This window comes from Roseobacter litoralis Och 149, assembly GCF_000154785.2.
In the GTDB taxonomy this organism is placed as follows: Bacteria; Pseudomonadota; Alphaproteobacteria; order Rhodobacterales; family Rhodobacteraceae; genus Roseobacter; species Roseobacter litoralis.
This window is the reverse complement of the sequence record NC_015730.1, coordinates 2119991-2176517: the sequence shown is the minus strand read 5'-3', so window position 1 is coordinate 2176517 and position 56527 is coordinate 2119991. Positions and strand designations below refer to the sequence as shown.

General features: G+C 58.2%; 62 protein-coding genes (1 of these 62 only partly in view). 29 read left to right on the top strand and 33 right to left on the bottom strand.

Annotation, left to right across the window (positions count from 1 at the left end; all coding sequences use genetic code 11):
- A protein-coding gene (locus RLO149_RS10355) for a sulfotransferase domain-containing protein (RefSeq protein WP_013962035.1) crosses the window boundary here: on the top strand, window positions 1-774 show its 3' portion. 102 nt of this gene lie to the left of the window's left edge; 774 of the gene's 876 nt are visible here — the last part of the coding sequence; the start codon falls outside the window, past its left edge; its stop codon occupies window positions 772-774.
- A 78-nt stretch (window positions 775-852) separates the two neighbouring features.
- Here RLO149_RS10355 and grxC read toward each other — a convergent pair whose 3' ends face one another.
- Window positions 853-1125: a glutaredoxin 3 gene (grxC, locus tag RLO149_RS10350; RefSeq protein WP_013960758.1), complete on the bottom strand. Its 273-nt coding sequence runs from the start codon at window positions 1123-1125 to the stop codon at window positions 853-855.
- A gap of 51 nt (window positions 1126-1176) precedes the next feature.
- Window positions 1177-1677, bottom strand: coding sequence for a YkgB family protein (locus tag RLO149_RS10345; RefSeq protein WP_013960757.1), 501 nt, complete (start codon window positions 1675-1677; stop codon window positions 1177-1179).
- Window positions 1678-1814: 137 nt separating this feature from the next.
- On the opposite strand from RLO149_RS10345, the gene RLO149_RS10340 reads away from it, so the two are divergent.
- A complete protein-coding gene (locus RLO149_RS10340) occupies window positions 1815-2429 on the top strand; it encodes a TetR/AcrR family transcriptional regulator (protein WP_013962034.1) in 615 nt (204 codons plus the stop codon).
- 322 nt (window positions 2430-2751) lie between these two features.
- On the opposite strand, the gene RLO149_RS22905 is transcribed toward RLO149_RS10340, so the two are convergent.
- The 5 genes from RLO149_RS22905 to RLO149_RS23545 form a co-directional block, all read right to left on the bottom strand.
- Window positions 2752-3654: a helix-turn-helix domain-containing protein gene (locus tag RLO149_RS22905; protein ID WP_013962033.1), complete on the bottom strand. Its 903-nt coding sequence runs from the start codon at window positions 3652-3654 to the stop codon at window positions 2752-2754.
- On the bottom strand, window positions 3651-4181 hold the full coding sequence (locus RLO149_RS10330) for a helix-turn-helix domain-containing protein (protein ID WP_217517516.1): 531 nt from the start codon (window positions 4179-4181) through the stop codon (window positions 3651-3653). Before RLO149_RS10330 ends, RLO149_RS22905 begins: the two co-directional genes overlap by 4 nt.
- The gene (locus RLO149_RS10325; RefSeq protein WP_013962031.1) at window positions 4181-4591 is read right to left on the bottom strand and encodes an ATP-binding protein; all 411 of its coding nucleotides are present in this window, start codon (window positions 4589-4591) and stop codon (window positions 4181-4183) included. Before RLO149_RS10325 ends, RLO149_RS10330 begins: the two co-directional genes overlap by 1 nt.
- A gap of 35 nt (window positions 4592-4626) precedes the next feature.
- Window positions 4627-4803 (bottom strand): hypothetical protein, encoded by a 177-nt coding sequence (locus RLO149_RS23770; RefSeq protein WP_158308151.1) that lies wholly within the window; start codon window positions 4801-4803, stop codon window positions 4627-4629.
- 191 nt (window positions 4804-4994) lie between these two features.
- A complete protein-coding gene (locus RLO149_RS23545) occupies window positions 4995-5303 on the bottom strand; it encodes a HAMP domain-containing histidine kinase (RefSeq protein ID WP_148264345.1) in 309 nt (102 codons plus the stop codon).
- Window positions 5304-5574: 271 nt separating this feature from the next.
- Between RLO149_RS23545 and RLO149_RS22900 the strand changes: the two genes are divergently transcribed.
- From RLO149_RS22900 to RLO149_RS10305, 4 genes are all read left to right on the top strand, one after another.
- On the top strand, window positions 5575-6192 hold the full coding sequence (locus RLO149_RS22900; protein WP_013962029.1) for a hypothetical protein: 618 nt from the start codon (window positions 5575-5577) through the stop codon (window positions 6190-6192).
- Window positions 6193-6531: a helix-turn-helix domain-containing protein gene (locus RLO149_RS22895; RefSeq protein WP_342626660.1), complete on the top strand. Its 339-nt coding sequence runs from the start codon at window positions 6193-6195 to the stop codon at window positions 6529-6531.
- A 195-nt stretch (window positions 6532-6726) separates the two neighbouring features.
- A complete protein-coding gene (locus tag RLO149_RS10310) occupies window positions 6727-7122 on the top strand; it encodes a DM13 domain-containing protein (RefSeq protein WP_013962027.1) in 396 nt (131 codons plus the stop codon).
- Window positions 7123-7270: 148 nt separating this feature from the next.
- The gene (locus tag RLO149_RS10305; protein ID WP_013962026.1) at window positions 7271-7756 is read left to right on the top strand and encodes an acyloxyacyl hydrolase; all 486 of its coding nucleotides are present in this window, start codon (window positions 7271-7273) and stop codon (window positions 7754-7756) included.
- 25 nt (window positions 7757-7781) lie between these two features.
- On the opposite strand, the gene RLO149_RS10300 is transcribed toward RLO149_RS10305, so the two are convergent.
- A complete protein-coding gene (locus RLO149_RS10300) occupies window positions 7782-9305 on the bottom strand; it encodes a mechanosensitive ion channel family protein (RefSeq protein ID WP_013962025.1) in 1524 nt (507 codons plus the stop codon).
- Window positions 9306-10241: 936 nt separating this feature from the next.
- On the opposite strand from RLO149_RS10300, the gene RLO149_RS10295 reads away from it, so the two are divergent.
- The 12 genes from RLO149_RS10295 to RLO149_RS10240 all read left to right on the top strand — a co-directional run bounded on the left by RLO149_RS10295 (window position 10242) and on the right by RLO149_RS10240 (window position 18895).
- Window positions 10242-10682, top strand: coding sequence for a DsrE family protein (locus tag RLO149_RS10295; protein WP_013962023.1), 441 nt, complete (start codon window positions 10242-10244; stop codon window positions 10680-10682).
- Between the two features lie 87 nt (window positions 10683-10769).
- Window positions 10770-11360, top strand: a complete 591-nt coding sequence (locus RLO149_RS10290) for a rhodanese-like domain-containing protein (RefSeq protein WP_013962022.1) — start codon at window positions 10770-10772, stop codon at window positions 11358-11360.
- Window positions 11361-11513: 153 nt separating this feature from the next.
- Window positions 11514-11705 (top strand): hypothetical protein, encoded by a 192-nt coding sequence (locus RLO149_RS10285; RefSeq protein ID WP_013962021.1) that lies wholly within the window; start codon window positions 11514-11516, stop codon window positions 11703-11705.
- Window positions 11692-12264, top strand: coding sequence for a ubiquinol-cytochrome c reductase iron-sulfur subunit (petA, locus tag RLO149_RS10280; RefSeq protein ID WP_013962020.1), 573 nt, complete (start codon window positions 11692-11694; stop codon window positions 12262-12264). Before RLO149_RS10285 ends, petA begins: the two co-directional genes overlap by 14 nt.
- Window positions 12265-12281: 17 nt before the next feature.
- Window positions 12282-12908: a class I SAM-dependent methyltransferase gene (locus RLO149_RS10275; protein ID WP_013962019.1), complete on the top strand. Its 627-nt coding sequence runs from the start codon at window positions 12282-12284 to the stop codon at window positions 12906-12908.
- Window positions 12909-13003: 95 nt separating this feature from the next.
- Complete coding sequence (locus tag RLO149_RS10270) at window positions 13004-13213, top strand: YgaP family membrane protein (RefSeq protein WP_044025298.1); 210 nt, start codon at window positions 13004-13006, stop codon at window positions 13211-13213.
- Window positions 13213-13647 (top strand): YeeE/YedE family protein, encoded by a 435-nt coding sequence (locus RLO149_RS10265; RefSeq protein ID WP_013962017.1) that lies wholly within the window; start codon window positions 13213-13215, stop codon window positions 13645-13647. Before RLO149_RS10270 ends, RLO149_RS10265 begins: the two co-directional genes overlap by 1 nt.
- A gap of 4 nt (window positions 13648-13651) precedes the next feature.
- Window positions 13652-14095, top strand: a complete 444-nt coding sequence (locus RLO149_RS10260) for a DUF6691 family protein (protein ID WP_013962016.1) — start codon at window positions 13652-13654, stop codon at window positions 14093-14095.
- A 19-nt stretch (window positions 14096-14114) separates the two neighbouring features.
- Window positions 14115-14999: an MBL fold metallo-hydrolase gene (locus tag RLO149_RS10255; protein ID WP_013962015.1), complete on the top strand. Its 885-nt coding sequence runs from the start codon at window positions 14115-14117 to the stop codon at window positions 14997-14999.
- 10 nt (window positions 15000-15009) lie between these two features.
- Window positions 15010-15444: an EF-hand domain-containing protein gene (locus tag RLO149_RS10250; protein ID WP_013962014.1), complete on the top strand. Its 435-nt coding sequence runs from the start codon at window positions 15010-15012 to the stop codon at window positions 15442-15444.
- A gap of 11 nt (window positions 15445-15455) precedes the next feature.
- Window positions 15456-17135 (top strand): bifunctional protein tyrosine phosphatase family protein/NAD(P)/FAD-dependent oxidoreductase, encoded by a 1680-nt coding sequence (locus RLO149_RS10245; protein WP_013962013.1) that lies wholly within the window; start codon window positions 15456-15458, stop codon window positions 17133-17135.
- A gap of 23 nt (window positions 17136-17158) precedes the next feature.
- Window positions 17159-18895, top strand: a complete 1737-nt coding sequence (locus RLO149_RS10240) for a SulP family inorganic anion transporter (protein WP_013962012.1) — start codon at window positions 17159-17161, stop codon at window positions 18893-18895.
- Between the two features lie 113 nt (window positions 18896-19008).
- Here RLO149_RS10240 and RLO149_RS10235 read toward each other — a convergent pair whose 3' ends face one another.
- A complete protein-coding gene (locus RLO149_RS10235; RefSeq protein WP_044025296.1) occupies window positions 19009-19500 on the bottom strand; it encodes a MarR family winged helix-turn-helix transcriptional regulator in 492 nt (163 codons plus the stop codon).
- A gap of 310 nt (window positions 19501-19810) precedes the next feature.
- Between RLO149_RS10235 and RLO149_RS10230 the strand changes: the two genes are divergently transcribed.
- Genes RLO149_RS10230 through RLO149_RS10210 form a run of 5 tightly spaced genes read left to right on the top strand, consistent with a single transcriptional unit; the run spans window position 19811 to window position 24240 of the window.
- Entirely contained in the window at window positions 19811-20935 is a 1125-nt protein-coding gene (locus tag RLO149_RS10230; protein ID WP_148264343.1) for a substrate-binding protein, read from the top strand.
- 11 nt (window positions 20936-20946) lie between these two features.
- Window positions 20947-21693: an ABC transporter ATP-binding protein gene (locus RLO149_RS10225; protein WP_013962009.1), complete on the top strand. Its 747-nt coding sequence runs from the start codon at window positions 20947-20949 to the stop codon at window positions 21691-21693.
- A complete protein-coding gene (locus RLO149_RS10220; protein WP_013962008.1) occupies window positions 21690-22400 on the top strand; it encodes an ABC transporter ATP-binding protein in 711 nt (236 codons plus the stop codon). The genes RLO149_RS10225 and RLO149_RS10220 overlap by 4 nt, the downstream gene beginning before the upstream one ends.
- A gap of 15 nt (window positions 22401-22415) precedes the next feature.
- Entirely contained in the window at window positions 22416-23270 is an 855-nt protein-coding gene (urtB, locus tag RLO149_RS10215) for an urea ABC transporter permease subunit UrtB (RefSeq protein WP_013962007.1), read from the top strand.
- 1 nt (window position 23271) lies between these two features.
- A complete protein-coding gene (locus RLO149_RS10210; RefSeq protein WP_013962006.1) occupies window positions 23272-24240 on the top strand; it encodes a branched-chain amino acid ABC transporter permease in 969 nt (322 codons plus the stop codon).
- Window positions 24241-24306: 66 nt separating this feature from the next.
- Here RLO149_RS10210 and RLO149_RS10205 read toward each other — a convergent pair whose 3' ends face one another.
- From RLO149_RS10205 to RLO149_RS10120, 18 genes are all read right to left on the bottom strand, one after another.
- Complete coding sequence (locus RLO149_RS10205; protein ID WP_013962005.1) at window positions 24307-24984, bottom strand: cysteine hydrolase family protein; 678 nt, start codon at window positions 24982-24984, stop codon at window positions 24307-24309.
- A 153-nt stretch (window positions 24985-25137) separates the two neighbouring features.
- The gene (locus tag RLO149_RS10200; protein WP_013962004.1) at window positions 25138-26208 is read right to left on the bottom strand and encodes an aromatic ring-hydroxylating dioxygenase subunit alpha; all 1071 of its coding nucleotides are present in this window, start codon (window positions 26206-26208) and stop codon (window positions 25138-25140) included.
- A gap of 271 nt (window positions 26209-26479) precedes the next feature.
- Window positions 26480-26923 (bottom strand): nucleoside deaminase, encoded by a 444-nt coding sequence (locus RLO149_RS10195; RefSeq protein WP_044025624.1) that lies wholly within the window; start codon window positions 26921-26923, stop codon window positions 26480-26482.
- Between the two features lie 5 nt (window positions 26924-26928).
- Window positions 26929-27822: a polysaccharide deacetylase family protein gene (locus tag RLO149_RS10190; RefSeq protein WP_013962002.1), complete on the bottom strand. Its 894-nt coding sequence runs from the start codon at window positions 27820-27822 to the stop codon at window positions 26929-26931.
- 4 nt (window positions 27823-27826) lie between these two features.
- Window positions 27827-28912 (bottom strand): ABC transporter ATP-binding protein, encoded by a 1086-nt coding sequence (locus RLO149_RS10185; protein WP_013962001.1) that lies wholly within the window; start codon window positions 28910-28912, stop codon window positions 27827-27829.
- Between the two features lie 2 nt (window positions 28913-28914).
- Window positions 28915-29709, bottom strand: a complete 795-nt coding sequence (locus RLO149_RS10180; protein ID WP_013962000.1) for an ABC transporter permease — start codon at window positions 29707-29709, stop codon at window positions 28915-28917.
- On the bottom strand, window positions 29706-30569 hold the full coding sequence (locus tag RLO149_RS10175; protein ID WP_013961999.1) for an ABC transporter permease: 864 nt from the start codon (window positions 30567-30569) through the stop codon (window positions 29706-29708). Before RLO149_RS10175 ends, RLO149_RS10180 begins: the two co-directional genes overlap by 4 nt.
- Before the next feature lie 71 nt (window positions 30570-30640).
- Window positions 30641-31753 (bottom strand): ABC transporter substrate-binding protein, encoded by a 1113-nt coding sequence (locus tag RLO149_RS10170; protein WP_013961998.1) that lies wholly within the window; start codon window positions 31751-31753, stop codon window positions 30641-30643.
- A gap of 174 nt (window positions 31754-31927) precedes the next feature.
- Entirely contained in the window at window positions 31928-32812 is an 885-nt protein-coding gene (locus RLO149_RS10165) for a LysR family transcriptional regulator (RefSeq protein WP_013961997.1), read from the bottom strand.
- 189 nt (window positions 32813-33001) lie between these two features.
- Window positions 33002-33622: a phosphoribosyltransferase family protein gene (locus RLO149_RS10160; protein ID WP_013961996.1), complete on the bottom strand. Its 621-nt coding sequence runs from the start codon at window positions 33620-33622 to the stop codon at window positions 33002-33004.
- A gap of 14 nt (window positions 33623-33636) precedes the next feature.
- Complete coding sequence (locus RLO149_RS10155) at window positions 33637-34374, bottom strand: BtpA/SgcQ family protein (RefSeq protein ID WP_013961995.1); 738 nt, start codon at window positions 34372-34374, stop codon at window positions 33637-33639.
- A gap of 175 nt (window positions 34375-34549) precedes the next feature.
- Window positions 34550-35341 (bottom strand): copper chaperone, encoded by a 792-nt coding sequence (locus tag RLO149_RS10150; protein ID WP_013961994.1) that lies wholly within the window; start codon window positions 35339-35341, stop codon window positions 34550-34552.
- Window positions 35338-35691 (bottom strand): 2Fe-2S iron-sulfur cluster-binding protein, encoded by a 354-nt coding sequence (locus tag RLO149_RS10145; protein WP_013961993.1) that lies wholly within the window; start codon window positions 35689-35691, stop codon window positions 35338-35340. The genes RLO149_RS10150 and RLO149_RS10145 overlap by 4 nt, the downstream gene beginning before the upstream one ends.
- Window positions 35692-35752: 61 nt before the next feature.
- Complete coding sequence (locus RLO149_RS10140; RefSeq protein ID WP_013961992.1) at window positions 35753-37117, bottom strand: selenium-binding family protein; 1365 nt, start codon at window positions 37115-37117, stop codon at window positions 35753-35755.
- A 12-nt stretch (window positions 37118-37129) separates the two neighbouring features.
- A complete protein-coding gene (locus RLO149_RS10135; RefSeq protein ID WP_044025295.1) occupies window positions 37130-37954 on the bottom strand; it encodes an IclR family transcriptional regulator in 825 nt (274 codons plus the stop codon).
- A gap of 275 nt (window positions 37955-38229) precedes the next feature.
- Window positions 38230-39270 (bottom strand): substrate-binding domain-containing protein, encoded by a 1041-nt coding sequence (locus tag RLO149_RS10130; RefSeq protein WP_013961990.1) that lies wholly within the window; start codon window positions 39268-39270, stop codon window positions 38230-38232.
- 25 nt (window positions 39271-39295) lie between these two features.
- Complete coding sequence (locus RLO149_RS10125; protein ID WP_013961989.1) at window positions 39296-40306, bottom strand: ABC transporter permease; 1011 nt, start codon at window positions 40304-40306, stop codon at window positions 39296-39298.
- Entirely contained in the window at window positions 40303-41820 is a 1518-nt protein-coding gene (locus RLO149_RS10120) for a sugar ABC transporter ATP-binding protein (protein WP_013961988.1), read from the bottom strand. Before RLO149_RS10120 ends, RLO149_RS10125 begins: the two co-directional genes overlap by 4 nt.
- Window positions 41821-41952: 132 nt before the next feature.
- Here RLO149_RS10120 and mtnK point away from each other — a divergent pair, with 132 nt between their 5' ends.
- From mtnK to RLO149_RS10105, 3 genes are read left to right on the top strand one after another with little or no spacing between them, the layout of a single operon-like run.
- Window positions 41953-43212, top strand: a complete 1260-nt coding sequence (mtnK, locus tag RLO149_RS10115) for an S-methyl-5-thioribose kinase (RefSeq protein WP_013961987.1) — start codon at window positions 41953-41955, stop codon at window positions 43210-43212.
- Complete coding sequence (mtnA, locus tag RLO149_RS10110) at window positions 43209-44312, top strand: S-methyl-5-thioribose-1-phosphate isomerase (RefSeq protein ID WP_013961986.1); 1104 nt, start codon at window positions 43209-43211, stop codon at window positions 44310-44312. Before mtnK ends, mtnA begins: the two co-directional genes overlap by 4 nt.
- 3 nt (window positions 44313-44315) lie before the next feature.
- Complete coding sequence (locus RLO149_RS10105; RefSeq protein WP_013961985.1) at window positions 44316-45329, top strand: sugar-binding transcriptional regulator; 1014 nt, start codon at window positions 44316-44318, stop codon at window positions 45327-45329.
- 347 nt (window positions 45330-45676) lie between these two features.
- Here the strand turns inward: RLO149_RS10105 and RLO149_RS10100 are convergent, their stop codons facing one another.
- The 6 genes from RLO149_RS10100 to RLO149_RS10075 all read right to left on the bottom strand — a co-directional run bounded on the left by RLO149_RS10100 (window position 45677) and on the right by RLO149_RS10075 (window position 51966).
- On the bottom strand, window positions 45677-46630 hold the full coding sequence (locus tag RLO149_RS10100) for an ABC transporter ATP-binding protein (protein WP_013961984.1): 954 nt from the start codon (window positions 46628-46630) through the stop codon (window positions 45677-45679).
- Window positions 46627-47577 (bottom strand): ABC transporter ATP-binding protein, encoded by a 951-nt coding sequence (locus RLO149_RS10095; protein WP_013961983.1) that lies wholly within the window; start codon window positions 47575-47577, stop codon window positions 46627-46629. The genes RLO149_RS10100 and RLO149_RS10095 overlap by 4 nt, the downstream gene beginning before the upstream one ends.
- Before the next feature lie 2 nt (window positions 47578-47579).
- Complete coding sequence (locus tag RLO149_RS10090) at window positions 47580-48464, bottom strand: ABC transporter permease (protein ID WP_013961982.1); 885 nt, start codon at window positions 48462-48464, stop codon at window positions 47580-47582.
- Window positions 48461-49390, bottom strand: coding sequence for an ABC transporter permease (locus tag RLO149_RS10085; protein ID WP_013961981.1), 930 nt, complete (start codon window positions 49388-49390; stop codon window positions 48461-48463). Before RLO149_RS10085 ends, RLO149_RS10090 begins: the two co-directional genes overlap by 4 nt.
- Before the next feature lie 68 nt (window positions 49391-49458).
- Window positions 49459-51036, bottom strand: coding sequence for an ABC transporter substrate-binding protein (locus tag RLO149_RS10080; RefSeq protein WP_013961980.1), 1578 nt, complete (start codon window positions 51034-51036; stop codon window positions 49459-49461).
- Between the two features lie 33 nt (window positions 51037-51069).
- Entirely contained in the window at window positions 51070-51966 is an 897-nt protein-coding gene (locus RLO149_RS10075) for a MurR/RpiR family transcriptional regulator (RefSeq protein ID WP_013961979.1), read from the bottom strand.
- A 151-nt stretch (window positions 51967-52117) separates the two neighbouring features.
- Here RLO149_RS10075 and RLO149_RS10070 point away from each other — a divergent pair, with 151 nt between their 5' ends.
- From RLO149_RS10070 to RLO149_RS10060, 3 genes are all read left to right on the top strand, one after another.
- Window positions 52118-53257: an NAD(P)/FAD-dependent oxidoreductase gene (locus tag RLO149_RS10070; RefSeq protein WP_044025293.1), complete on the top strand. Its 1140-nt coding sequence runs from the start codon at window positions 52118-52120 to the stop codon at window positions 53255-53257.
- A gap of 285 nt (window positions 53258-53542) precedes the next feature.
- Entirely contained in the window at window positions 53543-54409 is an 867-nt protein-coding gene (locus RLO149_RS10065) for a DUF302 domain-containing protein (RefSeq protein ID WP_013961976.1), read from the top strand.
- Between the two features lie 120 nt (window positions 54410-54529).
- Entirely contained in the window at window positions 54530-56107 is a 1578-nt protein-coding gene (locus RLO149_RS10060) for an arylsulfatase (protein ID WP_013961975.1), read from the top strand.
- The last annotated feature ends 420 nt before the right edge of the window (window positions 56108-56527 follow it).

Sequence of the window (56527 nt, the reverse complement as noted above, 5' to 3'; positions counted from 1 at the left end):
GGTGGCTTGAAAGAATATCGTGTCTGGGATGCATTGGAACTGCCTGAGATGGGCTACTTCGACGTGAGGCCCTCCAAGATTACAAACCGACTCGTGGTGGCGCTGACAAGTCGGGTCCGGGGGCGTGCGTCAAACGCCTGGAAACTGAGGGGGCATCTGCAAGACGATCCCGAAAACTACTTTACCTATTTCAAAGAAAGGCTTTCACAGCCGGGCATTCGAATGACCGGGGACGTGACGCCATCCTATTCGGGTTTGTCCGCTGAGACGCTTTGCACCATTCGGGACCGGTTCAATGATGAAGGCATCAATGTAAAAGTGTTCTTCATCATGCGCGATCCGGTTACCCGGGCGATTTCAGCAGCGCGCATGAACCGCCGCAAGCGGGATTGGCGCGAAAGCGTGCCGCCCTTTGGGGATTTTGATCGTGCGATTTTGAGCTATGCCAAGTCGACCCATCACAATCTGATTGCAAATTATGAGCATACCGTGACGCAGGCGCGCAGCGTTTTTGGTCCCGAGAATGTCTACGTCGGCCTTTACGAGACCATGTTCCAACTTGAGGAGGTTGAGCGTGTTTCAACCTTCATGGGCGCGGCCTTCATGCCCGAGAGGATAAAGAAGCGGTTTTATGAATCGCGCTCAGAGCAACCTGTGAAAGATGAGACGAGGCATCAGTTGCGCGAGATTTTCGAGCCGACCTATCGGTTTGCGGCCCAAGAATTTCCCGAAACCAAAGAGCTCTGGTTTGCGCCGCAGTCTGAACAAAAATAGACAGATGCAGTTTCACGCGTGACAGATGCGCCTTGCTGGGCAACGCGCATCCCGTGAATGCATCAGGTTTTTGCGACTTCACGCTGTTTGTTTGTTTTTGAGCAGAGCATCGAGGGTGCCTGATGTGTTGAGGGCTGTGAGGTCGCTGTTTCCGCCGACGTGGAAATCTGCGATGAAGATTTGCGGCACGGTGGTGCGCCCGCCGGCGCGGGCGATCATTTCGCGGCGCCGCGCGGGGGTGATGTCGATGTCGTGGTTCACGAAGCGCACGCCTTTTGCGGCCAGCAGGGCGCGGGCGGCTTTGCAATGGGGGCAATAGCCCTTGGTGTAGAGTGTGATTTCAGGGGGCATGGGGTGTCTCCGGGTCTGTGCCCCCGCCGCATTGACGGGGGCTGTGGCGGGTCAGTTGCGGGCGATGCGGCGCAGGGCGTCACCGGACAAAAACAGCGCAGCGGCCAGCAGGACGATGTCTTTCAGCAAGAACTGGCCCGGCACGACCGACAGCGCGGGAAAGCCGCCAAGGCTCGGCTCGCTCACCGGCGCGGTGAACAGGAAGCTGGCCGTCACAAAGAAGGTCGCCAGCGCGCCCAGGGCCCCCAGCAGCGCCACCTTGGGAAACTTCGCGCCCACCACCAGCAGCAGGGCAATCGCGATCTCGGCGGATCCGATCAGGTTCGACGCCCCCTGCAGCGAAAACACCGAATAGAGCCAGCTGGTCAGCGGGCTGGAGGCGACCAGACCCTCGATGGCGCCCGCTTCATAGGCGGTGAATTTCATCGCCCCGATCCAGCCCAGCACAATCGCGCTGGAAAAGCGGATCGCATGGGTGCCCGCATTCGCCACGGTGTCGCCCAGATCGGCGAGGTTCACGGCGGCGGCGGGGGTGTCTGTTACATGTGTCATGGTGTGTTTCCTTTCTTGACCGAATGGTCTTTATTTAGGTAAAGCTGTGCGGCGTCAGTGCCGATGGCCAACACCTACAGATTACGGACTGATCGGTCAATAACTATCCATTCACAGCTTCGCGAGGACAATGACACATGCAGCAACCCGGACGCCCGAGGGAATTTGACCCCGATGAGACCCTGTCGAAAATCATGCATCTGTTCTGGGAACACGGCTATGAGGCGACGGGGCTGAGCGACATCACAAAGGCCACGGGGCTGGGCAAGGCGAGCCTTTATGCGGCGTTTGGCAACAAGCAGTCGATGTATCTCAAGGCGCTTGCGCATTACGACGCCCGGGTGGTGGAGGGGGCGGTGCGCATCCTGCGCGCGCCTGACACGGCCCCGCTGGCGCGGATCGATGCGTTTCTCAGCGCGCCGCTCACGGCCCTGGGCGATCACGCCGACAGCCGCGGCTGTTTCCTGTGCAACGCCTCCGCGGATCGCGCCGCGCTGGACGCGCAAACGGCAACCCTCGTGCGCACAGGCTATGACAAGATGCGCCGCGCCATCGTCCATGCCCTGTCACAGGCACGCCCGGACATGGCCCAGAATGCGCGCGACCAACAGGCGCAACTGATCCTCACCGTCTACTCCGGCCTGCGCATCATGGCCCGATCCGCCAAAACCCTAGAAACCCTCAAACCCGCAAAAAACGCCGTCATGGAAATCTTGATGGACACAGGGGGAGGATCTCAAACGCCGCACTAAAGCAGTGACATCCGCGTAAACGGCCTGCAGGGCGGTCACGGCGGAATTGAACTGAACCACGCCAATGACCAGACCAAATCCAGCCACGGCAACACATAATACTCTGTTCATGGGGGGCGGTCTCCTCATATCTGATTGCTGATCTTTATGATCTATCAACCACTTTGAGGGGCTTCTTTCAGAAGCGGGCGGGATCGTTGCATGTTCTTGCGATCAGGGGCGAAACCATGATGCCCCGTCACCCGAGCCCTGCGGCGTGTTCGATCAAGCGGACGCATGCGCCGCAGATATCTGGAATTGCGGTTTCGTCGTGGGGACGTGATTACGTCTGCGCTGCCTTGCGCCCTTTGCCGGGGGAGGTGCCGACGTGTTTTGTGAATGTCGCGGTCATATGCGGCTGGCTGGCGAAGCCGGTGGCGTAGCTGATGTCGGCGAGGCTGTCAGCGGCAGAGCGCAGCAGGTGTTTGACGCGGGCGATGCGGCGCTGGATCACGCATTGGTGGGGGCTTTCGCCCGTGGCGGCCTTGAAGCTGCGCGAGAACCCGAAGGGGTCACGGTCCAATAGCCGGGCCAGGTCGGTGAGGTCAAAATCCTGCTCTATCTCGGCGTCGATGAAACCGGTCAGGCGGGTGACCTCGGCCTGCGAGAGCGGCAGCGGCGCGCCTGCGGGTTTTTGAGCGTTGAAGACCGACAGCAGCTCATAGGCCAGCCGCAGTGCGACAGCTTCGGCGAGCACCCGCGACCCGGTCGTATCGCGGTGCAGGACGCGGTGCTGTTCCTCCACCAGCGCCTGCACGGCGGGGCGGATCCAGCCAAAGCGGGGTTCGAAGGCGCCGGTGGTGCCCAGACAGGGGTATATCTCCACCACACGGGTAAACAGGGCGTAGTCGATGCCCAGCACGGTATTGGTCAGCGTGCCGGTGTAATCATAATTCTGCGTGTTGCCCGCCGGCACAGATGACAGCGTGCCGCTGCGGATGTCCGCCTCATGCGTCTGGCCCGCGACCTCGGGCTGCAGCCGCCCCTTGGCGGCAGTCGACAAGATCAATGCATGGACCGTTGCGGCATCATGTTGCGAACGGTGGCTCCCAAGTGTGAATTGCGCGCAGGCGGTATCGCCGCTGTCAGGTCGGATGACATGGCCGCCCTCATGATGGTTTTCGGCGAAATCAAGAAGATCCTCGCCATGCAACATCTTTTCCACCGCTCTGAGTGCTTGTTTCATCCCAACCTCCCCGCGCGGTAGTTGTTGACGGAAACGCCCAGATGCGCGCGAAAGACGGCATCCAGCGCGGCGGTGTCGGCAAAACCGACCTTTGGGGCGATCTGCCCGGTGGTCATGTCGCGACCCGCGCTGCGCAACAGTTGCTGCACGATGCCGACCCGCCGCTCGGCGCGGAAGCTATCGATGCTGCACCCGGTCTCTGCGGCAAAGCCGTCGGCCAGACGCTGCGGGGGCACATCCACGGCGCGGGCCATTTCGGCAAGCGGGATGTCGCGCGTGAGGTTGTCCTCGATGAAGTCTATGGCGCGCAGGAACTGGAAATCCGACAGATCCATCGCCGGCGTATCCTGCGCGTATGGGGGGGCCATAAAAACCGATGATCTGGCGCGCCAGACGCAGATCATGTCGGCCCGCACCATCACAGAGGGCAGTAACGGTGCCCTCATTTCAGAATGGAACACTCCGGCAAAGCTTTCGAAGCGGATCGCGCCGTTACGGGTGTCCTCGCCGGCCTCAAGCGCATGCATCATGAGGTCGGGGTGGATAAAGACATGCAGGCTGCGCGCGTGCCCGTCGCGCAGGAATGCGCCAGCCGGAATTCACCGCCCGCCCAAGTCAACAATTGCCGCACCCTGTCGAGCCCGGACCCGGCCCGCCGCCGCGCACCGGTTTTTCCGGTTTTTCCTGCGTCAAACCAAGCCGCCATGCCATCCGGCATGCCCGGCCCGTTGTCTGCAATCTGGAAATACAGGCGGTTCTTATATTGCGTGACCAAAACGTCGATCCGCGCGCTGCACGGGGTTTCAACCGCGTTGATGGCGTTCTGGATCAGTTCCTTCAGCACAGCAAAGAGGAAGGGTTGCGTGCAGTGAAAGTCAATCGGATCAAGCACATGCAGGTGGATGATATTGTGCAGATAGGCCTGATGCGGCGGCACGCGCAGCCCGGATGCAATCTGTGTGAGGACCTGTGTCAGACATGCGGTGCCGGGGGGTCCGGTCTCCCCGTCTGATCCCCGGCCCGACTGTCAAGCTGCACCCGCGCCTTCAGGGCGAGATCGCTGGCATGTGCAGGTGAGGCGGGCGATCCGTGGGTTGGTTTGCCGGAATGTATCCGCGCCTCTCTGGGCAATACAGATGGTTTGATCACATTATCCTCCTAAAGTGGTCACAGTTTTTTTGCATCAATTCAATGCATGCGCCCCGTCCGCAGATCGGCAGGTGCGGACGGGACAATCCGAGGCGGTCAACAGGAAGAAAACCCGCCTCTTCAACTGTCTGATCGGGTGGAGTGACGCCATCCGGGGGAAGGTGACGGCATCTCAGACAGGGATTTAAAGTCTAGTCAAAATATGGAACGGGTCGGGGCTGCGGCTCATGGCCTGATCGCGCGTTCGATACGACCTTTTCCATCAGCTTGACCACCTCGCCGCACTCATGAAGCTCTGCGCGGCTACAGTTGATCGGGGGGGCGAGGTCGCGCTGGCAGATCAGCGCAATCTGATCCACGGCCCGCATGATGCGATCCGCCTTGAGGCGCACCGTCTCATCATCATGCCGCCCCAGCAATTCAGCCGCCAGACTGGCCCGGGTGAGCAGACCTTTGATATCATGGGCCACGCTGCGTAAGGTAACGCTGTCTTTTGTCATCTGAACCTCCTTGATATGGGGCTGATCAATGGTCAACTGCGTCGGCGTTGCAGTCAGGCTATGTGCAGAACAGGGGTCGTTTCTTCCACCCTCTTGCTGAATCGTCTTGCAGAATTGCTGTGTCGGCGACGTGTGAGTTGGGTCGCGCAAAGACCGGGCATATGCAGGTGTCATCCCTCACAATTTTTCGAAAATGTAACACTGCGTGAAATACGCCCCGATCAGCGCCCTGTTATTCAAGCCACCGACATAACCGAGGGATGGCTGAGCAATGATAGAACCGGATGCTCATCGCGAAGATGGATTTCATCACGTTGGGGACGGCTACAGGCTGGTCGCCCGCAGGCCGGGTGCGCATCGCATGTGGGTTCCGAAAGGCGATGATTTTCTGGACGTCCATCTCGGGAAATCCACGGCAAGCTATGCGATCTCAGGGTCGGAAATGGGGGGCGAGATCGCGCCGCCCTCTACGTTCGTGTTTCTGCCCGCGGGGAATGAACAGGAAATTCTCGCCACCAGATCGGGGTGGAGCGTACAGATGACATTCGCAACTGCCATTCTGGCCCAGTCGCGGCCACGTCCGGCGCTGCCTGGTGAGAAAGTGATCGGATTGTCCAAGCCAAAGGCAATATATCATGCAGAAGACCCCGCATTGGTCTCAATTGCCCAGACGCTGGTGAACAGCTGGACTAATGGCATGACACAGCTGAGCGAACGGCAGCTCGATGCATTCGCGAGCCTCTTCCGTCTGCGCGTCAAATACCTGCTTCTGTCACAGGTGTCGGGGTTTCAATCGCAAGCCAACGCGACCGCCACCCGGATACAGGACGTGCTGGATTACGTCGAATGCAACCTCGCGGACCCGCTCCCGCTGGACAAGCTGGCCTAGATTGCCAATCTGAGCACATATAATTTCGCGCGCGTCTTTCGCACCGCCATGGGCCGCAGCCCGCATCAATATGTCGTCGAGCGACGGCTTGCTGATGCCAAACGCAGGCTGAGCCAGTCAGACAAACCACTCGCGGTAATCGCACATGTTTCGGGCTTCAGCTCGAAAAACCATATGACCGACACATTCAAGAAGATCCTTGATGTGACCCCGGGTGTCGTGCGCAAGAACTCCAACCAGAGCAAGACAGCGCGAGTAGGCGATGACTTCTATCAAGATCTTGCGCATGGCGGGGATCAACGGGTGGTTTGGTTCGTTCTGGTAGTTTTTGGAGCTTGAAGAAGCGAGTATAAAGTGATGTTTTATATTGAAATTACCGTCACTACGTGTCCGGCAGGCCTCGCTCAGGAATTCTGAAGTCTTATCACCGCAACAGCACGAGGTTGGAATTAATGCCGCGAAAATTTCTCTAGTCTCGACGTGACGGCTTTAGCTTCAAAAGTCGAAACACCCAGTTAGAAAGTGACCATAGCGATGCTTGAAAAACTCCTCATTCCAGTCACAGCGACGATCGTGGCATGTGCACCGCTCACTGCTTTTGCGCAACAGTCAACAACCCATGGTACATTTACCGGAGCCAGCGACCATATCACCACGGGGAGTGTGCAGGTCATCAAAACCGCTGATGGTGGTGCTTTGGTCATTCTGGATTCGAACTTCAGCCTCGATGGCGCGCCTGATCCGCGCGTCGGTTTTGGCAGGGACGGGAAATATGTGGCAACCAGCGATGTCGGCAAGTTGGAAAACCTCTCAGGGCTGCAAACCTATGTGGTGGCCGCGCGCATCAATATCGATGACTTCAATGAGGTTTACATCTGGTGCACGCAGTTCAACGTGCCCCTCGGTATTGCGACCCTGAATAGAAACTAAAGGTCACTTGTGCCGCGTTGCGACTGGCCCTAGCATGGATTCGCGGCCGATCCCTATGAACATTCTGCGCTGTTAAACCCCTTGACCGGCGGCGGCTGCGCAGAAGTTTTGGCCCTTTTAGACAACCTTAAAGATCAAGACACACAAAATGAAATTCCTATACATATCAGCACTGTCTATTGCAGTCGGTGCAACACCGGCCACCGCGTCGGACATTGTGCTCGGCCTCGGGGCCAGCGATATCGGCTCCTCCTCCTCCGGGTCCCCCGCGTTTCAACTCGAATATCACACGAACCCGGTCCGCAAGTACCAATGGGGCAGCGTGTCGGGCCTTGCGCTCCTCCAGCTCGAAGACGATTCAACCGTCTATGTCGGCGCAGGATTGTCGAGCATCTGGAACCTGTCGGGCAATTGGTTTGTCGAGGGCAGCCTCGCCGCCGGGTACTATGATGAAGGCAGCGGCGGCATGGATCTGGGCGGCAACTGGCACTTCAGAACGCTGATCGGCCTTGGGTACAGGCTGACCAACGGATCTCGGATATCACTGGCCGTCGATCATCTCTCAAATGCAGGGATCGAGAGTCACAACCCGGGAAGAGAGACTGTTTCGATAAGGTACGCGTTTTCGTTCTGAAGAGAGTGGGACAGCGCCGTGCAGATTAACGCATCAGCGCATCGACCCTGCGCAAGATGTCCTGAAACGTGAGACGTGCAGGCGCATTGTCCGTCCTGAGCCGCATCTCTTCTGCGGTGTCCATTCTCTGCTTTACGATCCGTGCGAGCTCTTCACTCAGATCTGGTCTGTTTGTCAAAAGCGCCCGGATACACTCGATATGAACGCGAATGACCGTAACATCCGTTGCGGCGGCAAATTGCTGAAATGACGGGGCGTCTACGATCATCGCGTAAAGGCCATAGTATTGGCCCGGTTTCAGCTCGTCGATCGGCCTGAACGACGTGCTGCCGGATTTGACACTGGTTTCTACAACACCGTGTACAATGATATCAAAAGCTTGGGAGACTTCACCTTCGGCAATGATGGTGGTTCCCGCATCAAAGATGAGCCTCTCACTGGTCTGCACCAGTTGTTCAAGCTCTTCATCGGTCAGGAACTTGGCAATATCCAGTTTTTTGAGCGTCATAAGAGAAGTAGGGGGCTCTATCTTGACAACATCAGCTCTGCGCGAATGCAGCTCATATGTTTCCGGCGCGATCTGAATGCCTGCACTTTTCAGCGCATAGTGTATTTCCCGAAAGAGCTGCTCGCGCCCTGCGAACATGGACAGGAAGTTGGGGAAATGCACCCAAACCGTGTATACATACGGTATTGTCGACGCATCTGCCAAACGCACAGCGGGAATTGGTTTCTTCAACAGCTTGTCGCATCGCAGGGCCGCTTCGAGTAAAAGAGATTTTGCCATGGCTGGATCGACGTCCGCAGGGATCTTGATTTCATACCACTCCGCATAGACGTGATTTGTTCCATGCATGTTGTTGATGCGCTGCTGTGCCAGAGTGCTGTTTGGCACAACGACGGTGGCGTTGTCCCACCCGCGCAGTCGCGTCGCACGCCAGTTGATGTCGATGATCTGACCTTGCGTCCCGTCTTCCAGTTCGATCCAGTCGCCCAAGCGGAAGGGATGTTCCACACTCAGGGCGATGCCTGAAAAAAGATCACCCAGTGTCTTTTGCATCGCGAAAGCGATCAAAGCGGCGAGGGCCCCGGTTGAAAGGTAAATTCCGGTCACCGAGTAATCCATGATGTTGAAAAACGCGATGGCACTGGCCAGCAGAAACCCCGCGAACAGCAGGCCACGCTGAAGTCCGGGCAGATAAGTTGCGTCGTCATCCTTGCGTTTCGACAGCACGAAAAGCTCAACCAAGCGGGCGCAACACCACCCTAAAACCATCAATAAACTGAACAGGGTCAACGCGTTTATAAATTCGCTCAGGTCGCCAACCCCGAGCCACTTGTGCCCGTTGTACGTAAGGCTCCCCACGAGCAATACCGCTAAGGGCATGATCACCAAGTCAACAGCAACGCTGAGTTTTGGGTATCGCGCATCCAGTGGCGCGTTGCGAAAGCTGAACTTTACTGCAACCCAACACAGGGTGACCAAAGCAATCATCAAGGAAATCGCAAAATTGCCTTCCAGCATTTCAAATGAACTCAAGAAATTCAAAGGTGTTCCCTTACTAAACGTGACCCGAGCCCATGGTTGTTCGTCTGAAACAACAGCCTGCTGGTTCAGGATTGATACCCCGGTGGATCACATTGAGCAAACGAGCCGTGTTGTTTGCCGCTGAACCCTTGGCGTCTCCGCTGCCGCTCGCCATGCCCTGTGCGCGGGACGTGAGGCAACCCCGTGCGGGCAAATACTTATGCAGCGATGAAGCGTTCCGGCATGTGCCGACGGGTGGCCGTCCTTCGGCGCAAGTCGGGATGTTCTGAGCACTGAAAACGATAAGATGTCCGGCAGGCCCCAAAGCGTGCCCGATCCTACGTGCATAGATCATAAGAGCATATGCCAAACGGCGGATCAGGTATCCCCGGTTTTGCGTGCACATTGGCCGATGCTGCAACGAAAACGCAGTGCCGTCTTTCATCATCGTGCGTTTGCATTGGTACTTTGCTATCACAGACCGGCGCGTGTTTGCCAAACATCTGGTGGGGAGGGGCGCGAGATCAGGCGCCGCCATGGTGAGATGCGATGCGGCCTTGCACCGTAGGCTTCGGAAGATGCGTCATGCATCAGTGGTTTGTCCGGATGCGGGCGAGCAGAGCTGCTTTACGACACTCGTGGCGCAACCCTCTGAGCTGTGCCGCCGAGATCAGACCTATGATTTAGCGTCAGAAGTTCCGTGTGTTCAGTGATCTTGTCACCGTCATTCCGGGCCGTTGTCCTGCATCATTCCCTGAGCAATGCAGGAGATTCGCTGTGATACATCCCATCAAAAACCGACCGATCCACTTTGTCCGTTCGGTTCATGCGCTGCAGCACTGACAACCCCGTCGGTCTTTGCATTCTCCCGCTCAGCCCGCGCCGTTTTCGGTCGGCAGTGCAGGCGAATTTTCAATCACCGAAATCCCACAAACACCCAACCTATGGAGATACCAAATGAAAAAACTTATTTTGGCCACCGCTGTTGCCGCAGTTGCAGCCGCATCTGCAGTCGCCAGTTCCGAGGCTGAGGAAAAGCTCGTGACCATCGTTACCTCGCCGGATGCGCAAACACAGCTGATGGCCATGGTTTTGACCATGCAGGCTGCGCAACAGGGCGCTGATACGCACATCATGCTCTGTGGCCCGGCGGGCGATCTCGCCCTGAAAGACGCGCCTGCAAGTGCCACCGCAGGCCAGCCGCCACGCGACATGAGCCCGCAGGGGTTGATGCAGATGATCCGGGACAAAACCGGTGCGACGGTTGAGGTCTGCGCGATCTATTTGCCGGGCAGGGGGGCGGATCAATCCGTGCTTCTGGATGGGATTGGTGTCGCCATGCCCGACGCGATGGCGCGCCGTCTGATGGACGATGACACCCGCGTTCTCAGCTTTTGATCTGCACCAGCATCCGCAAAACAGTCGCGCGGACCATCACCGTGCGACTGTGCCTCTCTTAACCGTTTACATAAGCAAGGACAGGAAATGACATTTAACTATCTGACTGGAGTGGCGCTTGCCATCGTTCTGCCTTTCACTGCGTTTGCCGCGCCGGAACCCGCTGATCCCGCCCGGCAAACGCCCTGGGGTCTCTACCTGACGTCTCGGGAAGCCTTTGAAATGAAACAGCTTGAGGGCGACAAGGTTCTGTTCGTCGATGTTCGCGAGCCTGTCGAAATCATGTTCACCGGGTTCACGGATGTTGTCGATGAGAACATACCGTTTCTGCTGGTGAACCCGTCGCAGTGGCATGCTGAAAAACCGGTTCTGAAGATGGAAAAGAACCCGGATTTCAGCGCCGGTATCCTCGCCGCCCTTGAGGAAAGGGGCCTTGATAAATCCACGCCGATCATTCTGATGTGCCGGTCTGGCGGCACAAGGGGTGCACCCTCGGCGCGCGCATTGGAGGGGTCAGGCCTCAGTCAGGTCTATGTCGTGGTTGATGGCTTCGAAGGAAGCACTGCCAAAGACAACCCGAACGGACCCTTCCGCTCGGTAAACGGTTGGAAAAACTCAGGCTTGCCTTGGGGGTATCAACTCAACCCCGACAAAATCTACATGCGCGCTGAGGAGTGACAGAACCCTTGCGTGCCACGTGCCAAATGCACCCCAAGGTGATGGATATCCCCGCAAAACCGACATGTCAAAAACCTGATCTGTATGGTGACTTAATCACCGTCTTGGATGCCGTGTATCAGGTACTCTTGATGGGAAAAGGAGACGACACCCATGAACTTTCTTGTGATGCTCACGCTGTTTCTCGTTTTATCACTGGTGATCCTGTTTTGGCTCAGGTCGCTTTTGCACCCGATCCGGAAAAAACAACCAGCACGCGCGGATGGGCGGTTTGCAACGACCCGGATCGACACTATCACCCGAGACACCCGGCGATCAGGAGGCACATCTGATGTCAACCGTTGAAGAACCCGTCGAAACCCGTCGTGACTTTCTCTATTTTGCCACAGCCGGGGCAGGGGCCGTTGCAGTTGGCGGTGCTGTCTGGCCTTTGGTGAACCAGATGAACCCGTCTGCGGATGTGCTGGCCCTCTCGACCGTGCGCGTTGATGTGAGTGGGGTTCAACCCGGCACGCAGTTGACGCTCAAGTGGCAGGGCAAACCCGTTTTCATCCGGGCGCGCACCGAGGAAGAGATCGCACAGGCCCGCGCCACGGACCTGACAGATTTGCCCGATCAACTGGCACAGAACGCCAATCTGGCGGGCGATGCGGATGCTGCTGACGAAAACCGCGCCCTGTCAGAAGATGGTGTCTGGCTGGTCCAGATGGGCATTTGTACCCACCTTGGCTGCGTTCCGTTGGGCGAGGCGGGCGATTTTGGCGGCTGGTTCTGCCCCTGTCACGGCTCCCATTACGATGTGGCGGGTCGGATCAGAAAAGGACCTGCGCCCCGCAATCTCGATATTCCGGTGGCGTCTTTCGTGGACGAAACGACAATTCAACTGGGCTCCAATGAAGGTTAATCCTGAAACTGGTGAGCATGTCTGACGCGCGCCGCGATTTCTGGAACCGTGTCGCGCGTCGCTGTTCTGCGATGCCCATGCGCAATCCGGTGGCCTATGAGGCGACGCTTGCGCGTGTTCGGACTTATTTGAAACCGGCGCACAGTGTGCTGGAACTGGGCTGCGGATCAGGCACAACCGCGCTGAGGCTGGCACCCCACGTCCGGCAATATACGGCCAGTGATCGCGCGGCGGAAATGATTTCTGTCGCGCGTGAGAAATGCGCCGCAGCAGGAATTGAGGGGCTTGATCTGTGCACGGCGGGCTGCGGCGATGATACGTTGCCTGACGGGCCCTTCGATGTCGTACTTGCGTTTAACCTGCTGCATTTGTTGCCCGACCGACATGCAGCCCTTGGCGACGTGCATGATATGTTGCCTGACCAAGGGCTTTTCATCACTAAAACGCCATGTCTCGGCGGTGTTTTCAGCGTGTTTCGGCCGCTTGTGGCGCTCCTGCGGTGGGCAGGCAAAGCCCCCGATATCAGGTTTCTGACGCCCGAAAGGCTTGAGCACGACATCACATCTGCGGGTTTCGAGATACTGGAAAGCGACGATTACCCAAAACGACCCCCCAGCCGTTTCATCGTGGCAAGGAAGCTTTAAGAGCGCCGGTTTTTCGCCGCTTTGGTGACCAAGTCACCAAAGTTCTGCGCGGCGACATGCGACAATAAAAGCATAGATTCTGATTGGAGAGCAAAATGACAACGAACATGGGAAAATTCGATCGCGGGGGCCGTCTGGCCATTGCAGCAGTGTTGGTATTCCTCGCCCTCGGCACGACCGTTCTGGGTGGTGGCGTCCTGTTCTGGATCGCATTGGCGGTGGCGGCGGTCTTTACGCTGACGGCCTTTGTTGGCAACTGTCCGCTTTATAGCATTGTGGGCCTCAAGACCTGCAAGGACTGCTGATGATTGCGACCACTTTTACGCCTTGGGCATCGCTTGCGGGGGGTGTCCTGATTGGCATTTCCGCGACGCTTTTGATGTTGCTGTTGGGGCGCGTCATGGGGGCCACGGGCGTTCTGGCGGGGCTGTTTCAGCCCGCATCAGGCGATGATTTCCTGTGGCGCGCCGCCCTTGTGGCGGGGATGGTAACAGGGCCGGTCATCGTCTGGATCGCCACGGGCGAAATGCCAGCCGTGCAAGTGCCCGTATCGACCCCGGCCTTGTTGATCGGCGGGTTGATCGTCGGGGTCGGCGTCACCTTTGGGGCAGGCTGCACCTCTGGGCATGGCGTGTGCGGGATGGCGCGGCTCAGCCCGCGATCCATCGTCGCGACGATGACCTTCATGGTGTTCACCTTTGCCACCGTCTTTGTCATTCGCCACGTGATTGGGGGCTAAGTCGATGAAACTGATCGCAACTTATCTGGTAGGCGTTGTCTTTGGCGTCGGGATTGCCATCTCCGGCATGATCAACCCGGCCAAGGTTCTGAATTTCTTTGACCTTTTTGGCACATGGGACCCCTCGTTGATCTTTGTGATGGGCGGGGCGCTGATCACCACGTTTATTGGCTACAAGCTGGTGTTTGGGCGCGCGGCCCCTGTGTTTGCGGTTGAATTCCTTGTGCCAAGTGCGCGCAGGATAGACGCGCGGCTTGTCGGTGGCTCCGCCGTCTTTGGCATCGGCTGGGGCATCGCAGGGTTCTGTCCGGGCGGTGCATTGCCCGCCCTTGGCACAGGCCGGTGGGAGGTCTTTGCCTTTGTCGCGGCCCTTCTGATCGGGATTTTTCTGGCAAAATTCATCCAATCCCGGATCGCGCACAGCGCGGCACCTGTGGTCTCACCCTAACCCCGAAGGAGATACGAAAGTGACTGATTACCCTGTAAACATGAGCGTCAAACCACACGTTCAGGCGTTTTTTGATGAGGCCACGAATACCATCACCTATATCATCAAGGATCCGGCCTCCAACGCCTGTGCGATTGTCGACAGTGTCATGGATATCGATTACGCCGCAGGCCGCATCACTTTTGATCACGCGGATGAGTTGATCCGGCAGGTTGAGGCGCAAGGTCTTGAACTGGAATGGATTATCGAGACGCACGTCCATGCCGACCACCTGAGCGCCGCCCCTTATATCCAAGGCAAGCTGGGCGGCAAGATCGGGGTCGGTTCCAAAATTACTGTGGTGCAGGACGTCTTTGGCAAGGTCTTTAACGAAGGCACGGAGTTCCAGCGCGACGGCAGCCAGTTCGATGCGCTGTTTGAAGATGGCGATACATATATGGTCGGCGAGATGCAGTGCTTTGCCATGTATACGCCCGGCCATACGCCTGCCTGCATGGTGCATGTGATGGGGGATGCCGCCTTTGTGGGTGATACGCTGTTTATGCCCGACGGTGGGTCTGCGCGTTGTGATTTCCCCGGTGGCAGCGCAGAAGAGCTCTATGACAGCATCATGAAAGTGCTGGCCCTGCCGGATGAGACGCGCCTGTTCATGTGCCACGATTATGGCCCGAACGGCCGCGACATCGCCTGGGAAACCACGGTGGCAGAAGAGAAAGAGCACAACATCCACGTCGGCCGGGGCAAGACGAGGGAAGATTTCATCAAGTTCCGTACCGAACGCGATGCGCAGCTGGCGATGCCGAGGCTGATCATCCCGTCGCTTCAGGTGAACATGCGCGCCGGCGAGGTGCCCAAGGACCGTGACGGCAACCCGATGCTCAAAGTGCCGGTCAACACGCTGTGAGGGAAAACCAATGAAAGCGACGCTTACTGTCCTCGTGCTTTTTGCCATGTCCGTGCCTGCGCTTGCTCAGAATGGGCAACCCGGGGCGCATTTTATCGAAAACTGGGATGTCGACGGCGATGGAATCGTCAGCCTTGACGACATCACGACCCGGCGCGGCGATGTTTTTGCCGCCTTTGATGCGGATGAAAATGGCGCTCTGGATGCAAGCGAGTACGTCTATTTCAACGAAGCGCGCGCTAATGACATGAAGGCGGCTGCCGGTCGTGGAAACGGCAAGGGTTTGCGTCGTGCGTCTGAGGGGATGACGCTTGCCTTCAATGACACGAATGGAGATGGCGAAGTTTCCCACGCGGAATTCCTGTCTCATACCGGGGATTGGATGGCGCTGCTCGACCGCAATTCCGACGGTTCAATCACACCCGCCGACTTTGGCCGCCCATAGAAAGCCGCATCATGGATCTTAGAAAAATCACCGAAAAAGTCACTGTCAGTCCACAAATCATGGTCGATGACATGGTCGCGATCCGGGACGCGGGGTTTCGCGCCATCATTTGCAACCGGCCCGATGGGGAGGGCGCGGACCAGCCCAGCTTTGAGGAGATCGAGACCGCAGCCAAAGCGGTGGGCATCGAGGCGCGCTATGTGCCCGTGCAATCCGGCATGGTCAAAGACGAGGATGTAGACGCCTTTGGCACAGCACTGGACGAAGTGCAGCGCCCCGTGCTGGCCTATTGCCGGACCGGTACGCGCTCCGCCACGCTCTGGTCGTTTCACGAGTCCATCAAGCGCCCCATGCCGGACATTCTCGCCGCGACAAAGGCGGCGGGCTATGACATGAATGGTGTTGCGCGGCGCATCGCCAATGGGGGCAAAACACCCACCGACACGGGGGATGCGCATTTCGATGTGGTGATCGTCGGGGCAGGTGCGGGCGGCATTTCGGTTGCGGCAAGCCTCAAGGCGCGCAAATCTGGTTTGAACATCGCGGTGATCGATCCGGCGGATATTCATTATTACCAGCCCGGCTGGACCATGGTGGGGGGCGGTATCTTTGATGCGCAGTCTACGGCCAAAACCATGGGCAGTCTAATCCCGAAGGATGTGCATTGGATCAAATCCGCCGTGGCGGCCTTTGAGCCCGGCAACAACGCGGTGATCCTCGATGGCTGCCGGGTGGTCAAATATGACCGTCTGGTGGTCTGTCCGGGGCTGAAGCTGGACTGGGCCGCTGTCGAGGGGCTGGAGGAGACGCTGGGACGCAATGGTGTAACGTCGAATTACCGTTATGATTTAGCACCATACACGTGGAACCTTGTGCAAAGCCTTAAGGGTGGCCGCGCGCTGTTTACGCAACCGCCCATGCCGATAAAATGTGCAGGTGCGCCGCAAAAGGCGATGTATCTGTCTGGGGATGCGTGGCACCGGAACGGAGCGCTCAAAGGCATCGACATTCAGTTCATGAATGCGGGGGGTGTGCTGTTTGGCGTCAAAGACTACGTGCCAGCCCTGATGGAGTACGTCGACAAATACGACGCAACGCTCAATTTTTTTCACAATCTGATTTCTGTGGATGGGCCTGCGAAAAAGGCCACGTTCAGGGTGGCCAAGCCAGATACCGCGCCGTCCGAGGTCACAGTGGAATTTGACATGATGCATGTCTGCCCGCCGCAAACGGCACCGGATTTCATCCGCGTGTCCCCGCTGGCGGATGCGGGCGGCTGGGTCGATGTGGATCAGGCCACCCTGCGCCACACCGAATACGATAACATCTGGAGCCTTGGCGACGCGATGAACGCCCCCAACGCCAAGACCGCCGCCGCCGCGCGCAAACAGGCCCCGACAGTTGCGGATAACATCATCGCTGACATCGCCGGACGCTCTCCCACATCTGCTTATGATGGCTATGGATCATGCCCTCTGACGGTGGAGCGGGGCAAGATCGTGCTGGCCGAATTCGGCTATGGCGGTGTGCTCAAGCCCAGTTTCCCGCCCTTTCTGCTGGATGGCACCAAGCCAAGCCGGGCGGCATGGTTCCTCAAGGAAACCCTGCTGCCGCCGATCTACTGGAAGGCCATGCTCACGGGCAAGGAATGGATGGCCAAGCCTGAAAAGATCAAAGTTGCGGCTGAATAGGCCCCTGGTTTCCGGACGATCCCATGCACATAAATCTGCGCCGCTTCTTCCCGATCCTTGATTGGGGACGGACCTATGACCGCAAGGCGTTATCCAGCGACCTGATCGCGGCGGTGATTGTAACGATCATGCTGATCCCGCAGTCGCTGGCCTATGCGCTTTTGGCCGGTTTGCCGCCGGAGGCCGGGATTTATGCCTCGATCGCGCCGATCATCCTCTATGCGATCTTTGGCACATCGCGTGCGCTCGCGGTGGGACCGGTTGCGGTGGTGTCCTTGCTGACGGCCTCGGCCATTGGTCAGGTGGCAGAGCAGGGCACCGCGGGTTACGCCGTGGCGGCGCTGACACTGGCGTTTTTGTCGGGCGGGTTTCTGGTGCTGATGGGCGTGTTTCGCCTCGGGTTTCTGGCCAATTTCCTCAGCCACCCGGTGATTGCGGGCTTTATTACCGCCTCGGGTATCCTGATCGCGACCAGCCAGTTGAAGCATATCCTTGGAGTGAGCGCGCATGGCCACACGCTCCCCGAGATGTTGGTGTCGATCCTTGCCCATCTGGGGGAGATCAACTGGATCACAATGCTGATCGGAGTCGCGGCGTCCGCCTTTCTGTTTTGGGTGCGCAAACACCTCAAACCGACGCTGCGCAACCTTGGGGCCGGGCTGCTTTTGGCGGATATCCTGACCAAGGCCGGACCTGTGGCCGCTGTGGTCGCGACGACCCTTGCGGTCTGGGCCTTTGGGCTGGACGGGAAGGGGGTGCGTATCGTGGGGGATGTGCCGCAAAGCCTGCCGCCTCTGACGCTGCCGGGCTTGTCCCCGGATCTGGTGGGGGCGCTGCTGGTCCCTGCAATCCTGATTTCTGTCATCGGTTTCGTCGAATCCGTTTCCGTGGCGCAGACGCTCGCCGCCAAGAGGCGTCAACGCATTGATCCCGATCAGGAATTGATTGGTCTGGGGGCGGCCAATCTGGGTGCGGCATTCACCGGTGGATACCCTGTCACGGGCGGATTTTCACGCTCTGTCGTGAACTTTGATGCGGGTGCCGAGACGCCGGCGGCAGGTGCTTTCACGGCTGTGGGTCTGGCCATCGCGGCCATGGCGCTGACACCTTTGGTCTATTATCTGCCCAACGCCACGCTCGCTGCGACAATCATCGTGGCAGTGCTCAGCCTTGTGGATCTGTCGATTCTGCGAAAGACGTGGGGCTACGCGCGGGCCGATTTCGTGGCGGTTGCGGTGACCATCCTGCTGACCCTTGGTCTGGGGGTGGAGGTTGGTGTCGCGTCGGGGGTGGTCATTTCGGTTTTCCTGCACCTTTACAAGACCTCCCGCCCGCATGTGGCTGAAGTCGGTCTTGTGCCTGATACGCAGCATTTCCGTAATATTCATCGCCATGCGGTCAACACCGTTGCGACCCTCGTGACCCTGCGTGTGGATGAAAGCCTTTACTTCGTGAATGCGCGCTTTCTTGAGGACCTGATCCAGAACCGTGTCACGCAGGGCTGCGCGGTAACGGACGTGGTGCTGATGTGCTCTGCTGTGAATGACGTGGATTTTTCTGCGTTGGAAAGTCTTGGGGCGATTAACTTGCGGCTCAAGGATATGGGCGTTCGTCTGCACCTGTCAGAGGTGAAAGGGCCGGTCATGGATCGCCTCAAACGCTCGCATTTTCTGGATGACATGGGCGGTCAGGTGTTCCTGTCGCAATATGATGCCTGGGTGCAATTGTCCGGCAAATCAACTGTCACTGCCCCTCGGTGATCGGGGCCGTTTGACACGAGGGCGGCTGTTTGATCTATGTCCATGGATTTGTCGGAAAGGCAGGTGTTCGCAGCATCCGGCGCAGGCCAGAGTAGGGGCGCTCATTCCGGCTTTTACCCGCGATGGCCGGAAATCAGACGGGTGAGCACTTCATTCAGTGTTTTTTGGTCGTCATCGGACAAAGGTTGCAAGACGCGCTGAGTGACGAGGTGGCCGCGCGCGCGCAGATGTTCCGCCAGCGCCCGTCCCTGGGCCGTCAGATTGATGACCTTATAGCGCTTGTCCTTTTTGGAGATGCTGATCGTCACAAGTGCTCTGGCCAACAGGCGCTTGAGCAGCCCGTTGAGTGTCGGCATGTCCATCGAGGTGCGCCGTGCCAGTTCCTTGTGGGACAAATCGGACGCCTCCCAAAGGGTGGTCAGCACAGCAAATTGGCTAGTGGTGATTTTTGCGGTTTCGGCCTCTTCTCCATAGACCTGTGAAAACTGTTCGATTGCGATCTGGCTTGCAACTCGCAATTGGAATCCGACCTGTGATTGAAGGTGATAGGTCTTGGCCCGTTGCCGGGTATCATCTGGCTGAATCGACCCGGTCGCGTCATCCATTGCGCTTACCCCTCTGTCCCGGAAAACTATTTCCGCTGATGCGGTTATCCCGATGTCAAATCTGTTAGTGTACAAAGTAGTTGACACTTCGTTCACTAACTTTAACCTGAGAATACGTCGGTAGAAAGGCATCTTTTCCTTGGGCTGGCGCAAGAAAGATCCGGCGCTGACACCGCGCTCGCATGTCGCAAGCTGGGCACTGTCGCAGAAAACAAACTCAAGGGTCCAAAGAGGGAGATCACCAAACACGACACGCAAGCTCAAGCCAGCCGCCAGCAGACGGGATATTCTGAAATACGGCGCCGGGGGCATGGCCCTTGCTGCGCTGGGAACGCCATCTATTCTGCGCGCGCAGGACACCATCCCCGTGGGTATTTTGCAGCCACTGTCCGGCGGGCTGGAGCTTTTGGGGCGTCAGGGCGCGCAGGGTACGGAAATGGCGCTGCTTGAGGCCAATGAGGCGGGCGGCGTTCTGGGTGGGCGTATGTTCGAAATTATCGAGGCCGACACGGAAACCGACCCGACGACCGCAGTTGAACGCTCTAACGAGCTGATCCGTGCGCGCGGTGTTTCTGCCGTTGTCGGTCCGGTGACCAGCGCATCGCGGGATGCGATCCAGACGGTATATGAGCGCTTCCGCACGCCGCTGATTTACGCAACCGATTATGAGGGCGGTGTGTGCAGCCCGTTTTTGACCTGCTACAGCGCGCTGCCCGAGCATCAGGTCGCCCCATTGGTCGACTATGCGCTTGCAAATGATCTGGGTAGCTTTTTCCTGCTGGGCAGCGATTATATCTGGCCACAGAAGATGAACGCGTCGTTCAGGGCGACGGCTGACGCGCGCGGTGCCACCGTGGTGGCCGAAGAGTACGGGGCATGGGGCGCGCAGGACTATGCGCCGACATTGCGCAAGATCGAACGCTCCGGCGCGGATACGGTCGTGCTGACCATCGTGGGGGCCGACGCGATCACTTTCCTCAAGCAATTCGCAGCCTCCCCCCTGAAAGGTCAGGTTGAAATCATCTGTTTCGGCTTCAGCGAAAACTACCTGTCGGGCCTGACGGTCGAAGAAGCCGAAGGGATCATCGGGCCTGCGAATTTCGTGGCCAGCCTCGACAAGCCCGAAGCTCAGGATCTGGTGTCGCGGGTGCGTGCCCGCTATGGCACGGATGCGATCGTTTCCAACACGGTGGATGCTCATTACACGGCCACGCGCTTGCTGATCGAGGGCATCAAGAAAGCGGAAAGCACCGACGCCGAAGCCTTTGGCGACGCCATGCTGGAGCTTCCCGTGATGTCGGGCAATGGCGAGGTGCAATTCCGCCGCTCTGACCGGCATGCCGAGCTGAATGGGCTGATCGTTGCGGCGCGCAATGGTGAAATGGCCGTGCAGCGGGATCTGGGCCGGATTGATGCACCCAGCCAGTGCAGCTAGGACGCACGGAGGTGACGGCCCTGCTGGAAGTTGACGATATCACCAAGCGTTTTGGTGGAATCGTTGCCTTGGACGCATTGAACCTGTCGCTACAGCCGGGTGAATTGCGCTGCATTCTGGGGCCGAATGGTTGTGGCAAGACCACTCTGTTCAATGTGCTGACCGGGGCGTTCAAGCCAACATCGGGCACGGTGCGTTTTCGCGGCGAGGCGATCAGCGGCAAGGGACCGATTGCGATTTCGAGGCGCGGCGTTTCGCGCAAGTTTCAGGTGCCGGGGATTTTTCCCGAACTGACGGTGTTGCAGAACGTGGCGCTGCCGATGGCGGCCGCGTCACGCAAACCGACCCTGCGCTCGCTGATCTGGCACAAGATCGACCCTGCGCGGCTGGCTGAACTGCTCGACTTTGCCGGGTTGACCGACAAGGCCGATGTGCTGGCCAGCGATCTTGCCCATGGCGAAAAGCAACGGCTGGAAATCGTGATGCTTTTGGCGGTGGATGCCGATTTGCTGCTGCTTGATGAGCCGACGGCGGGCATGTCGAAAGGGGAGACCGCGACCATTGCGGCCCTCATCCGCAGGCTGACTTCCGAGTTTGGAAAGACGGTGCTGGTGATTGAGCATGACATGCAATTTGTGCTCGACCTTGATTGCCGGATCACTGTGATGGCGCGCGGCACGGTGATTGCTGAGGGCACCTATGACGAGGTGCGCAACAACCCGCAGGTCATCGAATGCTATCTGGGGCAGGCGTCATGATCCTTGAAATCGATAAACTGCACGCCGGGTACATCAAGGGCTCTTTGGTGTTGCAGGATTTGAACCTGAGCATCGCGCAGGGTGATTTCGTGGCCTTGCTGGGCCGCAACGGCATGGGCAAGACCACCCTGATGCGCAGCATCGTCGGGCAAATCAAGGCAAGTGCCGGTTCCATTCGCTTTGCAGGCGAGGACATTACCGGGGCCAGTTCCTACAAGATCGCGCGCGCCGGAATCGGCTATGTGCCGCAGGGGCGCGAGATATTTGGTGACTTCACCGTTGAAGAGAACCTGCGCATGGGGCTTTTGGGCAAGCCGGGCCTTGGGTCTACCGTGCCGGAATGGGCCTATGATGTCTTTCCGATCCTCAAGGAACGCCGCAGCCAGCAGGCGGGCACTATGTCAGGCGGACAACAACAGCAGCTTGCCATCATGCGCGCGCTTCTGGGTCAGCCGGATCTGCTGATCCTTGATGAGCCGTCCGAAGGGATCCAGCCGTCCATCGTCCATGACATCGGCGTTGCCCTCAGGGAATACGCGCGCGCGCACGGGCTGACCGTGTTGCTCGTCGAGCAAAACCTCGATCTGGTAGGTCTTCTGGGCCATCACGCGCTGTTCATGGAGAATGGCGCTATTGTTGAGCGGATCGACGACATGGCCCGATTGCAAAACGACAGCGAGTTGATCGCTCGATATCTTTCCGTCTAGCGAGGACACCTATCCATGGACATCGTAATCTTGATCGGTCTCGACACGTTCAGCTACGTGTTAACGCTGCTGCTTGTCACGCTGGGGTTGGTGATCATCTACGGGATGATGAACATCATCAACATGGCGCATGGCGAGCTGTTCATGATCGGGGCCTATACCGTGGCCACTCTGTTGGCCTCGGGGGTGCCTTTCTGGATCTGCATCATGGCCGCCCCCATAGTCGTGGGCGTGGCGGGCATATTGATCGAGGAAGTGGTGATCCGGCATGTCTATGGCCGCCCCCTTGATACGATCCTTGCGACCTGGGGGCTGTCGATTGCGCTGAAACAGCTGATCATCATCCTGTTCGGGCCGGGCGCGGTCAGCATTACCAACCCCGTGCCCGGCTCGGTCAGCCTGATGGGCGTGGATTATCCGGCCTATCGGCTGGTGATCATGGCGCTGGCTGCTGCTTTGGCGCTTGCGACCTATCTTGTGATCTATCGCACCACGATTGGCCTTCAGGTGCGCGCGGTAATCTCGAACCGCGCCATGGCGGGCTCGCTCGGGGTGAACACGCGCCGGATGGACCGGGCGACCTTTGCTGTCGGCTCAGCACTGGCGGGGATCGCCGGGGCGATCATGTCCCCCATGATCAGCGTCGATCCGCAGATGGGCGTGGGCTTTCTAATTCCGGCGTTCCTTTCGGTACTGGTGGGGGGCTTGAATTCCCTCGTCGGGGCCGTGGTCGGCGCAGGCACCATCGGGGGCACCACCGGCATTCTGTCGGCAAACATGGAGCAGGCAGATGCGCAGATCGTCGTCTTCCTGATTGCCATTCTCATCATCCGTTTTGTGCCACAAGGCTTGTGGAAAGGGTTTCGCTGACATGTTGCCCCGTCTTCCAATCCTCTTGTCGATCGCCTTTGGCCTTGCACTTTTGCTCGCGCCGCTTGGTCTTGATGACTGGCGTCTCAGCCAGCTGGCCCAGCTTTTGACATACGGGCTCTTTGCGCTCAGCCTCTCGTTCATCTGGGGGCAGGTGGGTATCCTGTGTTTCGGACAAGCGATTTTCTTTGGGGTCGGCGCCTATGTCATGGCGCTGGTGACCTTGGGCAAATTCCCGATGCTGGGCGACAGCCAGCTGATGGGGCTGCTTTTGGCGACCCTCGCGGCGGGGGGTGTCGCTTTTGTGCTGGGGCTGTTCCTCTTTGGTGGGCGCGGCATCACCGGGGCGCATTTGGCCGTCGTTACGCTTTGTGCTGCGGTGGTCATCGAAATCGCTGCAGGTCGCTGGGCCTTTATCGGCGGTTATAACGGCCTGTGCGGGGTGCCGCCCCTGACCACGCCCTGGCCGCGCGAAGATATCTACCTGAGTGGGCTCGAGACGTATTTTCTGGTCTTCGGCATCCTTGTGCTGGTCTACTTTCTGCTGTTGTGGCTAACGCAGACGTCCTTTGGCACGCTGCTTGCCGCGATCCGCAGCAATGAGGAAAGAACCCGGTTTCTCGGCTTTGATGTCACCATCGCCAAGCTTTTTGCCTTTTTGCTCTCGGGCATGGTGGCAGGTCTTGCCGGGGGGCTGTTTGCGGCGCAGTTCGGCTTTGTCTCACCGCAGTTGATCGGCTTTGCGCTATCAACAGAAGTCTTGATCTGGGTGGCCGTGGGCGGGCGCGGTGTCTTGCTGGCGGCGGTGGCGGGCGCGCTTTTGGTCCGCTGGGGCGAAGATCAACTGTCCGACCAGCTTGGCCAATACTGGCTGCTTGCGACGGGTCTGCTGTTTATCGTCATCGTTGTGGTGGCCCCGCGCGGTCTGTTCGGCCGGGTGCTGGACCTTTCCGCGCGGCGCAAATCATAAACCAAAGGCCATGAGGCAGGCTGCGCATGCTGTCCGCCCTGACGTGCGTTGTGTCTGTAGCAGCGATTAGCGCGTGAATGCTGAAACGATATCTTCGGTATTTGCGACCTCTGCAAACAGCAGCGCCATATTGAGCACGGCGGCATCCTGTTCCGTTTTGGATACGGTCCCGGTGGCATCTGCCGCAAAGACAACGTCATAGCCATATTGCATCGCATCGCGCGCTGTTGAATCACAACAACAATTGGTCATTGTACCAGAGATGATCAGCGTGCGGATACCGCGTTCCTGCAAGATCTCATGCATATCGCAGGTGCCCATGATGAAGGCGCTGAACCGGGTCTTGTCGACGACCAGATCGCTCGGATCGATATCAAGCCCGTCCCAGAGTTGCAGGTCATGCGCGTCCGGTCCGAAGGCCTCCTGCTGGGCGGAGGAGCGCACAGGGTTCAGGAAGCGACGATAAAAGGCATCCCACGCTTTTTCAGTCGGATCATAGGCAAAGCGGGTAAAGGCGACCATGCCGCCCGCCGCGCGCAGGGCCGACGAAATCGCATTGATCTGCGGTACGACTTCGCGGGCAGGAGGTGTTTCCAGCAATGCGCCGGGCCGCAGAAAACCGTTCTGCATGTCAATGACCAGATGCGCAGTGGTTTTCGGATCGGCTTCTTCCAACAAATGGGTCGGGCCGCGTGTCCATTCGTAACGCGCCTCAAATTCCGGGTCGAGTTCGTAGCGTTGCATGTGAAACCCCCTGAAGTGTTCAGTTTTCGTGATCCTTGCCGCTTTCATGCCGCGCGGTCATATCAGTAAACGCGCGATTTGGCGCTTGGCAAGCAGCACCTTACCGCCATCGCAGGCGCGCGGGCTGCGGTGCCCGCACGCCTGCGGACGCTATCAACTATGGATGACGTAGGCCCCATTGGTGGGCGCTGACGCATCATCGGTGCGCTCGCGTTCGAGCATTTCGGCGATGCGCTTTCGGTAGACCATGGGCCCGTGATCAATCGCGAGGCGGATCGGACGACGCTTGCGCGGGCGTTGCTCTTCGATGTGAACCGCTTCAAGGATCTCCTTGTCTTCACCAAAGGCAATCTCGAACAGTGCATCCATCTTGTCAGAGGCCTCATCGGAGCCGACCGCGGTATTGCGCAGGTGCATCCAGCGGTCGATTGTATAGGTCTCCGTTACCGGTGTCATGAAATGCAGGGCCAGAATACGGGTGCCGCTGTCGCGGTCATCCTCTGCGATTTCACGGGTCGCATCGGCAGAGCCAAAGTCGATATAGGCGGTGCAGGGCAGGCGCAGATGGTAATAGTGCCAGCGGTCCACATTGCCGGTAAAGCCGCCAAATGCCTTGAAGAAACCGATCGGCTCGGAGTCGCGTATCCAGCGCCATGCAATGATCTCTTCACCTTCGGTTGAAACATGCACGGGCACGTTCTCGGAAGCGGAATTGCCCAGCGTTGTTTCATGCACAAAGCTCACATGCGCAGGATCAACGAGGTTTTCGGCCACATTCAGATAGTTCGATTCGATATGCAGCGCGCCGCCGTGGTGCATGTGCCAGCTGTCATCGTGAAACTGCGGCAAATCAAAGATGTCGTCGGGATTGGCGCGTTCCGGCTCGCCCATCCAGATCCAGACGATCCCGCTGCGCTCTTCGATGGGATAGGCATCGACGCAGGCGGATAGGGGGATGCGGTCCTGTCCGGGCACGCGCACGCATTTTCCGTCCGTATCAAAGGTCAGCCCGTGGTATCCACACTGCACCGTATCGCCGATGCGTTTGCCCATGCTCAGCGGCAGTTGGCGGTGTGGGCAAACATCTTCAAGCGCTGCGACGCGCCCATCGGTGCGGCGGAACAGCAAGACCGGATCGCCCAGAATAACAAAGCGTCTCAGCTCATCGTCAATTTCTGTAGACCAGGCAGCGACATACCAGGCGTTGCGTACCAATGTCGTCATGGTTTTATCCCCGTAGCATTGAATTTAGTTTGTGCGCTAAGTATTGTGGCCGGGGCAGGTTCCGTCAACCGTAAATTTGGTGGTCTTGGCAGATATATGCTGCGGGCTCAGCTGGTGGAATTGAGCGCGCAGGGCAGGTCTGCCAGATGCAGGACATTGTGCAATCAGATCATGACCTGCGCGCGTTTTGCCCGTTTGCCGATGATGCGTAACGATATGTTCGCACCGCAGCGGGTTTTGCCATGTGCGACCCGAACTCGGATGTCATGGGTTATTCGGCAATGTCCTCGGCCCAGAGTTCGGGCTTCTCGGTGATGAAACGCTGCATCAAATCGATGCAATCGGGATCATCTGCCACGATGACCTCAACCCCTTTGGAGCGCAGAAAGTCCTCATTGCCGCCAAAGTTCTTGTTTTCACCAATCACAACGCGGGGGATACCGAATTGAATGATCGTGCCCGTACACATCATGCAGGGGCTGAGCGAGGTATAAAGCGTCGTGTCGCGATAGCTCTTCTGACGGCCCGCCTTGCGCAGCGCGTCCATCTCGCCATGAGCAATCGGATCGCCCTTTTGCACCCTTTGATTGCGGCCCTGTGCCACGACCTCACCACCGCGCGCCAGAACAGAGCCGATGGGGCAGCCGCCTTCGTCAAAACCGGCTTTTGCCTCGTCGTAGGCGATGCGCAGCAGGCGGATATCGGCGTCATTCATATCTGTCATTCCTTTTGACCCAAAACCGGACCTTGATAATAGGGAAGCGTCTCGACACTTGGGTGCCAGATGCCGTCCCGTTGCAATGTGTCCATATGATCGGCGATTTCGCTCAGCGTTGCAAACCAGACGTCCCGCGTGTCGCGTGTCCGGGTGATCCACGCCTCGACCTGTTTCCAGCGCGCCAGACGTCCGGTCAGAAATGGATGGATGATCAGCATGAAAAACCCGCCCGCGTCGTATTGCGCCTCGAACTCCTCCCAAAAACCACTGAGACCGTGCGAGGGCCCGGCGACGGGCATCATATACCCGATTTCATCGTAATGGGCGAAGGGGGGCCAATCATCCGTGCCCCAATGCACCGGCATTTCATAGAGCACCCCATTGGCGGTCTGCAACCGGTAGGGAATGTCATCCGCCATCATGGAACTGTCATAGCGCATCCCGTGCTCAATCATCAGATCGACCACTTCCTGTGTGATGTTATAGACAGGCGCGCGGTACCCTTGCGGCTTTTGTCCGCAAATGCGCAGATGGACATCAAGCGTGCGTTCAAACCATTCCCGCTGCGCGCCGCGCGTTTTGACCGGGTCCTCGTGCAGATAGCCGTGATGACCAATCTCATGACCGTCTTTCAGAATGGCCTCGGCCACATCCGGGTATGTCTCAAGACACCAGCCGGGGATGAAGAACGACTGTTTGAGACCGAGGCGACGATAGGTATCCAGAATGCGGGGCAGGGCGACCATCGGCCCATAGCGCCCCATCGAAATGGGATAGAGCCGCTCATGGGCGTCTTCGGGTTTGGCGATATGGATCAGGCTGTCCGCATCCATGTCAAAGCTGATCGCAACGGCACATTTTGCCCCATTGGGCCAGGGGATCGGGTTGCGGATCACGCTGTCAGCTCTGGTTCAGGACATGCGCGCTCTGCGTGTCCCATGACAGCCAGATTTCATCGCCACTGTGCAGATCGAACTTCGACAGTTCGCGTTCCTGCATCTGTACCTTGAACTCATGACCCTGCGCATCCTCAAGAAAGAGCGTGACCATGGAGCCCACGAACTCTTCGGAGATCAGCTTGCAAAAGGCGTTGTTCGCTTCGGCCGGTTCATCCTTGGCGATATGGACGAGGTCGGCTGAAATCACGAAACTCGCATCATGCCCTTCGATGAGATGCACCTCATTGGTGGGCACGGTAAAGGCCCCGGATTGCGTGGTGATGCGCGCCGTGTCGCCGTCCACTGATGCCACCTTGCCCGACAGGATGTTGTTGCGCCCGACAAATTCCGCAACAAACTGGTTGGCGGGTTCGCGGTAGATGTCCTTTGGCGTGCCGATCTGCGCAATCTCGCCCTTGCCCATAATAATGACCCGGTCGGCCATGGCAAAAGCTTCGGATTGCGAATGGGTGACATAGACAAAGGTGATGCCCAGTTCGCGCTGCAGGTCCGTCAGGACAGCCTGCATGCGGATGACAAGATGTGCATCCAGCGCCGAAAGCGGTTCGTCCAACAGCAGGATCTGCGGTTCCATCACCAGCGAACGCGCAAGGGCGACGCGCTGTTTCTGCCCCCCCGACAGGGTCGAGATATGGCGGTCGGAGAATTCCAGAATGCCCATCTTGTCCAGCCACTTCAGGGCGCGCTCACGCCGCTCTGCCTTGTCGACGCCGCGCATCTTGAGGCCGAATTCCACGTTTTCACGCGCGGTCAGAAAAGGGAAAAGCGCCAGCGATTGCCAGACCAGCGGTGTGTCGCGTTCATGCGGGGCGACATCATTCATGACCCGGTCATTAAGGCGGATTTCGCCCATGCTCGGGGCCTCCAGACCGGCCAGCATGCGCAGGGTGGTGGTCTTGCCACAGCCCGATGGACCCATGATCGCCAGAAACTCACCCTCGCGGATTTCGAAATCCAGTTCCTTCACGGCGACAAAATTGCCGAAGTGTTTTTTTACTTTGTCAAAGACAACCAGTGGTTTGTTCATGATTAAGTGCTCTTCATTTGGCGACTGGCGAAAAACAACTGCGCCAGCACAACAAGGGTCATTGAGATAAGGAAAACAAATGTGCCGATGGCGTTGACCTGCGGGTCAATGTTGCCCTGAACGATTTCGAGCACGACAACGGGCAGTGTCTTGTTCAGGCCCGAGACGAACCATGAGACGGCAAATTCATCAAAGGAAACCGCGGCTGTCAGAAAGAGACTGGAAAAGATCGCAGGCTTGCAGAAAGGCACGATGACATGACGCATGGTCTGCCATTCTGAACCGCCAAGGTTCCACGCGGCGGATTCAAGATCAGGGTCCATCTGGTTGAGGCGCAACCGGATCACGGCCATGGCAAAAGGCGCTGTCAGAACGCTGTGCGCGATGATGATCGAATAAAGCTGCCCGGACATGCCGATCTTGGAAAACCACGCAAGCATCGCCAGCGCCATGATGATCAACGGAATGGTCGGCGGCAACAGGATCAGCGCCAGATAGGGGCCCTTGAACCGGAAACCATAGCGGAAATCGGAATAGGCCGTGCTGAACCCCAGAAAGGTCGCGATGACTGCTGTCGAACAAGACACGATCAGGCTGTTCAGCGCGGCCTCCCAGACATCAGGGTCCGCAAGGATTTTTGCGTACCACTCGGTGGTGAATTCGCCCAGCGGGATGGTCGGAAACCGTTGCGAGTTGAAGGAGAAGATCATGCTGAACACGATCGGCGCAAAAACGAACACAAAGATCAGCGCGACATAAAGGGCGAGGGCAAAGTTCAGGGAACGGCTTTGTTTCATTTCGCGCCCTTTCCTTTGCGGTAGGCCAAGGCGATGCCGGTGAAGGCAATGGCGAACAACGTGAGCATCATCATGATGGCGACCACAGCGGCGCGGGGCCATTGCTGACCCGATTTGGTCGTATCAAGGATCAGGATCGGCAGGGTCGGTTCCTGTGATCCGCCAAGGTAAAACGGGGCCACGAAATCACCAAACGACAGGATGAAGCAAAAGATCGCGGCAATGATCAGGCCGGTCTTGGCGAGCGGAATGATCACCTGCCAGATCGTTCTGAGCGGCGAGCAGCCGAGGTTACGGGCCGCTTCGATCAGGTTCTTGTCGATATTGGCCATGGTGACGGTTTGCAGGATCACAACGAGGGGCAGGGTCAGGGTCATATATCCGACCAAGGTGCCAAAGTTGGTGTTCAGCATCGTGTAGGGCCCAAGGCCGATCGTGCCCAGCATGGCGTTGAGCACGCCGCTTTCCGCAAGGATCACGAACCAAGAAAAGGTGCGCACCAGATAGCTGGTGAAAAAAGGAATGATCAGTAGAAAAATCGCCCAGCGACGCGTGCTTTCAGAGGCGCGGAAGGCCAAAGCAAAGGCTGCGGGAAATGCGATACACATCGCGCAGACGGTCGAAACCGAGGCGATGAAGACCGTATACCAGTAACTGTCCCAGAAATAGCCACGCGACAGCATTCTGGACCAGTTCACAAATTCGAACGCTTCGGTCATGCGGTAGTTTTTCACGAGGAAAAACGACATTGCGACCATGAACAGGACAGGCCCGACAAAGAAGATGAATTGCCAGAAGATGATCGGCAGGCGCCAGGTCAGCGCATAGATATTCGGTCGCGTCTCGGGTTTGGATGACATGGGGCTTTCGCACTCTTTGGGGAAGGGGGGCGACCCGCGGGCCGCCCTCTTTGACGTCTCTCAGCGGTTGCTCAGGCGTTCTTGTACTCGGACCAGAAGTCGTTCCAATCCTCCAGCGATTGCTGCTGTGGGATGTCACGGTAATGGATGCGACCCTCTTTGATCAGCGTGATGGGGTCTTGTGGATCACCGTCAATCTGATGCGAGCGTTGTGCTTCGGCCGGGTCCGCTTCAATCAGGGCGGCGCGACCTGCCTTGGTCACGCAGAAGCCCGGATATGCCGCCATCTGCGCGGATTTCACCTGACCTGCAGGTGACATCATATACTGGATGAATTTCTTGGACTCTTCCACTTTTTCGCTGCCCTTGCCGATGGAATAGCTCTCGGTGAACTGGATGCCGCCTTCTTTCGGGATCACGGATGCGACCGGTGCGCCGTCTTTCTCCAGAACGCCGGTGATCCAGTCGCCGATGCCGACCATCGCCTGCATCTCGCCGTTCTTGAGACCGTTGAACGTGCCGCCGTAATCAAAGAAACCGCCGACCTGTTTGCGCAGGCTCATGGTGGTTTCCTGCACCTTGTCCCACTGGTCATCATCAAGGTTCCACAGGTTTGCGCCATTGCCGTCATAAAGGCTCATCATGCCCAGCGTCGGCAGGTGCCAGTCAAAGTGACCGACCTTACCCTCAAGCTCCGGTTTCCAGAAGCAGGCGTAGCTTTCCGCTTCTTCGGCAGACACAGAATTCGTGTTGTAAGACACACCCAGATGGCCGCCACGCAGCATCATGGAATACATCTTGCCATCGGCCCAGTGGCCGGGAAATTGTGTGAAATCCTCATGCAGCATATCGTCCAGCGGATAGTCGCCGGGGTTCATCTCTTCGATATATTCCGCGAGGTTGAGCTGCTGCACAAACTCCGCGTCCGACAGGATCAGATCGTAAGTGCCCGGCGGGGACTGCGCGATCAGCGCCAGCATGTTGTCACCCCCTGCATAGTATTTGGGGACGAATTTCACGTTGTTGGCAGCTTCGTATTCCGCAACGATATCCGGCTCGCCGTGTCCGTACCACGCCAGCATGTTGATCTCGGTGGTTGAGGCCCATGCACGGCTCACAAAGGGCGTGCTCAGCACAGCGGCACCGCCCGCCTTGAGCAATTGGCGCCGGCTTGGTGCGCTCATGAATGATCCTGGTGTTGTCTTAGTCATCGTCGTCTCCCGGTTGGATGCTCTTTTTTCAACAAAAGAGCCATTATTGTCTTGCCGAACTTCAGGTTCGGTCGGTGTTTGAAAGAATGCTATTGTAAAATGCAGATTTTGTGAAATTTATCGTTGATATGCTTGCATAATGAGCGCTTATCCAGATTGCGTGCCCGATGCATGCGCCTCCAGCGTTGTGACCATCGCATCAATCGCCGCATATCCGCCCGCGCCCAATTGTGTCTGGCGCGCAAACAAGCCGATGTGCAGGGGCGGCAGGACGGGCAGGCCGTCTTGTTCCGTAAATTTGCGCATACCACTTTGAACCGTGGGCGCGGTCAGACAAGACAGGCCGAGCCCATCCTGAACCGCGCGTTGAAGCCCGCCAATCCCCGGGCTTGAATATGCGATGCGCCAGCTTTTCCCCGCCAGTTTCAATGCGGTCGCCATCCGGTCCCGGTAGACACAACCATAGGGGTGCACGACAAGCGGGATATCGGTTTGACCGCAAATTTCAAAATCCGTGGCCCCGACCCATGTGGGCTGTTCCTTCCAATTGCGGAACAGGAACTGCTGATCATCCCCGTCAAACAGGGCTACCGCGATATCAATGTCATTGCTGCGCATGGCCGACAGCAGATGTTTGGACAGATCGCAACGTATCTCGATCTGGATGTCGCTGTATTGTTTGACGACATCGGTCAGGCAGGACTGCAGCGCGTTGACCGCATAATCCACCGGCAGGCCCACACGCAATTTGGCCAGAGGGTTTGGTCGTTCGAACTGCGCCATTGCCAGATCGTTCAGCCGCAGGATCTGCCGGGCATGGATCGCCAGCGCCTCGCCGCGTTCGGTGAGGGATATTTCCTTGCCTTTACGCTCGATCAGCGTGCAGCCGACCGACTCCTCCAGCCGCTTGACCTGCAGGCTGATCGCAGGTTGCGTGCGCCCCAGTATTTCCGCAGCACGGGTAAAACTCGCAACTTCCACAACGGTGATGAAAGCGCGCAAAAGCTCTGTCGGAAGGTTGATGGGGCCCATGCGAGCCACATTAACAACGGAAATTCAAATTGAGAAGCCATTAAGGTTCTGAATATCCGCACGCCCGTTACCACCCCGCGACCGGGTATCTTGCGAAACGCCCGTCGCGTGCAGCAATCGGTTTCCAGCGCAAGCAGGGCACGCCGAAACGGGCGCGCCCCCAAGCTGAATGAGCGCCGTGCCCCGGCCTTAGACGGGGAACGCCATCTCGGGCTTATATGTCTTGAAGCTTTCGAGATACTGCGCATTGGCTTGGCGTTGCCATTCGGTGCCGGGCTGAATGGCCGTTACGCAATTGTATTTCTTGCGGTATTCAGCGGTGTTGTCGTTTTCTTCCATGACAATGGCGACCATGCCGGCGACCTTGCCCTGCTGTTGTTCAACAAGCTGCACCGCACCATGCATCGTGCCGCCGGTTTCAACCCATTGATCCACCAGTAAAACCCGTGTTCCCGGCGCAAAGGCAGGCGTGCGCATTTCCATCGACTGCGTCTGGCCGGAATAGTTTGTCATTGACGCGCTGTCCGTGTCCACACACAGCTTGCCGGGCTTGCGGATGGGCAAAAACCCACGCCCGATGCGCGCCGCGATACCTGCAGCCAACACGAACCCCATCGCGTCCAGCCCTGCGACGACGTCTATTTCGTCCGCATCCAGATCGTTGCACAGATCGTCGAGCAGATCGTGATAGGCCTTGCCATTGATGTAGATGGAGGTCGGGTCCAGCCATGCAAATTTGTCGCCCTTGGTGTTCGGCGCCATGAGCGAGAAATACCAACGGTCGTCTCTGGGTCCTTTGTCGTCAGCCATTCTTGAGTTCTCCCTTATTTCGATGTGAGGTCCATGAGGTGCTTGAGGCGTTCAGGGTCGATATTGTAAAAATCCCCGTCGAAGTTGATGCCTGTGGCCACCATGAAAAGGTCAACCGCGTCCGCGTATTGCGCGGCGTTCTCAGGTGTGATTCCGGAGGCAAGGCCAAGGGCCGTGTCCCCGCAGTGTTCGCGAAAAATCCCGATCTTGCCAACGTCGGCCGCATGGCCCGTGGCCACGCCGGATGTGACAACGACATCCATGTACCCCGTCGCGATGCGCGCGCTTTTGGCGTAATCTGCCGGGTCGACCTCGCGCTGTTTCTTGAAGGCGGTTCCGCCAATATAGAGACCATTCCACCCGCTTTGCTTGCGGATGCTGGCGATCTCGTCGGCCTCGGGCTGGTCGTCTTCGGCGCGGCGCTCGTCAATGCGGGCATCATCGGCCCAGTAGCCGTCAACCTGACACCCTTCTGCCTGAAGCGCGCCCAGAATGGGGAACGCGAATTTACCCGTCACAGCCAGAAAATTGATGCCGATCCAGATGTCCGGAAATGCCTGCCGCATCTCCCTGATGAGCGGAACCAGCTTTTCCTTTTCAAAATCGTGATTGATCAGAAAAACACCGGGACAGCCGCCCGCGATTGCGGTCTCGATATTCCTGCGCGTCTGATCGGAATCAATCACATGAATGACAGGCAAAATGACCGGACCTGAGGTGCCAAATCTTTTTCGGAAGTCTTGCCGGTTCATGTCTACCCTCAATCTCGCGTGTTTCGCCGAGGTTATCATTGGCTTGATGATTTATAAAATTTATTGTTTTTATTCTGTCATATGATTTTGAAATAATGGATTGCGGGTTGATGGCGGTGGTGTGGCATGCGGGTGAACAGCCGGATGCTGCATCGTGCGCGTCTATATTGCGGGGTTAAACAGCAGCCAGCAGCACCGCCCAGAGCAACGCGCCGACACTCAAAACCAGTGAGAGTTCTTTTGATCGCGCGGCCATCAAAAGGACCATCAGACCGGTCAAGACCAGCATACCCACGACATTCATCAGGCCGATGACAAACATGATCAGCATCAGCGGCCCGCAGCAGGGCAGGCAGCGCCGCCCCAGCGCCAGACCCGCGCGAAAGCTGGTCAAGCCCTCGGCATCGTTGTCGATCTGTTTCGCCGCAAAAACGTATCTGCCAAAATAGAGGCAAGCGATCCCCAGCAGGATCGCAACGCTCAGGCCGTCATGGCGCAAGAGCGCATGCGCGCTCAGCAGGTCCGCATTTTGCAGCGCCCACTGAACCCCCACGGTCACGGCGCAAAACGGCAGCCAAGCGGCGACATATCCCGCAACCCCCGAACATGTATGCGGATTTCTGGCCGATGACTGGCCGCGCACAAGAAGGACTGGCACCATCATGGCACAGATCATGCCCAGCCACATGGCTGCCGCCTTGAGAATATCCAGAACGCCCCAGTTACCGGTGCTGGCAGCGCAGAAGGAAAGCGCGGTTTCAAAAGCAAATGGGTCGCCAAACAACTGTGCCTTGATATGGGCGAAAACCGCCATCCCCGGACCGGCCTGCGCGAGCGATCCGGGCGTATCCAGCGTCAGCACCTGCGCCAGCGCATAGATCCAGCCAAGTGCGATCAGAGCAAAGATCAGCCTGTCCGACTGGCGCCCGGCATGAATGCCGATGGGGATGTCTGGCAGCGTTGTCATTCTGTGTTTGCGCGGGCCAATTGACTGGCTGCCGCAGCACTGGCGAATGGGTTTTGATAAAGCGTTGTATGGCTTTCAACACCGACGTCAAACACGCAATCCGCCGTCGGGCGCGCCACACAAAGCAGCACATAACCCGCCTCTGACTGACGTTTGTTCAGCGCGGTGCCTTTTGGTTGGCGCACAGAGCCAGAGATCATCCGTGCAGCACAGGTGATACAGCCGCCGTACCGGCAGGCAATCGGCAGCACGTGGCCTGCGGCCTCGACGATGTCGATGATCGCCTCGTCTTCGCCCACCTCAAAAGACAGGTTATCGCGGTTTCGCAATGTTACCTTGTGTTTTCGCATGAGCCCCCCCGGCTGAGACCCCGGCCCAAAGTGTCAGGCCGGGGCAGGTGTCATCGCTGGGTCAGACCCAGATGTCAGATGAGCAATCACCGCCGGGATAGCGCGTTTCATGCGCGCGGGCAGGGCCGTGCGGCTCGTCATTGAAATCGACGATGAAGTCGTCGCGGATCGTCATGCCGCCATTTTCATTGTCGCAATCCACAATCAGCATGATCCCGCCCTTGTCTTTCATCGAGGGGTAGAACTGGTTGTCCCATGTCGAGAACAGCGAGGTGGTGACATAGAGCCGTTTGCCATCCAGCGACAACTGGATCATCTGCGGCGCGCCATCCACGGTGCGTCCGTTGACCTCGGGTGCCTTGCCCAAAAGCCCGCCGATCCAGACTTGACCGGTCAGTTTGGGGTTGGCCGGATCAGAGATGTCATATTGCCTCAAATCCCCGTGCAGCCAGTTGGAGAAGTAGAGGTATTTATCATCCATCGACACCAGAATATCGGTGATCAGGCTGGGCATCGGGACGGGGAAACCTTCGACATCCACGGTGGGCACGTCAATGATCTTGTTGATCTCGATCTTGCCGTTGTCCTTGTGATAATGAAAGATATTCGAGGCCAGCGCCGCGCCGACAAAGCCATGGGTGCTGTCGGGATTGTGATGAAACCGCGCCTCCAGCGGGATCATGCCTTCGGGCCCCAGATCAATGCTCTGCTCGACCTTGCGGTTCTCGAAATCCCAGAAATGGACGTGCTGGCCGTAATTGCCACGGGCCACATCCTCAAGGTCAAACCCCGGCATGAAGGTGTTGGGTGAGCCCCATTCGGTCGAAATCATCATGTTGTGACGCGGTTGATACCAGAAATCATAATTGTATTTCATGTCACCCAGATCGTTTTCCCAACGCCCGATGATGTTGAATTCCTTGTCCAGATGCAGGAATCCACCCGGTCCGTTGCCATCGGCATCGCCCAGCATCGACACGATGATATCCGCGCCAAGACAATGCACCGTGTGGGGTGCAGACAGGTTGGTCTTGGCCTTGATCTCCTCGCCATCAATCGTCTTGAACAGCGTTGGTTTACGCGGGTCGGTTGCGGTGTCTACGATGTAGAAATTCGTCGTGCGCACGCCTGGTATGATCAGATATTTCCGCTCCATGCTGCCGTCGGTGTTGCAGGACGAACAGGCGTTCCAACCCATGTGGTGAAGCTCATCTCCGATCACGGGCATTTCCGTGCGGTGAATGACCTCGCCGTAGGTCGGGCTGTCTTCGTCCACATCAATGGTGGCAAGGTAGTCGGGTTTCTCGATGCCCGTACCGGTGTAGATGCAAATCGTATAGACGACCTTTTCGCGTGGTGCCTTTATGGCGTCTTCTGGTGATGCATAGCCGGGGCCTGCACAGCAGCTTCCGTTTGTCTCTGTCATGGTCTCGCTCCCTTAGTGGTGGTTTGGCAGTTGTTTTGCCTTCTGTTGTGGTTCTGTTGGTCCTGGCATTTCTGCAATCCGGTCCTGAGATACAGCACAAAGCTGGATCGCGGCACCGAGTTTTGCAGAAATGGCGATGAGGTCTTCGCCCAACCTCTTGCGGTATTGCTTTGTGAAGCGGCGCACAGGGCCGACAGCGCCCACGCTGAATGTCGTGCCAATCTTGCCCACGAGCACGGGGGCCGCGACGCTGGAAACACCGATGTCGATTTCCTCGTGGCATTCGGCATAGCCCTGCTGCACGATGGCGGCAAACTCCGTTTCGAGCTGTGCCCGCATTGTTTTTGTGTGCGGCGTGTAAACGTTGAACATACCCGAGAGTATGTTTTCCTGAAAGCTCTCCTTGGCAAAGGCGGCAATCGCCTTGGAGCAGGAGCAGGCGTGCATCGGGCGGACGCCAAACCCGGGATGGATGAAACCGCGTGTGGAGTTGCTCGGGGTCTCGACGTGGATGATTTCAACATCGCTGCTGCGCAACCGTGCAAGAAACACGCTGTCTTCAAGGTTCAACGCAGCTTCACGCAGCACAGGCGCGCAGACACGCCGGACGTCGATGTCAGATTGCCCAAGCAATGCGATCCCGATCAAACGTTCACCGATCACATAGCGCGAAGACCTCTCCGGATCGTCGATCAACCTGTTTTCAGCGAGGGTCTGCAATAGCCGATAGCACGTTGGCCTTGGCAATCCAGTCGCTTTCTGCACCTCAACCGCCGTGAGGCCACGGCCTGCCATCGCGATGAGTTCAAGAATTGTGACAAGGCGGTCCAGATGCAATTTTGTCTCGTATTCTGTGATTCTGTCTCATTATACGAACATTCCTGAGCGTATGGATAGCTTTTTCAACGTCCCACGGATTTGGGCAATGACGCAGTATCGACAACGTGCCAGGCACAAGCACCCTACGTTGCTGCACCGGGTGTGGTCGAACACGCGTTTCACGTTTTTCAAGTGGAGGAGAGTGACCCGGCACAGCGCTGGTCTGACGGCGCGCTCTGCTTTGGTCTTTCAGGTCTCCCGGCCCCAAGGTGATGGGGCCGGGGGGATCAACTTTACCGCGCGGGCAGGGGCATCCAGTCGGCCATCGCCACATCAGCATGCTGGAACTGGGGCATCTTCACGCCCAGATCTTCCATATTGCGGATGTTGTTGTCGTTCAGGAAAGACTGCGTGATCAGGGTCGGCGGCACGATGACCGAAGCGCCGGGATCTTCGCCCACCAGCATCAGGGCCAGCGCGCGCACTGAAACTTCGCCGACCACGGCAGGGTTCGTGGCCACTGTGGCTTTCCACGCGCTGTCGGCTTCGCGCATCAGGGCAATGTCGGCCGTTGAGATATCGGCAGAATAGATGGACATGTTCGTGCTGACGCCCAATTCGTCCGCAGCAATCTTAACGCCTTTTGCGAACTCGTTGTAAGGTGCAAAAAAGACCGAAATACCGGGGTTGGCCTGAAGCGCCGCGCGCGCCTGATTGGCGTTGGCATTGGCAATCGGGTTGTCGAGCGTGCCGATGCGTGCGGCCTCGGTAATGCCGGAATTTGCGGCCTTCACCTCTTCCCAGGCGACGTGACGACGATCAAGCGGCGCGATTCCCGGCACATAGACGTAGCCTGCGGAGAAGCTGTCGCCATTGTCCTTGATCGCCTGTTCCAGCGCCAGTTTGCCCAGCAGGTAATCGGATTGCTCAATCTGCGGAATGGCATCGTTTTCGACATTCACGTCAAAGGCAACCACCTTGATGCCAGCATCCACAGCCCGCTGTGCCGCCTCGCGCATGGATTCCGTCAACCCGTGCTGGATGATGATCCCGTCCACACCAAGGGCGATGGCTTGTTCCACCATATCGGCTTGAAGGGCGGCGTCCTGACGGCTGTCGAGCACGCGCAGATTGACGCCAAGGGCGGCGGCCTGCGTTTCGACACCGGACAGATAGGCCTGAAAGAAATCCCCCGTGGAGAGATAGCGCACAAGTGCGATTGTGACGTCCTCTGGATTGTCAAGAGGGGCAGGGGCGTCCTGCGCCCCGGCGACGCCCGCGCCAAGCGCGAGACCTGCCACGCTTGCAAGGGCCATGAAGTGACGTTTCAGCATATATAGTCCTCCCTATTGCTGATGATCAATGCCCCGTGCCGGTGCGGCGCGAGGATAGGTAAAATGTGAACACAAGGGCTGCGACCAGAACGGCGCCCTTGACGAAATCCTGCGTGTAATAGGGCGCGTTCATCATCGTCATGCCTTGCAGCAGGATGCCGACAAAGAGCGCGCCCATGGCGGTGCCAAAAGCGTTCGGCCGCGCGGCGCCCAGCACGGCAAACCCGATCAGTGCTGCCGCAACACTGTCCAGCAACAGGTTGTTTCCACTGGCAATATCCCCGCGCCCCAGCCGCGCGGCCAACAGGATCCCGCCGACAGAGGCCGTGACGCCGGATATCATATAGGCGATGACCTTATACCGGTTGACCGGCGTGCCTACGAGGCCGGCGGCGCGCGCGTTCGAGCCGATGGCATACATCAGCCGTCCGTGACGGGTGAAGCCGAGGAACAGCCAGATCAGAACTGCGATCACCACGAAAATCACCACAGGCATGGGCAACAGGCGTTCGATGATCACATCAAAGCGGTGACGACCCAGCCAGAGGAAGGCTGCGGAAAAAGTGCCCTCCGCCACGGTGCCGCCTGACAGCGTCATACCGGTTGAGATTGAATTGCCCTGCGTCGGGATGCGTTGCAGACCGATGAGCAAAAACATCATGCCCAGCGTCGCCAACAGGTCCGGCACGCGGAACTTTACGATCAGCAGCCCGTTTATCAAACCCACGAGCGCGCCCATGACGAGGCAAAGCGCTACCGCGACAATCGCGGGATGTTCGAGGATCACCATGGAATAGGCCGACAGCATCAGCGCTGATGTGGCCACAGCACCGATCGACAGATCAAACCCGCCCACAACCAGCGTGCAGGTCACGCCAAGCGCAAGGATGCCCGTGATGGCAACCGATTGCAGCACAAAGGCGGCCGACAAGGGGCCAAAAAACCCCGGTGCGGCGAGGCTGAAATAGACGATCAGCCCGACAAGAAGGATCAAAAAGCCATACCGAATGGCAAAGTCGAGGATGCGGTCGTTCATGCGGATATGCCTGTTGCCTTTGATGTTGTTCCGGTGACGTCTGCGATCAGCGCGGCAAGGTCGACATCCTTGTTCACATGTTCGCCAACAAGGGTGCCCTCGCTCATCACGAAAATACGGTCGGCGATCTCCAGCGCTTCGTCGATCTCGGCGAGGAACACCAGTGTTGCGCGCCCTTTCGCCGTGCTGCGGATATGCCGCCCGATGTCGCGCCGCGCGCCGATGTCCACGCCCTGAAACGGCTCATCCAGCAAGAGCACCTTCGCAGGTTCCAGCAGCCAACGCGCGATCATGACCTTTTGCTGGTTGCCGCCCGACAGGGTGCCAATGCCGTCATTTGCCGATTGGCAGACAATGCCCAATTGATCCACCATGTGATCGGTGCGGTTGCGCTGTGCGCGCGATTTCAGGAAGGGTCCGGCGCTCAGACCCCGCAGAAAGGGCAGGGTCATGTTATCGGCGATGTCAAAGGCAGGGATCACCGCATTGCTGCTGCGATCTTTCGGCGACATGAACACGCCCTGTGCCACCGCATCCTCAACGGAACGGGGGGTGTAGGTGTCTCCATTTATGCGGATCTGGCCCCGCGCGGGGTGTGCGATGCCAAAAAGGATATCGGCCAATCGGCTTTTGCCGCTGCCCAGAAGGCCCACGAGTGCGACGACTTCCCCGTCACGCACGGTCAGATTGAAAGGGTCTGTCCCTTCAGAAAGGCAAAGATCGGACACGTCCAGCACCGGCGCGGTCCCGGTTTGAACGGTGACATCCACATCCGTCATGCGGTGCCCCAGCATGGCGGTGACGGCGGCGTTGTAATCAAGTGGCGCGCTTTCAAAAAGCCCGGAAATCGCGCCGTCCCGCATCACCACAATCCGGTCCGCAATGCGTCGGATATCGGACATGCGGTGCGAGATATACAGGATTGCGACGCCTTGGGCGCGCAGCCGATCAATCAGATCAAAGAGCCGCTCGGCCTCCGAGGCGGACAGCGAGGAGGTCGGCTCGTCCAGGATCAGCACTTTGGGCGCGCGCGCCATGGCCCGGGCGATGGCGATCATCTGGCGGTCGGCAACCGACAGATCCGACACCCGTGCGCGCAGATCGACATGAATGCCCATGGCGGCAGCGACTTTGGCGGCCTCGGCGCGCAGGTGGCGTTCGCGGACGAAAAACCCGTGGCCGCGTTCGACCAAACGGTCCAGCATAAGGTTGTTGGCCACGTCCAGATCGGGAATGACGCCGTCATTGATGGATTGGTGCACGGTCACCACCCCCTTGCGGATGGCGTCTGCCTCGTCCACAGGATCAAAAGGCGTTCCGGTCAGGGTCACCGTCCCACCATCCGCGCGGTGATGGCCGCAAATCACCTTGACCAGCGTGGATTTCCCGGCGCCATTCGCCCCCATCAGAACCGTCACGGACCCCGGTGACAGGGTCAGGTCAATGCCGCGTAAGACGTTATTTTTCCCGAACGATTTTTGCAGACCGTTCACGTTGAGCGCGTCGCCAGCCACTCACTTCCTCCCCTTGGTGGCCTGACGATAGGCAGGGTGAAATACTTTTGTCAAACAGTTTGACATAAGTATAAATCGCCAAGTATGTCATTGAGGCAAAGCGCTGCTTTGAGCATGAGAGGGAGGCTAGGCATGAATTCAAACACGTCGTATGAGGCCCTGAGCGTCGATACTCTGCCGCAGCGGTTGAGAGATGTTCCTGCGCTTGTCCAACACGTCGGACCGGATGCCGCGGTATGGCACGTGCAGGAGGTCGGGGACGGCAATCTCAACCTCGTCTTCATCGTGAGTGGATCGGTCGGCAAGGTCATCGTCAAACAGGCGTTGCCGTATGTGCGCCTTGTGGGGGACAGTTGGCCCTTGCCGCTTTACCGCGCGTTTTATGAGTATCACGCGCTGACTCGTCAGGCTGCGCGCGATCCCGGCGCGGTGCCGGAGATTTACCATTTTGACGAAGCGCAGGCGCTGATCGTGATGGAGTTCCTCGCGCCTCATGTGATCCTGCGCCGCAAACTGATCGCCGGGGAAAAGGTCGCAGGGCTGGCCGATTTTCTGGGCCGGTTCTGCGCGCGGACGGCCTTTCGTGGGTCCGAGCTTTCGATGCCAAGCCCCGACAAGAAAGCGGATGTGGCGCTTTTTGCAGGTAACGTCGAAATCCCCGCGATTACGGAGGCGCTGGTTTTCACCGACCCTTACTTTGATGCGGAGATGAACAGCCACACCGATGGTTTAGGGCCTGTCATTGCCCAATTGCGCGGGGATGCGGCGCTTAAAATCAAGGTGCAGCAGATGCTGCAACACTTTGTGTCTAATACGGAAACCATGGTGCACGGCGATCTGCATTCCGGCTCCATCATGTCGACGGACAGCGACAGCAGGGTGATTGACCCGGAATTCGTCCAATATGGCCCGATGGGCTTTGACATCGGCATGCTCTGTGCGAATTTCCTGATGGCTTATTTCAGCCAGCCTGCGCATCGCGGTGCGGACCTGTCTGAGTATCAGGAGTGGATACTGCAGGTCATCGCAGACACCGCGCGCAGCTTTGAGGCAGAGTTCCGCCATCTGTGGGCGACAGAGCGGACGGGCATCCTGTACCCGGCGTCCCTGTTCGAGGATCAGGGCCACGACAGCGCTGCGGCCTGCGATGCGGTTCTGGCCGGGATTTGGCATGATGCATGGGCGGTCTGCGGGATCGAGATGCACCGGCGGTGTCTGTCCCTCGCGCACAACGCGGATTTTGAAGAGGTCGCGGATGTCGCTCTGCGCGCGCGGCTTGAGGCGCGAAACCTCAGCATGGGCGCGGAATTGATCCACACGGCAGACACAATTGCGGATGCGCAGGCGGTTTGCGCGCTTGCGCGGAATTTTAACCGAAAGGACGTTCTATGAAGATCGACGGCACGCACTACCGATCCTTGTGGTGGAACAGCGAAAACCACGTTCTGGAGATCATCGACCAACGCTGGTTGCCGCATGAATTTCGCGTCATCCCCGTGGCGACGATGCAGGATTTTGCCGATGCCATCTATCAGATGCGGGTACGCGGTGCGCCCTTGATCGGGGCCACGGCGGCCTACGGTATGGCATTGGCGATGGCCGAGGATGCATCGGACGCAAATATGGATGCGGCCTGGACCTTTCTGGAAAAAACCCGCCCGACCGCGATCAACCTGCGGTGGGCGCTGGATCGGTGCCGCGCGGCATTGCGCCCCTTGCCGGAAGCTGACCGCGCCGCTGCTGCCCTGACGCTGGCCCATGAGATCGCTGACGAGGACGTGGAGATCAACCGCCGCATCGGCGAGAATGGTCTGGCGCTGATCCGCGAAATCGCGGCGCGCAAACCGGCGGGCGAACCTGTCCGATTGCTTACGCATTGCAACGCCGGGTGGCTGGCGACCGTCGATTGGGGCACCGCGACAAGCCCAATGTATCACGCACAGGACGCGGGCATCCCGCTGCACGTCTGGGTGGATGAGACGCGCCCGCGCAATCAGGGTGCCCTGACCGCGTGGGAGTTGGGCAAGCACGGCGTGCCCCACACTTATATTACCGACAATGCGGGCGGGCATCTGATGCAGCACGGCATGGTCGATATGGTCATCACCGGAACCGACCGCACGACGCGGCGCGGTGATGTGTGCAACAAGATCGGCACCTACCTCAAGGCGTTGGCCGCGCATGATAATGGCGTGCCGTTCTACGTCGCACTGCCATCCCCGACCATCGACTGGACGGTGAGCGATGGCGTGGCTGAAATCCCCATCGAGGAACGTGATGCGCAAGAAGTCACCCATGTGCAGGGGCTGACCGACGGTGGTGTACTTGGCACCGTGCAGGTCGCGCCAACCGGAACCGAAGGGGGCAATCCGGCCTTTGATGTGACACCGAACCGATTGGTCACGGGCCTGATCACCGAACGCGGGGTTTGCGATGCCTCTGAGGCCGGGTTGTCCGACCTGTTTCCCGACTTTGCGAAGGCGGCAGAATAGAACGTGTCGCTGCCGGCAGGGTCCACGGGCAAGGCCAAAAGTGCCGCACCTGATCTGGCGCGGTTCCCCGCGCGCGATGACGCGCTTTATGTTGAGGCCGCGTGGCTTTATTACCACGACGGGTTGAACCAGAACGAGATTGCGGCGCGCATGCGGATCAGCCGTGCGTCGGTGGTGAACTACCTCAATGAGGTGCGCGCGCGGGACTGGGTCCGGGTGCATCTGGATAGTGACGTATTTCGGGGGCATCGCTTGGCGGCGCAACTCTGCGCCAAATATGGGCTGGCCGAGGCTTTGGTGGTACCTGAGGGCGCGTCCGATCACGACGCGGCTGCCGCGAGCGTCGCGCGGGTGACGCGGGCTGCTGCGGATTGGTTGCCCCGCTTGCTGGAACCGGGCGACAGCTTGGGCGTGTCCTGGGGCGCAACCGTCTATCAAATGGCCCAGCAGGTCCCTTACACGCCAGTGCCGGATCTGACCGTGATCCAGCTGTTGGGGTCGCGCCCCGCCGCACTCGGTTTCGAGGCGGAGGCCTGTACGTCGATGCTGGCGCACCGTCTGGATGGGCAGTGCATTAACCTGCATGTGCCACTGGTGCTGTCGAGCAAAAAACTGCGCGATGCGCTCTGCGAGGAACCGGTGGTGCGTGACCAGCTTGGGGCATTGGCGACCTGCAACAAGACCGTCCTGGCCTGTGGCACCTGCGACGCGGATGCCCATGTCGTGCGCAGCGGCATCCTGAGCGCGGAGAGTATCGCCAGATATTGCGAAAAAGGGGCGGCGGGCGTGATTTGCGGCCGCCTGATTGATGCCGAGGGGCGGCCCATGGTCGCCGATGTCGAAGAGCGGATGATCGGCGTCTCGCTGAACCAGATGCGGGGTAAAGACATGGCGCTTCTGGTTGCTGCCGGGTCCGGGCGCGCGGGACCAGCGCAGGCCGCGATCAAGGGTGGGTTCGTGACCCATCTTGCGACCAGCACGCGGGTTGCAAAAGAGCTGCTGGCAATGAGTGCGTAGCGCCTGCAAGCCGACTTTCAGATACGATCAGGACCGTGCCCAGCGTTGATGGACGTCAGCCCTGATCGTATAAACACCCTTGCGAGCTTCAAGCGCATGCGCCACATCGGGCCAGTGTCAGTGCCCCGAGCAATCGCGCCTTGCGCAAGGGGTGATGGGCACGGGTGTGCTGTCGCGCGTAATGCTACCAACGCAGTTTAGCAGTGTGCTGGCCAATTGTGCGGAGTTCCACATGCGGCTGGACCAACGGATTCAAAAAGTAATTGATACCAGTCGGGTGCATGCTGAGCGCATAGCTTTTGGTCGAAGTTTCTGCGGACAGAAGGTGAAAGGCCACTGGCTTGTCTCTACAATGGATTGTGGCAGGCCACCGCATGGCCGCCGCGTGCAGACAGGACAGGTGTCTCACTGGTGCAAATGGCCGTCGCATGCGGGCAGCGATCGACAAAGGCGCAACCGGGTGGCAGATCAAACGGGCTGGGAACCTCACCTTCCAAAGGGGTAATGACACGGCGCTGGTTGGGGGTCGGGGCAAAGGTGCTGTCCATCAGCGTCTTGGTATAGGGGTGGCGCGCTGGCTGCTCCGTATCAGGCAAGGCTTCGACGACGCGGCCCAGATACATCACCATGATTTCGTCGCAGAAATATCGCACAAGGCTCAGGTCGTGGCTGATGAACAGATAGGTCAGTCCAAGATCATCACGCAGTTGTTCCAGAAGGCTGATAATTTGCGCTTGCACAGATACATCCAGCGATGCAGTCGGTTCATCCAGAACCAGCAACGATGGGCGAAGCGCCAAGGCGCGTGCAATCCCGACCCGTTGCTTTTGACCACCCGAAATCTGATGCGGGAAACTCCCGGCAAGGCCAGCATTCATCCCGACCATTTCCAGCAATTCCGCGATGACGCTTTCGCGCGTCCCGGCATGTTCGCGCCCCTGAACATCGAACGGCTCCATCACGGCGCGGGCCACGGTATAGCGTGGATCAATCGCGGAGTAGGGGTCCTGAAACACCATCTGCATGTCGGCACGCAGCTTGCGCATTTCGGCGGATGTTTTGGCCAACAGATCATCCCCGTCAAACCGCAGCGTTCCTGAACTCGGTTCGATCAGCCGCAGAATAAGACGCGCCAGCGTGGACTTGCCACAGCCGCTCTCACCGACAACGCCGATCACGCGCCCCTTGGGAAGATCAAAAGACACATCGTTGACCGCGTGCATCGCGCGTGCCTTGCGGAACGGGCCGCCAGGGCTTGTGAAAACCTTAGACAGATTGCGCACTTCAAGAAGGTTGCTCATGTGGCGGCCCCCGCAAAATGGCAGGCGGCGGCGCCACCACCCTGGGCGACAAAGGCTGGCCTGTCGATGGTGCAAACATCCTGCGCGCGTTCACACCGTGGATGAAACGGACAGCCCTTGGGGTAGTTCAATACGGTGGGAACCGTGCCGGGGATCCCGGTCAGATGCTCGTCGGCACCAAGCCCCCTCGGGATGCAGCCGATCAGCGCCTGTGTGTAGGGATGTTGTGGCGCATCAAAAATCGCGTTGACGGGCCCGTGTTCAATTACGCGGCCAGCATACATCACCACGACCTTGTCGCAGCTCTGGGCAACGACGCTCATGTCATGGGTGATCAGCACCAACGCCAGATCGCGGTCCTTGACCAGATCATCCAGCAATCGAATGATCTGCGCCTGCACGGTCACGTCGAGCGCCGTGGTCGGCTCATCAGCGACCAGAACGTCAGGATCGGCGGCCAGTGCCATGGCGATGACGATCCGCTGTTTCATGCCACCAGACATCTGGTGCGGATAGCGGTTACAAATCAGCGCCGGTTCGGGAATACGCAACGTGCCCAGAATTTCGACGGTGCGCGCGCGGGCCTGTGTTGCGGTCATGCCCAGATGCAAAACGGCGACTGCATCAACCTGCGGGCCGATCTTTTGCAACGGGTCCAGTGACGTCATCGGGTTCTGGGTAATCAGTCCAATGCGCCCGCCGCGCAGTTTGCGATACGCAGGCTCCGCCAGTTGTGTGAGTTCCTGACCGTCGAAAACGATCGATCCCGCAGTGATCCGCCCCCCCGACAAGGGCAGCAGACCCATCACGCTCATCGCGGTAAGGGATTTGCCTGATCCGCTTTCGCCCACGATGCCAAGCGTTTCTCCCTTGGCCAGTGAAAAGCTGACACCTGACAAGGGGGCGACAGGACCGAACGCCACTTCGAGATCGCGAACCTCCAGCATGCTCATGTCCCTCTGATCCGGTCGCGGATATTCAAGGCGCGGATCAATTCATCCCCGAACAGGTTCACTGCAATGACCGTGACGGCGACGACGACACCGGGAAAGATGATGACCCAGGGCGACAGGAACAGTTGCGCGGTGCCGCTGGACATCATCGCGCCCCAGCTTGGGGTTGGCGGCTGCGCGCCAAGGCCGAAGAAGCCCAGCGTCGCCTCCAGCACGATGCCGTCGCCGATGGCCAGCATACCAACGACGATGACAGGGGCGATGGCGTTGGGCAGCAGATGTCGAAGCAGGATATGGTGCGGTTTTGCCCCAAGGTTGATGGTCGCCTCAATGAACGTTTCGCGCTTGAGCCGGACAATCTGCGCCCGCGTGAGCCGGGTGAACTGCGCCAGATATGCAATGGCGATGGCGAAGGTGGTCGAAGTCAGGCCGGGACCGATGATGGCGACAAAGATCAAGGCAATCAGAATGTCGGGGAAAGACCATGTGAGATCGACCACGGTCATGACCGCGCGTTCGAATAATCCGCCGAAATATCCTGCTGCGGCACCCAATGTCATGCCTGCAGTGATTGAAATTGCAATCGCCGTGGCACTGACCGACAGCGACGTGCGCGCGCCGTAGATGACCCGGCTCAGAACATCGCGGCCGAACTGATCGGTGCCCAGCAGATGCGGCCACCCGGGAGGCGCGTTGCCGTTCGTCAAATCCTGAGCGGCATAGTCAAACGGCGTAATCCAGGGCGCAAAGATCGCCGTCAGAACCAGAAGAACCAAGAATCCGCCGGCAATTTTGCCAAGCCACGACCCGAAGGCGCGCCCCACGGAGGTATTGCCGAAACCGGCCATCATGCGGGCAGCAGTGCCTGTCATACTTGTCATTTTTTTGCCTCTCGGATGCGGGGGTCCATCGCGGCTTGCGCCACATCACCGATCAGCGTTCCCAGCATCACGGCAAGGGCGAGCATCAGCAAACACCCCTGAACAACAGGATAATCACGCTGCCCCAAAGCGCGGATCAGCAACGATCCGAGCCCGGGGCGGCCAAAGACGAATTCGACGGTAACGGCGCCACCCAGTATCCACCCGATCCGCAGGGCCAGAATTGTAACAACCGGCAGCATCGCATGTGGCATCAGGTGGCGGAACAGAATGGTGCGCGATGACAGACCCTTCGCATGCAGAAGCATGACAAAGTCCTCGCGGCGCACATCCAACAGGGCCACGCGTGTCACGCGGGCCACGAGCGCAACGCCCCCAAAGCCGATCGTCAGAACCGGTAGGACCAGCGATTCCCAGCTGCGCGCACCTGATACGGGGAACCACTGCAATTGCACTGCAAAGAACAGGATCATCAACAGCGCCAGCCAGAAGCCCGGCACGGTCGAACCCAGCAGGATGAACCCCCGCACAAACTGTTCGACAATCGCTGACCGGGTCGTGGCGGAAATCGTACCGAGGATGATACCTACCGTGCTCGAAAAGAGGAACGCGAGCGCACCTAGTTGCAGGCTATAAGGCAGGTTCTGCCCGATCAGATCGGCGACGGGGCGGCGCAGCACGATGGCCTCTCCGAAGTCGCCCTGAAACATGGCACCGACCCATCGAAAGTACTGGACAAACAAGGGCTGATCCAACCCGTATTTGACGACCAGCGCCGCGCGGTCTTCCGGCGATGATCCAACGCGGATCAAGTTGTCTATCGGGTCACCGGGCAGCAAGTGAACGATCATGAAGATCACGACCGAGATCGAGATCGATACCGGTATCAGCATCAATGCACGAAGGAAAATGTATCGTAGCAGCATGTCAAACGTCTCCGGTTGCGCGGTGGTTGCCCACCCCCAGCGCGGGGATGGGCGATGTCGCTGGACGTTTATTCGACGACAGTCATGTCCTGCACTGTCTGCGAGCGAAACCGCGTGCCGCGCACAGGGTCAGGGACGTTCACACGGTCCGAATTATAGGCAATGTTCTGTGTCGGCTGATAGATCGGCACGAACAGATGCTGCGACAGGACGTATTCATGGTAGGCCGTGAAATTGGCGATCCGTTGGTCGGAATTCAGGCTTTCTTTCATCGCAACGTCATTCAGGCGCTGGCCTTCGACGTCACTCCACATGGACACATTCGGATAGCCCAGACGTTCACCCGAAAAGAACCAATCCAGAATGTCGGAATTGTTCCAGTCGTACCCGCGTACGGCCAGCTGGTGGCGGTTTTCCTTGTATTCGTCACGAATGGTCGAACTGTCGAACACGGTGATCACCGCCTCCATGCCGATCTCGGCCAGTTGTGCCTGCACCACTTGGGTCAAGGCTGTGAATTCAGTGCCGTTCTGGGTGAACAGTTTTACCGACAATGGCTCCCCGTCTTTCATACGCACGCCGCCATCGTCCATGATCCAACCGGCTTCATCCAGAAGCGCCATTGCGCGGTCAGGATCGTAGCTCACGTTCAGAGCCGGATCGACCTGCGCCTCGGGCAGTGACGAAATCAGAAAGTTATGCGCAGGTGCCCCGACACCATTATAGATGGATGCAACAATGGCTTCCTGATTGATCGCAAGTCCCGTCGCTTGCCGCACGAGGATATCATCAAAGGGTGGTGCGGTAACGTTAATTGGCATGTAGTTGATGCCGGTGCCGGGCATTTGTATGACCGCAATGTTGGCTTCAACCTCCAGAATTTGCAGGAAATCCGTCGGAACACCCAACAAAAGATCAATGCCGCCTGTCTTCAGTTCCAGAAAAGCAGTTGATTGATCAGGGACTTCGCGAAACGTGATTTGCGCTATATGCGCAGGGCCTTGGTTTTCGGACAGGTTCGATGCCCATGCGTAGTCGTCATTGCGCGTCAGCACCGTTTGCAGACCGATCGTAAAGCTCTCCATCCTGAAAGGTCCGGTACCAACCGCGCCTGTCACACCAAAATCATCCCCCAATTCGTCAAATGCAACCTGTCCCGGAATACCCATGAATGACGACGACAGGTTGAAAAGAAAGTTTGGCTCGGGACGAGACATGACGAATTTCACCGTCAGCTCATCAATCACTTCGACGGACGCGACAGCGCCCACAAGATAGGCGTTTTCGGTGTCCGCGAAATCCGGAATCCAATCCGCGACGGATTGCGCGTTGAACGCAGTCCCGTCATGGAATGTCACGCCGTCCTTGAGCTGGAAGGTCCATGACAAACCGTCAGCGGCTTCTTCCCATGAGGTTGCCAGATGGGGATGATAGGACTGGTCTGCATCCTGCTCGACCAAGCGGTCGTAGATCAGCGATGTCGCCGAATTGAGGTTGCTTGACGTCACTGGATTATACGATGTGGCCCCCAGTTCATCCGCGGAAAAAGCGATGATGATATCTTGCGCCATTGCGGCGTTTGCAAAGAAACTGGCGGCGAGAATTGCCGTTCCTGACAGAAGTCTCGTCTTTGTCGCATAGCGCATCGGTTTCGTCCTCTAATGTGAAAATGGATCGTTTCAGCTTCGTTTCTTCGTCTCCGTCTTTCGGGTTGGGGCGCTGCCCACATGACCTGTGAATTGACCGTAGAGGACCGAAATCCGGTTCATTCGGTCTTCGACTTCGGGGCCCAACTCCATGAACACGCCGCCAACAAGCAGGTTGGCGAGGCTGGCCATCTGGGCGGTGGATTCCCAAAACAAGTTGAATTCCGTGGGGACCACGAACATCTCGGTCGCAACGTCCCGGCCCCAGTCGCAATAAGGATCGGTGATCAATGTGACGGGAATTCCAGCGGCCTTTGCCGCAACCGCCAAATCGCGCGCCAGACGGGAATACCGCCGCGCTTCAAATATCACGAGGGCTGCATCCGTCTCGTCGCGCGCCAGTACCTGCGCAAAATTACCACCCGCAAGGTCCAGAAGTTCGACACCGTCGCGCAGGTATTGCAGTTGATTGACGAAAATCTGCGCCATGCCGCGTTCCGTCTGGAACCCTGTGGCAAACACGGCTTTAGCCGTTGCCAGACGTTTCACGACAGCGGCCCATTCATCGGTGTGAGCCAGTTCGTAAACCGACACCAGCGCCGCCATCTCAAGCTCCAGCCCGCGGACAAGCTGATCTTCGCCCGCACGGTTTCGCGCCTGCAAATCCCGCAACCGGTCGCCGATAAGCCACGGCTGGTCACCCATGTCCTGACGCAAATGCGCCTTCAGGTCCTTGAAACTTCTGTATCCCAGCGTCCGGCAAAACCGCCCCACGGTCGGCTCGCTCACCGCGACCTTTTCCGCAAGGCTGGCGGCTGTCTCAAAAGGGAGCGTTGCAATTTGTGCCAACATGTAACCTGCCAACGTACGGTCGGCCTTAGATGCAGATTGGCTTGCCTCTGACAGGCGCGTTCGCAATGGATCTGTCACGTGACTCTCCCGGTCGCAGATAATGAATTTTGTAAGAAAACTTTCATTATGTCAAATCTTTAATGTAAACTTGCAAGTGTCCCCGGTTCGGCGTTGTGTGGTGGGACCAAGCGGCGCATCGCGCGCAGCAGTGCACAAAAGGCGTCACGCGATGGTTTATGATTTTATCGTGATGGGAGCCGGGATGGCGGGCGTATCCGCCGCCTACGAGCTTTCACAAAGCGCCAGTGTCTTGATCATCGAAGCAGAAAGGCAGCCCGGTTATCATAGCAGCGGGCGATCAGCGGCCTTGTTCACCCGTAACTACGGCACAGCACTTGTGCGCAAGATCAATGCGCTCAGCGAACCGTTTTTCCAAACTCCGCCCGAAGGCTTTGCCGACGGCCCACTGCTGCGGCCGCGCGGAGCGCTGGCGGTTGCAGGGGCGAACCATGGCGACAAGATTGATGCTGTTCTTGCAGCCGCGACACCGGACCATCCGGTTCATCAAGTCACGTCGCGTGAAGCTGTGAAAATGGTTCCATTCCTGCGTCTTCAATACATCGCTCGCGCGGCGTTTGAACCCGGCGTCAGTGACATTGAAGTTTCGACATTGCTCTGGGCCTATCTGAAGGGCTTCAAGCGTCGCGGTGGTCAGATTAAAACCGGAGAGCCGGTCGCTGCCCTCAATCAAATTGCCAAAAATTGGGCAGTCACGACCTGCAGGGAAACCTATCACGCCAAGACGATTATCAATGCATGTGGCGCCTGGGCCGATGAAGTCGGGGCGCTGGCCGGGGCTGCACGCATCGGGCTGGTCGCCAAGCGGCGCACGGCGATCATCGTTGATGCCACGCCGGGATATGATGTTGCTGCCTTGCCTTGCGTCGACTTTGCCGAGAATGAAGCCTACATCAAGCCCGATGCAGGCAAACTGATGGTGTCCCCGGGAGATGCGACTGCGACACCGCCGCAAGATGCGCAACCTGACGAGATGGATGTCGCCATGCTGACGGACTGGCTGGAACGTCAGACACTGATTCCCGTGCGACGTATCGCGCACAGTTGGGCGGGGCTGCGTTCTTTCGTGCCCGACGAAAACCCTGTTGTCGGCTTTGACCCGTTGGTGCCTCGATTTATCTGGCACGCCGGACAGGGCGGTTATGGCATCATGATGGCGCCAGCACTGGCAAGGGCCGTCGCATCGCTCGCACAGGACGCGAGGTTGCCCAGTGATTTTCAGGCGTACCATGTGACGTCCGATGACCTTGGACCGGCACGGTTGGCGATCCAGCCTGGCAGTACGATTTAGCATCATTGGCAACTTGCGATATACGTGTGTGATGGTCAGGACAGGGCAAGAACCAGCGCCATAAGTAGAAATTGGGTGCTGCACGCGCTGCTGAGCCCCTCAATCTGGTGCTCGCACAGCTTGCATTTTCTGAACCCTGATGGTTACTGAGCCAGCAATGGCGAAGGAAACACTGGAATGATCACCTGCCGTTCTTTCGTCCTGGTGGTGGTGATGTTCAAAATCTGTGCGCTGTGATCGCGTTGCTTGCGGTCCGGAAACAAGCATGAAGTGGATGGGAAACACATGAGGCAGGTTTGGCGTTTAATGATGCTGGTGGCGACCGTGATGTGTGCGGGTGTGGCCGCCCGCGCCGATGACGTTCAGCAGGCCGCAGTCGATCAGTCCTTCGAGGCGGTGAAAACCGCCGCTGCTGCCGCAGGGCTGACAGAGGTCATTCAGATTGATCACGCAAGGTTGGCTGCCGCCGAGGGCGTAACAATGCCACCCGCCCGGGTTCAACTGTTTTCCGATCCTGCTCTCAATGCGGTTGTGTTATCGGACAACATCCGAGCAGGTCTGGATTTGCCATTCCGTGTATTGTCTTTTGATGACCGGGGAACGTCTGCTTTGTCCTATACGTCGTCTGCGTTTCTGGCGCAGCGTCATGGCTTAACCACGGCTTCCGCCCTTGTTGATTTCGACGACAGGCTGAATGAAGTTCTATCGCAATTGACAGTGACGTCGCCTCGGGCAGTCTCAACAAAAGGCGTCGAGCCTGATTTTGCGGTCCTTGAGATCAAATCCAAGTATGGGGTCGATGTATCTGTCGAACGCCTCAAGCAAGCGGTCACCGCGCAATCGGATACAATCTGGTTTGGTGACATCGACTTTCAGGCAGAAGCAGCAAGCCAAAATGTCACTTTGAGGCCTGCGAGGTTGCTTTTGTTTGGCGGTCCAGCACCGGGGGGTGTGGCGATGGCAGAATTCCCGGCCATCGGTTTGGACGCATTTTGCCAGAAACTGTTGGTTTATGAAGGCGAGGATGGAAACGCCGTTTTGATATTCAACGACATAGCCGCACTCGCGCGCCTTCGCTATGGCCGCTCGATAGAGCCTCATGACCTGCTCAACCAAAGACTGTTCGCGACCTTTCGCGGTGCTGTGGAGTGAGGCCCGGCAGGGTTTATCCGCTGACCCAACAAAGTTAACAACGCTTTAACCTAAAGTTTCTAAATCTTGAAAAACTCTGAACGTACGCATGGAGTTGAAACGTCTGCAAAGGAGATACTGTTGCAAATTCTTTCAAGAACAGCCGGCCCACTGATCGGTGCATTGGTGACAACGATCGTCGGGATGTCTGCGGCCATAGCGCAGGAAGACCGCCCGAACATCCTCGTGATCATGGCCGACGACGTTGGATGGGCGAGCCTTGGCAGCTATCATCAGGGTATCAAGAGCATTGAAACGCCCAACCTCGACCAATTGGCAAGCGACGGCATGCGCCTGACCGACTATTATGCGGAGCCCTCCTGCACGGCCGGGCGGTCTGCCTTTTTGACAGGTCAGTTTCCGGTGCGTGTCGGAATGCACACTGTCGGATTGCCCGGCGACCCAGTTGGATTGAGCGATGAGGATCCGACGATTGCCGATATGCTGAAATCCCTGGGATATAGCACAGGGCAGTTTGGCAAAAACCACCTTGGCGATCAGAACCAGTTCCTGCCCACCACAAAGGGTTTCGACGAATACTGGGGATGGCTCTATCATCTGAACGCGATGGAATACGCGTCAGACCCCGACTGGCCGGATGATCCTGAATTTGAAGCGGAATTCGGACCGCGCAATATCATTCATTCCTATGCAATTGACGAAGCCGATGAAACCGTTGATCCGCGTTGGGGTCCTGTTGGCAAACAGCGTATCGTGGATGATGGTCCCGCCCCGCCGGAACGGCAAAAAACTCTGGACAACGAAGTCACGGCAAAGACGATTGATTTCATTGATCGCGCCGTGGAAGGAGACACACCGTTCTTTGTATGGATGGCGCCGGCGCGTGCGCATGTCTGGACGCATCTGAGTCCCGAATACGAGGCGATGCTTGGCAACGGCCGTGGCTTGCAGGACGTTGTTATGAAAGAGCTTGACGACAATGTCGGCAAAGTTCTGGCGCGTCTGGACGAACTGGGGCAACGCGACAACACGATTGTTGTTTTCACATCAGACAATGGCCCTGAGACGATGACGTGGCCGGACGGTGGCACGACGCCATTTCGTGGAGAGAAAGGGACGACCTGGGAAGGTGGCTTCCGCGTGCCCGCGATCATCAGATGGCCGGGCAAAGTGCCCGAAGGTCGGGTTGGAAACGGTATTTTCTCAGGTATGGACTGGATGCCGACGCTTGTCGCGGCTGCCGGTGGGCCTGACAATCTGCCCGAAGAACTCCTGACGGGTTTCGAGGGCTACAGGGTGCATCTGGATGGGTACAATCAGCTCTCCTACCTGACCGGTGGCGAAGAGAGCAACCGTGATGAAATCATATATTATGAAGGCACCAACCTGCAGGCCATTCGATACAAAGACTGGAAAGCGCATTTCGTGGTTCAGCATCACGGATGGGGAGGGCCGAAAGACGAGATGAACGCGCCCTTGCTGATTAACCTGCGCCGCGATCCATATGAAAAAGCATTTGATGAGTCGGGGATGTATGTAAACTGGATGGGCAAAAAGATGTGGGCCTTTGGGCCTGCTGCGCGGCTGGTTCAAAGACACCTGAAAAGCTTTGAGGAATTTCCGCCACGTGGGTCTGTTGTGGCCAACCAAGCCGCTGTTGAAAAACAAATCTCCAGCGAAGGCGGTATGTCGCAATAAGCCTACATTCGAAAAAGCAGGCTGGTCGCGCAAAATCTGTGGGGCCAGTTTCGCCTGATGCATTGAAATGCCGGGCGGTAATTTTGTACCGGAAACGGTCGCCAGCCTTTTTCTCGGTGCGTGAGACAAAGGCAATTTCATATTCAACTGCGCGTGTTCGTGCTGCTTGCGGCAGTGTTTGAACATCAAGCCCTCTGGCGACATATGTGCGCCAATCAGCGAAAAGGGCTTTTGGACTGATGTTGGTAAAAAAGGCAGATGGTATCCTGCTTTTTGATGGGGAGCTCAAACAATCAGCCGGGTCAGGAAAGCGTTCTACCGAGTCGCGCGCCCTCATCGAAGACTGGCCCAGTTACAAGGAAAGGAATGCCGCAGGGACGACAACGAAGCGCACCCGGAAAGCGCAAACGAAAACAACCC

Bases quoted from the DNA above. Each gene is read 5' to 3' on its own strand.
- grxC (WP_013960758.1), bottom strand. From the start codon at position 1,125: ATGCCCCCTGAAATCACACTCTACACCAAGGGCTATTGCCCCCATTGC.
- RLO149_RS10345 (WP_013960757.1), bottom strand. From the start codon at position 1,677: ATGACACATGTAACAGACACCCCCGCCGCCGCCGTGAACCTCGCCGAT.
- RLO149_RS10340 (WP_013962034.1), top strand. From the start codon at position 1,815: ATGCAGCAACCCGGACGCCCGAGGGAATTTGACCCCGATGAGACCCTG.
- RLO149_RS22905 (WP_013962033.1), bottom strand. From the start codon at position 3,654: ATGAAACAAGCACTCAGAGCGGTGGAAAAGATGTTGCATGGCGAGGAT.
- RLO149_RS10330 (WP_217517516.1), bottom strand. From the start codon at position 4,181: ATGCATGCGCTTGAGGCCGGCGAGGACACCCGTAACGGCGCGATCCGC.
- RLO149_RS23545 (WP_148264345.1), bottom strand. From the start codon at position 5,303: ATGACAAAAGACAGCGTTACCTTACGCAGCGTGGCCCATGATATCAAA.
- RLO149_RS22900 (WP_013962029.1), top strand. From the start codon at position 5,575: ATGATAGAACCGGATGCTCATCGCGAAGATGGATTTCATCACGTTGGG.
- RLO149_RS10310 (WP_013962027.1), top strand. From the start codon at position 6,727: ATGCTTGAAAAACTCCTCATTCCAGTCACAGCGACGATCGTGGCATGT.
- RLO149_RS10305 (WP_013962026.1), top strand. From the start codon at position 7,271: ATGAAATTCCTATACATATCAGCACTGTCTATTGCAGTCGGTGCAACA.
- RLO149_RS10295 (WP_013962023.1), top strand. From the start codon at position 10,242: ATGAAAAAACTTATTTTGGCCACCGCTGTTGCCGCAGTTGCAGCCGCA.
- RLO149_RS10290 (WP_013962022.1), top strand. From the start codon at position 10,770: ATGACATTTAACTATCTGACTGGAGTGGCGCTTGCCATCGTTCTGCCT.
- RLO149_RS10285 (WP_013962021.1), top strand. From the start codon at position 11,514: ATGAACTTTCTTGTGATGCTCACGCTGTTTCTCGTTTTATCACTGGTG.
- petA (WP_013962020.1), top strand. From the start codon at position 11,692: ATGTCAACCGTTGAAGAACCCGTCGAAACCCGTCGTGACTTTCTCTAT.
- RLO149_RS10275 (WP_013962019.1), top strand. From the start codon at position 12,282: ATGTCTGACGCGCGCCGCGATTTCTGGAACCGTGTCGCGCGTCGCTGT.
- RLO149_RS10270 (WP_044025298.1), top strand. From the start codon at position 13,004: ATGACAACGAACATGGGAAAATTCGATCGCGGGGGCCGTCTGGCCATT.
- RLO149_RS10265 (WP_013962017.1), top strand. From the start codon at position 13,213: ATGATTGCGACCACTTTTACGCCTTGGGCATCGCTTGCGGGGGGTGTC.
- RLO149_RS10260 (WP_013962016.1), top strand. From the start codon at position 13,652: ATGAAACTGATCGCAACTTATCTGGTAGGCGTTGTCTTTGGCGTCGGG.
- RLO149_RS10250 (WP_013962014.1), top strand. From the start codon at position 15,010: ATGAAAGCGACGCTTACTGTCCTCGTGCTTTTTGCCATGTCCGTGCCT.
- RLO149_RS10245 (WP_013962013.1), top strand. From the start codon at position 15,456: ATGGATCTTAGAAAAATCACCGAAAAAGTCACTGTCAGTCCACAAATC.
- RLO149_RS10240 (WP_013962012.1), top strand. From the start codon at position 17,159: ATGCACATAAATCTGCGCCGCTTCTTCCCGATCCTTGATTGGGGACGG.
- RLO149_RS10235 (WP_044025296.1), bottom strand. From the start codon at position 19,500: ATGGATGACGCGACCGGGTCGATTCAGCCAGATGATACCCGGCAACGG.
- RLO149_RS10230 (WP_148264343.1), top strand. From the start codon at position 19,811: ATGGCCCTTGCTGCGCTGGGAACGCCATCTATTCTGCGCGCGCAGGAC.
- RLO149_RS10220 (WP_013962008.1), top strand. From the start codon at position 21,690: ATGATCCTTGAAATCGATAAACTGCACGCCGGGTACATCAAGGGCTCT.
- urtB (WP_013962007.1), top strand. From the start codon at position 22,416: ATGGACATCGTAATCTTGATCGGTCTCGACACGTTCAGCTACGTGTTA.
- RLO149_RS10210 (WP_013962006.1), top strand. From the start codon at position 23,272: ATGTTGCCCCGTCTTCCAATCCTCTTGTCGATCGCCTTTGGCCTTGCA.
- RLO149_RS10205 (WP_013962005.1), bottom strand. From the start codon at position 24,984: ATGCAACGCTACGAACTCGACCCGGAATTTGAGGCGCGTTACGAATGG.
- RLO149_RS10200 (WP_013962004.1), bottom strand. From the start codon at position 26,208: ATGACGACATTGGTACGCAACGCCTGGTATGTCGCTGCCTGGTCTACA.
- RLO149_RS10195 (WP_044025624.1), bottom strand. From the start codon at position 26,923: ATGAATGACGCCGATATCCGCCTGCTGCGCATCGCCTACGACGAGGCA.
- RLO149_RS10185 (WP_013962001.1), bottom strand. From the start codon at position 28,912: ATGAACAAACCACTGGTTGTCTTTGACAAAGTAAAAAAACACTTCGGC.
- RLO149_RS10180 (WP_013962000.1), bottom strand. From the start codon at position 29,709: ATGAAACAAAGCCGTTCCCTGAACTTTGCCCTCGCCCTTTATGTCGCG.
- RLO149_RS10175 (WP_013961999.1), bottom strand. From the start codon at position 30,569: ATGTCATCCAAACCCGAGACGCGACCGAATATCTATGCGCTGACCTGG.
- RLO149_RS10170 (WP_013961998.1), bottom strand. From the start codon at position 31,753: ATGAGCGCACCAAGCCGGCGCCAATTGCTCAAGGCGGGCGGTGCCGCT.
- RLO149_RS10165 (WP_013961997.1), bottom strand. From the start codon at position 32,812: ATGGGCCCCATCAACCTTCCGACAGAGCTTTTGCGCGCTTTCATCACC.
- RLO149_RS10160 (WP_013961996.1), bottom strand. From the start codon at position 33,622: ATGGCTGACGACAAAGGACCCAGAGACGACCGTTGGTATTTCTCGCTC.
- RLO149_RS10155 (WP_013961995.1), bottom strand. From the start codon at position 34,374: ATGAACCGGCAAGACTTCCGAAAAAGATTTGGCACCTCAGGTCCGGTC.
- RLO149_RS10150 (WP_013961994.1), bottom strand. From the start codon at position 35,341: ATGACAACGCTGCCAGACATCCCCATCGGCATTCATGCCGGGCGCCAG.
- RLO149_RS10145 (WP_013961993.1), bottom strand. From the start codon at position 35,691: ATGCGAAAACACAAGGTAACATTGCGAAACCGCGATAACCTGTCTTTT.
- RLO149_RS10140 (WP_013961992.1), bottom strand. From the start codon at position 37,117: ATGACAGAGACAAACGGAAGCTGCTGTGCAGGCCCCGGCTATGCATCA.
- RLO149_RS10130 (WP_013961990.1), bottom strand. From the start codon at position 39,270: ATGCTGAAACGTCACTTCATGGCCCTTGCAAGCGTGGCAGGTCTCGCG.
- RLO149_RS10125 (WP_013961989.1), bottom strand. From the start codon at position 40,306: ATGAACGACCGCATCCTCGACTTTGCCATTCGGTATGGCTTTTTGATC.
- mtnK (WP_013961987.1), top strand. From the start codon at position 41,953: ATGAATTCAAACACGTCGTATGAGGCCCTGAGCGTCGATACTCTGCCG.
- mtnA (WP_013961986.1), top strand. From the start codon at position 43,209: ATGAAGATCGACGGCACGCACTACCGATCCTTGTGGTGGAACAGCGAA.
- RLO149_RS10100 (WP_013961984.1), bottom strand. From the start codon at position 46,630: ATGAGCAACCTTCTTGAAGTGCGCAATCTGTCTAAGGTTTTCACAAGC.
- RLO149_RS10095 (WP_013961983.1), bottom strand. From the start codon at position 47,577: ATGCTGGAGGTTCGCGATCTCGAAGTGGCGTTCGGTCCTGTCGCCCCC.
- RLO149_RS10090 (WP_013961982.1), bottom strand. From the start codon at position 48,464: ATGACAAGTATGACAGGCACTGCTGCCCGCATGATGGCCGGTTTCGGC.
- RLO149_RS10085 (WP_013961981.1), bottom strand. From the start codon at position 49,390: ATGCTGCTACGATACATTTTCCTTCGTGCATTGATGCTGATACCGGTA.
- RLO149_RS10080 (WP_013961980.1), bottom strand. From the start codon at position 51,036: ATGCGCTATGCGACAAAGACGAGACTTCTGTCAGGAACGGCAATTCTC.
- RLO149_RS10070 (WP_044025293.1), top strand. From the start codon at position 52,118: ATGGTTTATGATTTTATCGTGATGGGAGCCGGGATGGCGGGCGTATCC.
- RLO149_RS10065 (WP_013961976.1), top strand. From the start codon at position 53,543: ATGAGGCAGGTTTGGCGTTTAATGATGCTGGTGGCGACCGTGATGTGT.